Genomic DNA, 50,440 nt, shown 5'->3' with positions numbered 1-50,440 from the left:
GCGTGCGGACCAGGTCCTGGAGCTGGAGTACGGGTCGTTCGGTGTGCGGGTGCGGGTCGGGCATGGTCCCCCCTGGGACGGTGGTGGCGTCAGCGCGGCGGGGCGTGGGACGCGCGGGGTTTCGGGGCGGTGGCGGTGGCGGTGTCTGCGGCCTGCGGCGGATCCCCCTCGGCTCTCCGGTCGGCCGTCAGGGAGAGCCGCACGAGCCTGGATTCGCTGTGGTCGAGCCAGCGGGCCTCCGCCTCGGTCTGGAAGATGAGCTGTTCGAGGACCAGCAGCCAGGCCACGTCGTCGCGTTCGCGGGCCGCGCCCGACTCCAAGGCGGCCAGGGCCTGCGCCTTGAGGCGGGTGTAGTCCTGCATCGCCTTGACCGTGGCGTGCCGCTGCGCCTGGATGACCGCGCGGATGTCCACGCCCGGGGAGCCGACGGCCATGGCGAGCTTGATGGCCAGCTCGTCGCGGGGCGGGCTGGTGCGGTCGACGGGGCGCTCGTACCAGAGGCGCAGCTCGGCGCGGCCCGCCTCGGTGATGGCGTACAGGGTGTGGCCGGCCGGGTCCTCGCCGCCGGGGGCGACGAGGCCGTCGCGCTCCAGGCGGGCGAGGGTCGTGTACACCTGCCCGACGTTGAGGGGCCAGGTGGAGCCGGTGCGCGATTCGAACTCGGTACGGAGCCGGGAGCCGTACCGGGGTCCGTCATCCAGTAGGGCGAGGAGTCCGTGGCGGATTGACATACCGAGTATGTATACCGAGTATGCAGCACGCCGCAACCATCCTCCGGCGTAGTCCCCGAGGGGGAGGCGGGCTCCGGTGCGGCGCCCGCGGCGCCTTCACAGCCCGCGCCGCAGCCGCGCCCCGAGGTAGCCGAGGCCGATGCCCATCAGGGCGCATCCGGTGCCGAGCGGCAGGAGGTGGGCGGCCAGGTCCGCGGCGCGCTCGTTCGGACCGGTGCCGAGGGCCGTGACCGGTGCGGGCGGTACGGGCGCGACGGGCGCGACCGGTGCATCGGGCGCGACGGGCGCGTCGGGCGGGCGGGCCGGGTGGTGCGGGACGGGACGCGCGGGCGCGGGAGGCAGGGGGCGGGAGGCGGGCACGGTCCGCGGGTTCGGCGGCTCGCCCGCGGGGCGCCCGGGCCGCTGCCTGCCCACGCCGGCGGGGGTGCCGGCCAGCTGGGCGCGCATGCCGGCGTCCTCGCCGTTGCGGTCGCCGCCGGGCTCGGTCCCCTCCTGCTCCGCCGTTCCGTCCCGTGCGGTGGGCTCGCCGCGGTCGGCCGGCTGCCCCCGGTCGGCGGGCTGCCGGCGGTCGGCCGGCTCGTCCGGTTCGGTCGTCCCCCGCGGTTCCGTCGGCTCGTCCCGTTCGGCCGGCTCGCCGGGGCCGGCCGGCTCCCGGCGGGCGCCCGGCTGCGTCCGCAGGCCCCGGTCCGGCCCGGCCAGGCCGTCCTCCCGGCCGCCTCCCCGGTCCTCCGGGCCCCCGCGCCCCTCCCGCAGGTCCTCGGCGCCGGCCTCCGGGGCGCCGTCCGCGCCGTCCGCCTCCCGTCCGGCCCCCTCCCCGGACCCCTGCCTCACCGCGGCGGAGCCCGGCCCCGCCGCTTCCGCGCCCGGGGCGCCGGGGAGGGCGCAGACGGCGGCCGCGGCGGCCAGGACCGCCCCGGCCGCCCAGTGCCGTGTGCGGCGTCGGTGCACGGCGAGCGCCTCCCGTCCGCATGGGGTCCCCCCGGGACGGAGTCCGGGAGGAGGCCGAGATGTCCCGCCCAGAGTCACATGGTGGTGCAAAAGCGGCATCCCGGGCGCCCCGTACGGGTGGCCCGGGATGCCGGTGTCGCCAAAGGGCCCCGTACGGGCCCGTCCGGCCGCGGCGGAGGCGCTACTGCGGGTCGCCGGTGGAGACGACCAGCGTGAACTCGGTCCCCTCCTTGTCGACCTTGCCGCCCGCCTCGGGCAGCTGCTGCAGGACGGTGTCCTCGCCGTACACCGCCTCGTCGCGCTTCTCGATCTTGTACTTCCAGCCCGCCGCCTGGATGCACTCCTTCACCGAGCGCAGGTGCTTGTACCGGAAGTCCGGCGCGATCACCTTCGTCGCGTCGCTGTAGTGCTTGGTCGGCTCCTTGCACTTCTGCGGGTCGATCGTGCGCGTGGTGTCCGGGCCCTTGTGCCCGGCCTTGGCGGAGCCGGAGGGGCTGGCCTGGCCGCCGGTGGTCTGCGCGCTGGTCTGGTCGTCCTTCTTGCCGTCCTCGCCGTTGCCCGAGACCGCGTAGACGAGCCCGCCCACCGCGAGCAGCGCCACGGTGATGGCGCCCACGACGACCGGCATGTTCTTCCGGCCGCCCGCTCCGGAAGCGGCCGGTGCGACCTGCCCGGAGGCGGCGAACGGCGGCGGCGTCTGCGGGGCGTAGCCCTGGGCCGTCTGCGGCTGCGGCGGGTAGGCGTAGCCGCCCTGGCCCATCGCCGCCGCCGGCGGCGGCGTCGGCGCGTACGGGGCGGGCGCCGGAGTCGGCGCGTACGGCTGCTGCACCGCGTGCCCGGGCGGGCCCTGGAGGCCCGAGTCGAGCGGCGGGAACACGGCCGAGCCGACACCGGCGCCGCTGCCGCCCGTGTGGGCGCCGGGGACGATGGCCGGGGCGCCGGTCTGCCCGGCCGCCAGCACGCGCGCGATCTCGTCGCGCATCGCAGCGGCGGTGGGGAAGCGCTCGTTCGGGTTCTTCTTCAGCGCCCGCGCCACGAGCGCGTCCATCGCCGGGCTGATGGACCGGTTGACGGAGGACGGGGCGACCGGCTCCTCCTGGACGTGCGCGTACGCGATCGCCAGCGGCGAGTCGGCGTCGAACGGCAGGCGGCCCGTCAGCAGCTGGAAGAGCATGATGCCGACCGAGTACAGGTCGGAGCGGGCGTCGACGCCGCGGCCGAGGGCCTGCTCCGGCGACAGGTACTGCGGGGTGCCGACCACCATGCCGGTCTGCGTCATCGACGTGACGCCCGACTGCATGGCGCGGGCGATGCCGAAGTCCATCACCTTGACCACGCCGCGCTTGGTCATCATGACGTTGCCGGGCTTGATGTCGCGGTGGACCAGGCCCATCTCGTGGCTGGTGTCCAGCGCGGCCAGCACGTCGGCCGTCACCTTCAGCGCCTTGTCGGCGGGCATCGCCCCGTACTGGCGGATGTCCTCCTCCAGTACGGAGCCCAGCGGACGGCCCTCCACGTACTCCATGACGATGTACGGCATGACCGCCGCGTCGGCCCGGCCGTCGGGGAAGACGACCTCGCCCTCGCCCGTGTCGAAGACCGAGACGATGTTGGTGTGCGACAGTTTCGCAACAGCCTGCGCTTCACGGCGGAACCGCTCGCGGAACGACTGCTCGCGGCCCAGGTCGCTGTGCAGGGTCTTGATGGCGACCTGCCGGTCCAGCGCCGAGTCGTACGCCAGGTACACGGAGGCCATGCCGCCCGCGCCGAGCAAATCCCTTAGCTGGTAACGGCCACCGGCCAGAGAGCCGCCCGCGTACTGGGCCTGATTGCCGTCCTGGCTCATGACTGTTGCTTCCCCTCGGGGTGTGTCCTGACGCGTCTGGCTGAGCGCATGTCGGGCCCAGTCTGCCGGAGGGCAAGCCCACGTCAAGCCAGGTGCCCGTTCCGTGACCGCGGGGCAACGGCGAGCCATTGTCCGAACGGCGACCTGTTCCGAGGCTGTAGCGTTCATCGGAGCACCCGAAAAAGGACCTACCGCTGAGCGCGGCGGCCGAGAGAGACGACGGCGAGGATTCATGGCACCCGAACCCGAGGAACGCGGCGCCGGGATGGCAGATGGTCCTGAGCACTGGGGCGCCGGCGGCCTGGTCGGCGACGGCCGCTACCGGCTGACGCACCGCCTGGGCCGCGGCGGCATGGCCGAGGTGTTCGCCGCCGAGGACGTCCGGCTCGGCCGGACCGTCGCGGTGAAGCTGCTGCGGGCCGACCTCGCGGAGGACCCGGTCTCCAAGGCCCGCTTCACGCGCGAGGCGCAGTCGGTCGCCGGGCTCAACCACCACGCGGTCGTCGCCGTGTACGACTCCGGCGAGGACAAGGTCGGCGCCAACACGGTGCCGTACATCGTCATGGAGCTGGTCGAGGGCCGCACCATCCGCGACCTCCTCCTCAGCAGCGGCGAGCCGCCCGGCCCCGAGCAGGCCCTCATCATCGTCTCCGGGGTGCTGGAGGCGCTGGCCTACTCGCACCAGCACGGCATCGTGCACCGCGACATCAAGCCCGCCAACGTCATCATCACCGGCGCCGGCGCCGTCAAGGTGATGGACTTCGGCATCGCCCGCGCCCTGCACGGCGCCCAGTCGACGATGACGCAGACCGGCATGGTCATGGGCACGCCCCAGTACCTGTCGCCGGAGCAGGCCCTCGGCAAGGCCGTCGACCACCGCTCCGACCTCTACGCCACCGGCTGCCTCCTCTACGAACTGCTCGCGCTGCGGCCCCCCTTCACGGGCGAGACCCCGCTGTCGGTGGTCTACCAGCACGTCCAGGACGCGCCGGTGCCGCCCTCGCAGCTGCCCGACGGCCCCGACATCCCGCAGGAACTCGACGGGCTCGTCATGCGCGCCCTCGCCAAGGACCCGGACGACCGGTTCCAGAGCGCCGAGGAGATGCGCGGACTCGTCCAGTACGCCCTCCAGATGCTCCAGGACCAGGGGGCGGGCTCCGGCACCTGGAACACCGGCCCGGTCACCATGGCCCTGCCCCACGGCCGGGGCGGCGCCGCGCCGACCACGGCCATGCCGGTCGCCCAGGGCGGCCCGCAGGGCTACCCCGCGCACGCCAACACCTCGCAGTTCCAGCAGCCGATGGTGCCGCCGCTGAACCCGGACGACGGCGCGGCCTTTCCCGGCGGCTACGACGCCCACGGCCGCGGCGGCCAGGGCGCGGGCGGCGGCCGCGACGGGTACGACGGGTACGACCGGTACGACGAACGCGGGGGCGGCCGCTGGAAGCTGTGGCTGTTCGCGGTCCTCGCCGTCGTCGCCATCGCCGGCGGCGTCGCGTACGCCGTGAAGTCGGGCGGCGGGCAGGGCAGCGGGGACGGCGGCAAGCCGGCGACCGTGCAGAGCTCCTCCGGCGGCGCGCAGAGCAGCCCGTCGTCCTCGCAGGACACCCCTTCGACGGACACCTCGGGCAACTCCCGGCCCTCGGACGACTTCTCGCCGCCGCCGAGCCGGCCCAGGAACTCCCAGAGCGCCAGCCCCTCGCAGTCGGCGTCGTCCAGCCCGTCGCCCTCAGCGTCGAAGTCCGCCTCGTCCTCGCCGTCGCCGACGAAGTCGGCGCCGTCGACCAAGAACCCGCCGTCGCCGTCGGTGGAACCGCCGAAGCCGCAGGTGGAGGACGCCGGCTGAACACCCGCCGGCCGCACGCAAAGCCGGCCCGGAAACGGTTCGAATAGTTCCGTTTCCGGGCCTGCGGACCCGCTCATTGCGCCGTTCCGGTGATTACCGGTCGGAAACTTCTCAGGCGCGCCGCTCGGCCTGGAGCCGCGCCACGTACGCGGCGGCCTGCGACCGGCGCGCCATGCCGAGTTTCGACAGCAGGCCGGACACGTAGTTTTTGATCGTCTTCTCGGCAAGGTGCAGCCGCTCGCCGATCTCCCGGTTGGTCAGGCCCTCGCCGATCAGGTCGAGGATCCTGCGCTCCTGCCCCGTCAGGTTCGCCAGCCGGTCGCCGCCCCGGCCGCCCCCGCCGTCCCGCAGCCGCTCCAGCACGCGCGCCGTCGCCACCGGGTCGAGCAGCGACCGGCCCGCCGCCACGTCCCGCACGGCGCCCAGCAGCTCACTGCCGCGGATGGCCTTCAGGACGTACCCCGAGGCACCCGCCATGATCGCGTCGAAGAGGGCCTCGTCGTCGGCGAAGGACGTCAGCATCAGGCACTTGACGTGCTCGTCCTGCGAGCGGACCTCCCGGCAGACCTCCACCCCGCTGCCGTCCGGCAGGCGCACGTCGAGGACGGCCACGTCCGGACGGGTTGCGGGGATGCGCACGAGGGCGTCGGCTGCGCTGCCGGCCTCTCCGACGATCTCGATGTCCCCCTCGCCCGACAGGAGCTCGTGCACTCCGCGCCGTACCACTTCGTGGTCGTCCAGGAGGAATACCTTGATTTTTCCGTCTTCGCGCACGAACTCAGTTTCACACACTCACCCCTTCCCCCAGGTCGTTACCCGGGATAACGTGCCGTTGTTCCGGCCCCCTGCAAGGCTGTGACCAGTGGTTGTTCCCGCGACCTCGGATTTGCTTGGAAATCCAAGTAAAAACGCAGGTCAGCGGGGTTTCGCAGTTATGCGGCGCACTGGGTAACGTGCATTGCGCAGGGCAGTCGCCGGGGCACCTGTCACGCTCGGATCCCGTACACGACGCGCACCCACCCCGTGCGCGGACACGGAGCCGGGTGAGCCGCACTGGACCCCGGAGAACCCGGGAGCCGGACCGACGGAGGAGCAACACGTGACCGTGGAGAGCACTGCCGCGCGCAAGCCGCGACGCAGCAGCGGCACCAAGCGGGCGGCAGGCGCCGCGAGCGCCGCCAAGGCCCCCGCATCCAAGGCAGCCGCCACCCCGCAGAACGCCGAGCCGCAGCTCGTGCAGCTGCTGACGCCCGAAGGCGAGCGCATCGGCGCGGCGGAGAACCCCGACAACGCGGAGTTCGCGGCCTTCGTCGAGGACATCACCACCGAGGACCTGCGCGGGCTCTACCGCGACATGGTCCTCACCCGCCGCTTCGACGCCGAGGCCACCGCCCTCCAGCGCCAGGGCGAGCTGGGCCTGTGGGCCTCGCTGCTCGGCCAGGAGGCCGCCCAGATCGGCTCGGGCCGCGCCCTGCGCGACGACGACTACGTCTTCCCGACCTACCGCGAGCACGGGGTCGCCTGGTGCCGCGGGGTCGACCCGACGAACCTCCTCGGCATGTTCCGCGGCGTGAACCACGGCGGCTGGGACCCCAACGGCAACAACTTCCACCTGTACACGATCGTCATCGGCTCCCAGACGCTCCACGCGACCGGGTACGCGATGGGCGTGGCCAAGGACGGCGCCGACTCGGCCGTCATCGCCTACTTCGGCGACGGCGCGTCCAGCCAGGGCGACGTCGCCGAGGCCTTCACCTTCTCGGCCGTCTACAACGCCCCCGTGGTGTTCTTCTGCCAGAACAACCAGTGGGCGATCTCCGAGCCGACCGAGCGCCAGATGCGCGTGCCGCTCTACCGCCGCGCCGAGGGCTTCGGCTTCCCCGGCGTCCGCGTCGACGGCAACGACGTCCTCGCCTGCCTCGCGGTCACCCGCTGGGCCCTGGACCGCGCCCGCCGCGGCGAGGGCCCGACGCTCGTCGAGGCGTACACCTACCGCATGGGCGCCCACACCACCTCCGACGACCCGACGCGCTACCGGCGCGACGAGGAGCGGCAGGCCTGGGAGGCCAAGGACCCGATCCTGCGCCTGAAGGCCCACCTGCTCGCCTCCGGAGGCGCCGACGAGGCCTTCTTCGAGGAGCTGGAGACCGAGAGCGAGGCCCTCGGCAAGCGCGTCCGCGAGGTGGTCCGCGCCATGCCCGACCCCGACACCATGGCGATCTTCGAGAACGTCTACGCGGACGGGCACGCGCTCGTCGACGAGGAGCGCGCCCAGTTCGCCGCCTACCTCGCGTCCTTCGAGGAGGGTCACTGATGGCTGTCGAGAAGATGTCGGTCGCGAAGGCGCTCAACGAGTCGCTGCGCAAGGCCCTGGAGACGGACCCGAAGGTCCTGATCATGGGCGAGGACGTCGGCAAGCTGGGCGGCGTCTTCCGGATCACCGACGGGCTCCAGAAGGACTTCGGCGAGGACCGGGTCATCGACACCCCGCTCGCCGAGTCCGGCATCGTCGGCACGGCGGTCGGCCTGGCCCTGCGCGGCTACCGGCCCGTCGTGGAGATCCAGTTCGACGGGTTCGTCTTCCCCGCGTACGACCAGATCGTCACGCAGCTCGCCAAGATGCACGCCCGCGCGCTCGGCAAGGTCAAGCTGCCGGTCGTCGTCCGCATCCCGTACGGCGGCGCGATCGGCGCCGTCGAGCACCACTCGGAGTCCCCCGAGGCGCTGTTCGCGCACGTCGCGGGCCTGAAGGTGGTCTCCCCGTCGAACGCGAGCGACGCCTACTGGATGCTCCAGCAGGCCATTCTCAGCGACGACCCGGTGATCTTCTTCGAGCCGAAGCGCCGCTACTGGGACAAGGGCGAGGTCGACACGGAGGCCATCCCGGACTCCCTTCACACCGCCCGCACCGCCCGCGAGGGCAGCGACATCACGCTGGCCGCCTACGGCCCGATGGTGAAGCTGTGCCTGGAGGCGGCCGCCGCCGCGGCCGAGGAGGGCAAGTCGGTGGAGGTCGTCGACCTGCGCTCGATGTCCCCGATCGACTTCGACGGGCTGCAGGCCTCCGTCGAGAAGACCCGCCGGCTCGTGGTCGTCCACGAGGCGCCGGTGTTCCTCGGCGTCGGCTCGGAGATCGCCGCCCGCATCACCGAGCGCTGCTTCTACCACCTGGAGGCGCCGGTGCTGCGCGTGGGCGGCTTCCACGCGCCGTACCCGCCGGCCCGCCTGGAGGAGGAGTACCTGCCGGGCCTGGACAGGGTGCTCGACGCCGTCGACCGCTCGCTGGCGTACTGAGGAGAGCACCCCGTGACCATCCGCGAATTCAAGATGCCCGACGTGGGCGAGGGCCTCACCGAGGCAGAGATCCTCAAGTGGTACGTCCAGCCCGGTGACACCGTCACCGACGGCCAGGTCGTCTGCGAGGTCGAGACGGCGAAGGCGGCCGTCGAGCTGCCGATCCCGTTCGACGGCACCGTGCACGCGCTCCTCTTCGAGGAGGGCACCACGGTCGACGTCGGCCAGGTCATCATCTCGGTGCAGACCGGGCCCGGCGGCGAGCCCGAGCCCGCCGCCCCCGGCGTTGCGGCCCCGGCCGCCGCGCCGGAGGCCGCCGAGGAGCCGGCGCCCGAGGGCCGCCAGCCCGTCCTCGTCGGCTACGGCGTCTCCCAGTCCTCCACCAAGCGCCGCCCGCGCAAGGCCGCCCCGGCCGCGCAGAACGGCACCGCCGCGCCGGCCGCCGTCCCGGCCCCGGCTCCGGCACCCGCCGCCGCGCCCGCGCTCAACGGCAGCGGGCACGCGGCCGGCGGCGACCGGCCGCTCGCCAAGCCGCCCGTCCGCAAGCTCGCCAAGGACCTCGGGATCGACCTCGCCTCCGTGGTGCCCACCGGCGAGGGCGGCGTCGTGACCCGCGAGGACGTGCACGCCGCCGCCGCGGCCGCGCTCGCCCCGCAGGCCGCCGCCCCCGCGCCGGCCGCCGCGCCCGCCGCCCCGGCGGCCGTGCCCGCCCAGGCCGCCCCGGCGGCCGAACCGGGCGCCCGGGAGACCCGTATCCCGATCAAGGGCGTCCGCAAGGCCACCGCCCAGGCCATGGTCGGCTCCGCCTTCACCGCGCCTCACGTCACCGAGTTCATCACCCTCGACGTGACCCGCACGATGAAGCTGGTCCAGGAGCTCAAGGCCGACCCGGACCTGGCGGGGCTGCGCATCAACCCACTCCTGCTCATCGCCAAGGCGGTCCTCATCGCCGTACGCCGCAACCCGGACGTCAACGCGTCCTGGGACGAGGCGGCCCAGGAGATCGTGCTCAAGCACTACGTCAACCTGGGCATCGCGGCGGCCACCCCGCGCGGCCTGATCGTCCCCAACATCAAGGACGCGCACACCAAGACGCTGCCCGAGCTCTCCGAGGCCCTGTCAGCGCTGGTCGCAACGGCCCGCGACGGCAAGACCTCCCCGGCGGACATGCAGGGCGGCACCCTCACCATCACCAACGTCGGCGTCTTCGGCGTGGACACCGGCACGCCCATCCTGAACCCCGGCGAGTCCGCGATCCTCGCGGTCGGCGCGATCAGGCTCCAGCCGTGGGTCCACAAGGGCAAGGTGAAGCCGCGCCACGTCACGACGCTGGCGCTGTCCTTCGACCACCGCCTCGTCGACGGCGAGCTCGGCTCGAAGTTCCTGGCGGACATCGCGGCCGTGCTGGAGCAGCCGCGCCGCCTGGTCACCTGGTCGTAGCGGACGCACCGCACCGGCCGGCGGCCGGCTCCCCGCGCGGGGGGCCGGCCGCTTCGGCGTTCCCGCCCGCCGGGGCGGACGGCCGGACGGGTGACCGGGTAGCCTCCCCGCCGTGAGAGGAGGTCCGGTGCCCATCGCCGCGTTGCAGGTGTACTCCGTCGAGGAGGCGGACGGCTCGGGAGGGGTGTGCCGGGTGCGGTGCATCGGCGGCGCCGCCCGCACCGGCCAGGTGTACGCCGCCGGCGACGCCCGGCTCGGGCTGCGCTGGATCGAGCGGCAGGGCCGCCGGGAGTCCACGCTCGGCGCCGGCCGGGCGGCCCGCGTCCACCTGGCGGGCCCCGCCGCCGCCCTGCTCGCCGGCGGCCAGGTGCTGACCGCCGTACCGCCCGGCGGGCACGCGCTGGAGGAGCTGGAGGCCTGGCTGGCCACGGAGCCGCCGCTCGGAGACGAACCGCACCCGATGACGCTGAGCAGCCTGGCCGCCGCCGGGATGCAGGACGGGGCGCTGCCCGAGGAGCGGCGGCTGCGCTGGGGCCGGGTGGCGCTGGCCGCGGTCGAGCGCCGGGCCGACTGGGCGGGGCTGCACCCGCTGGACCGCGCCGCCGACAGGGCGGGCGTACGGGCGTACCTGATCCGCGAGTTCGGGCCCGGCCGCGGCGGGGACCCGGCCGGGCTGTGCCGCGAGCTGCTGGCCCTGATCGACCTGGCGCCCGCGGAGGCGGTCGCGCAGGCCCGGGCCTGGCGGGAGCTGCCCCGGCGGCGCATCCGGCACCTGCGGCGGATCAAGGTGCTGCTGGACCGGATGGCCGCGGTGGGCCCGCAGCTGGCCGAGTCGGACGACCCGGTGGTACAGGCCGTAGGCGAGTGGGCGGGGGTACGGGCCCTGCTGCCCTGAGCCGCGGGCGCGATCCGCGGCGCGGCGGCCCATCCGGTGCGCCGTCATGGGCCGTTGGCCGGAAGACGAGGGGGATCGGGCGGCGCTGCAGGACGGGCCGGGCGACGGCGGCAGCACGGTGATCGGCGGGCGCTACCGCCTGGGCGGCCGGCTCGGCAGCGGCGGCACGGGCGTGGTGTGAGGGCCGTCGCCGCCTGTGCGGGAGCGGTGACGGCCGTGGCGCTGCTCGACGGCCGGACCCAGTCGCCGCCCGCGTCCGCCGCGAGCACCGCGGCGGCGGCGCCGGCCGCGCCCGGCCCGTCCGCGTCGCCCTCGGCCGGGGCGACGGCCGCCTCCCCCGGCCCGTCCGCGACGACCGCCCCGGCCCCGGCCCCGGCCACGACCACTGCGGCGCCGCCGCCGTCCACGCCCGCGGAAGCCGGGCCGGTGCCCCGCGGCTACGTCCTCGTCACGGACGAACGCGGCTTCACCCTGGCCGTGCCCCAGGGCGCCCGGCGCTCGACGGACGGCGAGCGGCGGACGGGGCCGTCCGCGTCGGGATCCGGACCAGGCCCGTCCCGTCCGGCGGGGCGTTCGGCTCGATGCGCGCCGCCGACGCCCGCGGCCCGGCCGGCAACCCGGGCTACCGCGACAACACCCTCATCCCGACCACGCACGACGGCCTGCCCGCCGCGCTGTGGGAGTTCAGCTGGAACGGCTTCACCGCCGCCGAGGGGCCCCGGCACACGTACGACATCTGCTGGGAGCAGGACGGCACGCTGCACGACGTGTGGGTGTCGCCGCCGACGGGCCGCACGAAGGAGGCCCGCGCCGTCTTCGACACGGCCGTGGACTCGTACGTGCCCGCCGGCGCGGCTGACCGGTCGCTGCGGGGGCTTCCAGCGCTTGCCAGGCGGCGCGGGCGGCCGGAGACTGGTGGTATCGGCGTGCCCCGCTCCCCGATGCGTGCCGGGCGGCGCCGACACACCTCACTTCTCCCGCTGCCGCCCCCGCCGGTGCCTGCCGTTCCCCCGCAGGGCCGTGCCCGCCGCGCAGCAGCCCCCGTCGTCCAGCGGCCGGGGAGTTCCGGTGCGTTCCCGCACGTCCGGCCGTCGGTCCCCCCGCCCAGGAGGTGTCCCATGAGCACGTGCCGACCCAACTGTGTCATGCCCCCGTACATCCTCGAGAAGCTGCTGGAGAGCGGGGACGGCGACGTGCGCCGCGCCGCCCTGCGCACGATGCTGACCACCGCCCGCCTGACCGGCGAGCGGGAGGTGCGGGCGGCCTTCGCCGGCGCCGCATCGGCCCCCGGCAGCGGCCGGCGCACCGTCTTCGACGCCGGGAACGGCACCTTCCTCCCCCTCGCCGAGGTGGCCAGGACGGAGGACGGGCCCGAGTCCGCGGACGCGTCCGTGAACGAGGTCTTCGACAACTTCGGCCTGACCCGCGACTTCCTGAAGGAGGTCCTCGGGCGGAACTCGCTCGACGACCGGGGGATGCGCCTGGACGGCTACGTCCACTTCGACACCCGTTTCAACAACGCGTTCTGGGACGGACGGCGCATGGTGTTCGGCGACGGCGACGGCCGGCTGTTCACCAACCTGGCCGGATCCCGCACCGTCGCCGTCCACGAGCTGGGGCACGGCATCACCGAGCACACCTCGGGGTTCGAGTACCACAACCAGTCCGGGGCGCTCAACGAGTCGATGTCGGACGTCATGGCGGCGATGGTCGCCCAGTGGGCGCTCAAGCAGCCCGCGGACGAGGCCGACTGGCTGATCGGGGCGGAGGTCTTCACCCCGGACATCGAGGCCGACGCCCTGCGCTCGATGAAGGCTCCGGGGACGGCCTATGACAATCCGCTGTTCGGACGGGACCCCCAGCCGGACCGGATGAGCCGGTTCGTCCACCTGCCCGACACGGCGGAAGGGGACTGGGGCGGCGTGCACTTCAACTCCGGCATCCCGAACAGGGCGTTCCACCTGACGGCGGTGGGGATCGGCGGATTCTCCTGGGAGGCCGCCGGGGCCGTCTGGTACGAGGCGCTGAAGGCGTCCGCCCGGGACGCGGGCTTCCAGGACTTCGCGGACACCACCTTCCGCAAGGCCGGGGAGCTGTTCGGTGCGGACAGCCCCGAGCAGATGGCGGTCCTCGCGGCCTGGCAGGAAGTGGAGGTCGAGGTCAGGGGCGTCCCGCGGGGGATGGTGCGGACCCGGTCGTCAGGCCCTGCCGGCGCGGGTGCGGGCCGGCAGGACGGCCTGGCGGCCCTGACCCGGCAGGTCGGCGAGCTGAACGCCACGGTGAAGGCCCTGGCCAGGGACGTGGCCGCGCTGAAGGCGGCCCGATGAAGGTGAGCCTGGCGGTACGCGGCGGGCTGGTGGCGGCGACGCACCGCGGCCCGCCCGAGGCGGTCGACACGGCCGACCTGCCGACCGCCGACGCGGCGGAGCTGGCCCGGCTCGTGGCGGCGCTCACCCCGGAGCCCCGGTCGGACGGGCCCGGCCGGGCCAGGGATGCGATGAGCTACACGATCACGGTCGAGGACGGCGGCCGCTCGACGGCCTTCACCGCGTCGGACGCCGCCATGACCCCCTCCTTCGCGGCGCTGCTGGCCTGGCTCCGCGACCACTTCGCCCGCAGGACGACACCCTGAGGCGTGCCCGGGGGAGCGGGGTGGCGGGCCCGTGGCCGCCGGGCGTATCCGGACCCGGCTCCGGGCCGAGCCGAGCCGAGGGGAAAGGCCTCCGGGAGCGGGTCGGCGACGGTGCCCGTCCGGCCGTCCGGAAGAGGCGCCGGACAGACGCTAGTTCCAGGGGATGTTCCGCCAGGGGCTGCCCGGGTCGGTGGTGAGGGCCTCGTGGGTGGCGGCCATGCCGGTGTACCAGTGTCCGTACTCCTCCTCGTCGAACTGGAGGCAGCGGCCGAGGATGAAGCCGGCGGAGAGGTCCTCCCAGGAGCGGTACGCCAGCCGGCACACCCGCCCGGCCCGTACCACGAAGCCCTCGGCCTCCTCGACGGTCCCGAAGCGGGCGCCGACGCCCCAGCGGGCCATCTGGGAGGCGCGGCCGTAGTCCCAGGCCTCGACGGAGCGGACCCAGCGGCCCTCGCCGAGGATCCCGTCGGCGCGGAAGCGCTGCTCGTAGCGGGCGATCCGGCCGATGACGCGCTGCACGCCCGCGACCTCGCCCTCGATCTCCGCCGTGGAGCGGGGCCGGGAGACGGTCACGCCGTCCGCGGTGAGGCGGGGTTCGGAGGCGCGCTCGGCGTTGGCCCGCAGGGTGGCCTCGGTGGCGTGCCGCCAGTGTTCGATGTCGACGGGGCCGGCGAACTCGCGGGCGAGCGCCGTGCGGACGCGCAGCGCGAACTCCCACACCGAGCTCACCATGTCGGCGGCCAGCAGCCGCTCCACCGTGGACAGCCACCCCTCGCGGGTGGTGACCCCCCACCACTCGCGGAGCTTCTCGCGCTCCTTCAGGTAGCCCTCGCCGTGGTAGCCGAGGGCGTTCCAGAACAGCCCGTTGTGGACGGAGAGATGGGCGCCGCAGGCCAGCCCGAACGCGACCGGCCCGTGCAGCGGGCCGCCGACGTGCAGGGCGTGCACCGCGTCCTGCTCCAGGCCGTACCGGTCGGCGCGCTCCCAGTGGCCCTTCCACACCTCGCGGTCGGCGGGCGAGGCCGGGAGGAAGGCCTCGCAGGGCGTGCCGGGGTTCACGGCGAGGTACGGGGGGTCACCGGGGTCGATGCGGTGCGCGAACCAACTGAGGCTGTGGCGGGAGAACACCTGGTCGGGAGTGGGCGGGGGCAGCATGCCGGCGGTGTAGGCGACAAAGCACTGGGAGCGGGCCTGCGGGAACCAGACGGGCTGCATCCACACGGCGCGGGGGTTGGCGTCCTGGAACCGCCGGTCCTGCGGGACGAACAGCTCGGCGCGGGCCAGTGCATCGAAGTAGCCGTTCCAGTCCCCCGCCGCCTTGGCCCCGTACAGCTCTCGTTCTATGACGCTCGGCGCGATCCAGTTGCCCATGTGGCAGAACCCTAACGGCGCATGGCGGGAGGCCGATCCGACGGTCCCGGCGGGCGGCCGGGCCGGTGAGAGGTCCACCCGCGATGGTGGCCGGACCACCGCCGGCGGCTTTCGCGATGGTGGTGTGGGCACCGTTCCGTGCTGTCAGGGGGGTCGTGGGGCGGGCGGGATCGGTGGTCCACCGGCGGTCCGGCGGCGCTCCAGCCGGGGCCCGGCGGTTCCCGAGCAGGCCACGGGCCCGGCGGGCGTTCCGCCGCCCGGTCGGCCGCCCCGTGTGGTCCGTCCGGGGCTGATGACCGGCCGTGCACCGCCGGGCGAATGTGTGTGACGGCTCCACCTGGTTCCCGAACCGCCCCCAGGCGCAGGGTTGAAGCGCTGGAGGAGAAGCCGGGGGAAGGGATGGATCCATCATGAGCGCACCGAGTCTCGAACGACTGGAGACCCTGAGCAGCCGGTTCGTGCCGGATCTGGTCGTGGACGAGCTCTGCGCCGAGTTGTTCGCCTCGCTGCCGCGCAGCGACCAGCGCCGCAAGGGCGAGGTGTACCTGCGCGGCCTGCTCAAGGCCGAGGGCCGCAAGTCGATAAGGAACATCGCCGCGCACGTCGGCGACCGGGCCGCCGAGCAGAGCCTCCACCACTTCGTCGTGTCCTCCACCTGGGACTGGGGCCCGGTCAGGGCCGCGCTCGCCCGGTACCTGGAGCGGGCGCTGCGGCCGCGCGCCTGGGTCGTGCAGCCGGTGGTGATCTCCAAGGCCGGCACGGAGTCGGTCGGGGTGGCCCGCCGCTTCGTGCCCGAGCGGGGCCAGATGGTCAACAGCCAGGTCGCGTTCGGCGTGTGGGCCGTGGGCGAGGAGCAGAGCAGCCCCGTGAACTGGCGGCTGGCGCTGACCGAGCGGTGGCGGGAGAGCGTCGGCCCGCTGTCGCCGAACGTGCACCGCTCGGAGCTGGCGACGAGCCCGCTGGAGTGCGCCACCGGGGCGGTCGAGGAGCTGCGCGACTGGGTCGGGCAGCCCCACCGCCCCGTCGTCTTCGACCTGCCCGACGTCGACCCGGCGGCGGTGGCCCGCCGGTTCGGGCCGGCCGGGCTGCACTTCACGGCGACGGCCCGCGGCTCGATGCGGGTGCGGTGCGCCGACCCGGTGCTCCCCGGCAGCGGCAACCGGGAGCTCGCCGCGCACCAGTTGCTGCTGATGGCGCGGACCCTGCGCCGGCCGGTGACCTGGCTCGACCCGGTGACGCTGCGGCCGCGGACCTCGCTCGTCGTGGGGGTGCGGGTGGAGCTGCCCCAGGTGGCGGAGCCGCTGGTGCTGTTCGGCGAGTGGACCGACCCGCGGGGCTGGCCCGAGCGGTGCTGGATCAGCGACATGACGCAGGCTCCCGCCGGGGCGCTGCTGCGCCTGGCGAAGCGGGCCCAGAACGTCGAGCACGACTTCGCGACGGTCTCGCAGAAGGTCGGCATCACCGACTTCGGCGGCCGCTCCTTCGGAGGCTGGCACCGGCACACCACGCTGGCGTCGGCCGCACACGCGGTCCGCGTCCTCACCGAGCGGGCCGGGGAGCGGTAGTGCCGCCGGACCGGGGCCGGGCGTCCGGCCGTTCCCGTCCCGCGACCCGGGCCACTTCGCGGCCCTCCCGCACGACGGCGACTTCTGGGACCGGCCTCCCCGGCCGCCCCGGCCCCTCCCGCCCCGCGGTCAGCCGATGGTGTGCCGGGGTGCGCTGCGCCGGTTCTGGCGGAGCGCCTGGCGGGTGCGCTGGAGCTGGAGGGCGAGCTGCACCTGGAGGGCCTGGGTCGGCTTCTGCCAGTCCTCGCCGAGGATCTCGGTGATCCGCTCCAGCCGGCGGGAGACGGTGTTGGGGTGGACGTGCAGCGACTCCGCTGCCCGGGAGGGGCTGTTGGCGGAGGCGAAGTAGGCCTCCATGGTGCGGACCAGCTCGGTGTACTGCTGGTCGTCGTAGTCGAGGACGGGCCCGATGGTGTCGGCGATGAACCGGTCTATGTTCGGCTTCTCGGAGAGGAGGACGCCGAGGAAGCCCAGTTCGTCGGGCGAGGCTGTGCTGCCGGCGCCGGTGAGCGCGGCGACGGCGTCGAGGCAGCGCCGCGCCTCCTGGTGGACGTGGACGATGGCCGCCGGGTTCTCGACGGGGCCCGCCGAACCGGCGGTGACGGGTCTGCCGAGCACCTCGGACAGCTCCTTCGAGGCGGTCCGGGCGATGGCGCCGGCCTCGGTGCCGGGCAGGAGCAGCACGACGCTGTCGCCGTCGACGCTCTTGAGCCCCTGGTGGCGGTTGGCGTACGAGGCGGCCCAGGCGGCGACCCGCCCCTGCACGCCGCCCTCGGGCCGGGCGATGACGACGACGTGCGGCTCGTCGAGGTCGAGGGCGAGGCGGCGGCTCTGCTCGGCGATCTGCACCGGGGAGAGGGAGGTGCCGCGCAGCAGGTCCTGGAAGAACTCGTCCCGCATGTGGCCCTCCGCGGCCGCCATGCCCTGCTCCATCAGCAGGACGACGGCGGTCACCTGGGCGGTGAGCGCGAGGAGCTGCACCTGGAGGTAGGTGGCCGGCTCCTCGGAGACGAGGATCAGGGTGCCCAGCATCTCGTCGCCCGCGGCGATGGAGGCGACCCAGACGCCGCCGGCGGTGCTGCGGGGCTGGCGGTCGGTGTGGGCGTCGAGGAGGGCGGTGCGGACCTCCGCCTCGTCCAGTTCGGGGACCGCGCCGACGGGGCAGGCCAGGGTGCGGCCGGCGGCGTCGCGGACGACGAGGGTGCCGTCGAGTCCCTTGACGGCCTCGGCGGCCAGGGTGGAGAGGCCCGCGCCCTGGAGGACGAGGTCGAGGAGGCGGCCGTGGGTCTCGCGGAGCTGGCGGGCGGTGGAGGAGGAGTCGAGGGCGCGGGAGGTGTCCTGCTCCAGCTCGACGACCTCGTACCGGGTCTGCTCCAGCAGCCGCGCCTTTTCGATCGCAACGGTTGCGAGGTCGGCGAGCGAACTCATCAGGGAGACCTCGTCCGGGGTGAAGTGCCGGACGTGGCGATCGGCGACGTACAGCGCGCCGAGGCTGGCGCCGGCGTGCCGCAGCGGGACGGCCATGACCGCGTGCAGCCCCTCCGCCTGGACGACCTCGTCGATGACGGCGCTGTGCGTGAAGCTGGTGTCGTTCATGTAGTCGGCCGACCAGAACGGCGCGGACCCCTCGGCGGCGCGGCGCCCGACGCCGCCCCCGCTCATCGGGATCGCGAAGCCGATGGTGAGGGCGGAGGCGTGCCCGTCGGCGGAGCGGACGCGGGAGACGCCCTCCTCCGGGTCGTCGAAGCTGACCCAGGCCATGTCGAGGCCCAGCAGCAGGCGGGCCCGGCGGGTGATGACCTTCAGCAGCTCGTCGAGGTCGTAGGGGAGGGTGAGGTCGCGGGCGGTGTCGACGAGCGCGGCGAGGCCGGCCTCGCGCTGCTGGCGGCGCACGAAGAGCGCGCGGATGCCGAGGCTCTGGTCCCGGGCCCTGGTCAGCTGGGCGAGGGCGTCCCCGGACAGGCCGGACTCCCGGGCTTTTCGGACCACGTCGTCGAAGGCAGCGGCGGGCGCCTCTCTGTTCAGCAGTTCCAGCATTTCGTAAGCGTGGTCAACCACGACGCTTCCCCCGACCCCCCATAAAGCCGTTGAGGATCGCACCAACGCGGTAACGCAATCCATGGCCAGCCTGAAAGTATCCCTTGTGGCAAGAAGTGGTCAAGAATCGCTCGAGCCCCGCTCCAGGTCAGCGGTGCGGAGGGTGATCGGGCCACCACGCGCCCGGAGTGATGCTGTCATCTGGACACCTTCTGGTCGAGGACCACTCGAGGGCAGGCTGATCACCGGTCGAGCCGGTGGCGTCCCCACCGCTGGGCCGCCAGCCACGCAGCTTCCTCGAGGAGTACGCATGTCCCAGGCGGTACAGGTTTCCCAACTCCAGAGCTACGAGCGGTCGCTGCTTCGCAGCAGGCTGTCCCTGACCAGGGCGGACCGGCCGCGGGTGTTCTCCCTCGGCGGTCGCGAGTGGGACCTCTTCGACGAGGTCTTCGCACCGGTCTACTCGCCGTCCACGAGCGTGGCGCTGGAGCTGCTCGGTCTCAACAGCCCACAGGAGCACGGCCGTTCGGGCTCGTTCCTGGAGATCGGCTGCGGCACCGGGGTGATAGCCGTCACGGCCGCGCTGGCCGGGTGCGAGCGGGTCGTCGCGGCGGACATCAGCCCCGCGGCGGTGGAGAACGCCGCCGTGAACGCCGACCGGCACGGGGTGACCCGCCGGGTCCGGGCCGTGCACAGCGACCTGTTCTCCGGACTGCGCGAGCAGGAACGGTTCGACACGGTCTTCTGGAGCTCCAACTACGTGATGGGCCCGGCGGGTTACGAGTACAAGACGGTCCACGAGCGGGCGTACGTCGACACCGGCTACCAGGCCCACCGCAGGTTCGTCGAGCAGGCGGTGCACTGGACGGCGCCCGGGGGGCGGGTGCTGCTCCACTTCAGCGACCGCGGGGACCTGCCGGCGCTGTACGACATCGCCGACGACTGCGGCCGGGAGCTCGTCACGGTGGCCGGCCGCCGGGTCCGCGAGGGGGAGTACGGAGAAGACATGGTCGAGCACATGCTGATCGAAATCAGGCCAGTCGCGGCTTGATTTGAACTGGGGGGATTTTTCGCCGTGCGTACGCTTCTTGTCGACAATTACGACTCGTTTACGTATAACCTCTTCCACTATCTGGCCGAGGTGAATGGCCGGGAGCCGGAAGTAGTCCGAAATGACGACCCGGACTGGAAGATCGCACAACTGGACGCGTTCGACAACGTCGTGGTGTCACCCGGTCCCGGAACGCCCCGCCGCGCCGCCGACTTCGGCATCTGCACCGAGCTCGTGCACCGCTCCCACCTGCCGCTCCTCGGGATCTGCCTCGGCCACCAGGGCATCGGCCACGTCCACGGCGCGACGGTCGACCGGGCGCCCGAACCCCGCCACGGCCGCACCTCGCCCGTCCTGCACGACGGCACCGGCCTGTTCGCCGGACTGCCCTCCCCGCTGGAGGTGGTCCGCTACCACTCGCTCACGGTGACCGGGCTGCCGGACTCCCTGGAGGCCACCGCCTGGACGCCCGACGGCATCCTGATGGGCCTGCGGCACCGCACCCGGCCGCAGTGGGGCGTGCAGTTCCACCCCGAGTCGATTTGCAGTCAGTACGGGATGCAGCTGCTTGCAAACTTCGCCGGGCTGACCCGCGCTCACCAGGCGGCCCGCGGGCCCGCCCGACGCTCCCCGGCCCGCCGCCCCGCCCGCGCCGCCGCTCCGGCGGCCCCCACCGCCCCGGCGGCCCCGGCCGCAGCGCCGGCCCCCGCCCCGGTGCGCAGGCTGCGGGTCACCGCGCACCGCCTGCCCACCCGCTGGGACCCCGAGACCGTCTACGACCAGCTCTTCCGCGGCAACGACCACGCCTACTGGCTGGACAGCAGCCTGCCCGGCGGCGACCGCGGCCGGTTCTCGGCCATGGGCGACGCCACCGGCCCGCTGGCGCGCACCGCCTCGGCCGACGTGTGGAGCAGGACCGTCACCGTCGGCTCGGCCGGCGGCGGCAGCCGGCTCGTCGCCGCGCCGTTCCTCGAGTGGATCGACAGCGACCTGCGCTCCCTGCACACCGAAGTGCCGGAGCTGCCCTTCGACTTCGCCCTCGGCTGGGTCGGATACCTCGGATACGAGCTGAAGGCCGAGTGCGGCGGCGACCTGGTGCACCGCTCGCCCAACGCCGACGCCACCATGGTCTTCGCCGACCGCGCCGTCGTCTTCGACCACGCCGAGCGCACCACGTACCTGCTGGCCCTCGCCGAGGACGGCGACCCGGCGTCCGCGGCCGCGGCCGAGGAGTGGCAGGCCGCCACCGCCGCCCGCCTCGCCCGGCTCGCCGGCTACAAGCTGCCGGCGCCCCGCCCGCAGGAGGGCGGGGGCGAGATCCGGCTGCGCCACGACCGCGGCTCCTACCTGCACCTGATCGACCGCTGCCTGGAGGAGATCGCGGCCGGCGAGAGCTACGAGGTCTGCCTCACCAACATGGCCGAGGCCGACACCTCCCTCGACCCGTGGACGGCGTACCGCACGCTGCGCCGCACCAGCCCGGCGCCCTTCGCCGCGCTCCTGCAGTTCGGCGGGCTCTCGGTCCTCAGCACCTCGCCGGAGCGCTTCCTGCGGGTCGGCCCCGACGGCCTGATCGAGTCCTCGCCGATCAAGGGCACCCGGCCGCGCGGCGCCACTCCGCAGGAGGAGGCCGCCCTCATCGCCGACCTCCTCGGCGACGAGAAGGACCGCTCGGAGAACCTGATGATCGTCGACCTGGTCCGCAACGACCTCGGCCGCTGCGCCGTCCCGGGCACCGTCGAGGCCGAGGAGCTCTTCCGCGTCGAGAGCTACGCCACCGTCCACCAGCTGGTGAGCACCGTACGGGCGCGGCTGCGCCCCGGGCTGACCGCCGTGGACTGCGTGCGCGCCGCCTTCCCGGGCGGATCGATGACCGGAGCCCCGAAGATCCGCACCATGCAGATCATCGACCGGCTGGAGGCCGGCCCGCGCGGGGTGTACTCCGGGGCCATCGGCTACTTCTCGCTCACCGGGGCCGCGGACCTCAGCATCGTCATCCGCACCGCCACCGTCACCGCCGACAAGGTGTCCTACGGGGTCGGGGGCGCGGTCGTCGCCCTGTCCGACCCGGACGCCGAGTACGAGGAGACCGCCGTCAAGGCTGCTCCGCTGCTGGCGCTGACGAGGACCCGCTTCCCGGAGAGGCAGCCGGCACGGATCCCCTCCTGACCGGCCGGCCGTGCCGGAGGCGGTGCTGCTCCGCCGCCTCCAGCACGGCCGCCACCTCCGGGGCGCTGACCCCCAGCCGCTCCAGGGCGCGCAGGGCGCACGCGGCCTCGGCGTCCGCGTTCAGCAGCGTGTCACCGGTGAGCGCCGGCGCGAGGGCGGCGGCCTCCAGCGTCTCCACGGACAGCGCGAGCGCCGTGTTCCACCCGACGAGCGCGCCCACGCCGCCGTCCGCACCGGGCCCCCACAGCAGCCGCGGCTGGAGGGCCCCGTTGGCGCGCAGTACGCGCCACCAGTCGCCCGACAGCCGCTCCTCGCGCACCCGGTACATGCGGCGCGCGACCGCGAGGCCGGCGGCGCCGCGCACCTCGGCGTCGGCCGGTACGCCCAGGGCGTCCAGCCTGGCCGCCACCTCGCGGTCGAAGCGGCCCACGGGGAACGACACGACCAGCGGCGCGGCGGCGAGCGGCCGGCCCGCGGCCAGGGCCCGCTCCAGGCCGGCCACGTAGGCGTCGAGCACCTCCGCGCACCGCCGGCCGGAGAAGACGAGCGAGGCGTGCACGCCGATGCCCTCCGCCAGCAGGTCGGCCAGCGCCCGGATCCCGTCCGGGTTCGCGGGCAGGCGCACCACCGCGTTGCGGCGGCCGACCCTCCCGTGCACCGCGCGGGCGGTCGCGACCAGTGCGGTCGCACCGCCGGCCCGGCGGTCCGGCACGGGCAGGGAGACGAGGCCGGCGGTGCCGCCGCTGTCCTCGAACACCGGCAGCAGGGCGTCACAGGCGCGCGCGGCCTGCGCGGGCGACGTGCCCGCGGGCGCGCAGGCGTTGTGGAAGTGGCCGCCCAGTACCGGATCCCCGATGCCGGTGTCGAACTCCGCGGGGTCCTGCACGCTCAACCACGGCGAGACCCCCTCGGACACCAGTTGCCTCAGCAGTGCCCCAGCTCCTTGACTAACCACGCACAGCACCCTAGGGCGCCGCCCGCATCCGCCGGAAACCGTCCGGTGAGGGTGTGTCAAGTACCCCCGGAATCCCGTCGTTTTCCGGCCTTTTTCAACGGCCGTCGCGAAGGGCGGGCGCGGACTTTAAGGTATTTCCGGACGTGCCGCGTTTTTCCGTCCGCCAATGCGTCAGGTTTATTTCGGATTACCTCTTTCGACCTGACCGAAATCCACTCCACTTGACGGAGTGCGGAATGTCTGGTGGTTCACCGGATTCACCGTTCCAGAGACTTCTCGATGCATCTGATGTCACGGCAGGTACAGCACTGGGAGGTGCCGCATGCACGGTGTTGCACGCTGGAAATCATTGCCCGCGGGCCAGCAGCCCGTATGGCCGGACGAAGAGGCCCTGGAGAGCGCCAGGGCCGAGCTCGCGGGCTCGCCCGCGCTGGTACGCCGTGAGGACGTCGACGCCCTGCGCACCCTGCTCGCCGCGGCGGCCGCGGGCGAGCTGCAGATCGTGCAGGGCGGTGACTGCGCCGAGGACCCCGCCGAGTGCACCCCCGGCTACGTGGCCCGCAAGGCGGCGCTCCTGGACGTGCTGGCCGGCGTGATGAAGGCCCGCTCGCTGAAGCCCGTCATACGCGTCGGCCGGCTCGCCGGCCAGTTCGGCAAGCCGCGCTCCAATCCCACCGAGACCGTCGCGGGCGTCGAGCTGCCGGTGTACCGCGGGCACATGGTCAACAGCCCGGAGCCCGACCCGGACCTGCGCCGGCCCGACCCGCAGCGGCTGGTCGCGGGCTACCGGGCGGCGGCCGGCGCCATGGCCGTCCTCGGCTGGCACGGCACGGCCCGCCCGTCCGCGGCCGAGGCCCCGGTGTGGACCAGCCACGAGGCCCTGCTGCTCGACTACGAGGGCCCGATGGTCCGCACCCAGGACGACGGCTCGCAGCTGCTGACCTCCACCCACTGGCCGTGGATGGGCGAGCGGACCCGCGAACTGGACGGCGCGCACGTCGCGTTCTTCGCGTCCATCTCCAACCCGGTCGCGACGAAGGTCGGACCCGGCATGGAGCCCGAGGCGCTGGTGGAGCTCTGCGGGAGGCTCGACCCGGGGCGGGAGCCGGGCCGGCTCACGCTGATCTCCCGGATGGGCCAGGGCAAGGCGGCCGAGAGGCTGCCGGCGCTGGTGCGCGCCGTCCGCGCCGCGGGCCACCCCGTGCTGTGGATGTGCGACCCGATGCACGGCAACACCGTCAGCGCGCCCGGCGGTGTCAAGACCCGTTTCGTCGAAACCGTGGTGCGCGAGGTCGAGGAATTCCAGAAGGCCGTGGTGGAAAACGGCGGAGTCGCGGCCGGACTCCACCTGGAGACGACCCCCGACCAGGTGCACGAATGCGTCACCGATGAATACCACGTGGACGAGCTGGGAGAGAAGTACACCTCGTTCTGCGACCCGCGCCTCAATTCCGACCAGGCCGTCGAGGTCGTCTCGGCCTGGCGCGGCTGAGGCCACGAAAAAGGGGGTTTCTCCATCATGGAAGGAAAGATCGCTCTCGTCACAGGGGCGGCCGGCGGCATAGGCGAGGCCATCGTCCGCGCCCTGGCCTCCCGGGACGTGCGGGTGGTGGCGGTCGACCGGGACGCCGACCGGCTGCGGAAGGTGGCGAAGGCCGTCGAGGAGGACACCGGCGGCCGCGTCGAGCCGTTCCCCGCGGACGTCACCGCCAGCGCCGACGTCGAGGCCCTCGTCGACGACGTCGAGACGCTGGTGGGCCCGCTCGACTTCCTCGTCAACGCCGCCGGCGTGCTCCGGCTCGCCGAGGCGCGCAAGCTGACCGACCAGGAGTGGAGCACGACGTTCGCGGTCAACACCACGGGGGTCTTCTTCGTCTCCCGGGCCGTCGTCAACCGGATGGTGCCGCGCCGCCGGGGCGCCATCGTCACCATCGCCTCCAACGCGGCGGGCACCGCCCGCACCGAGATGTCCGCCTACGCCGCCTCCAAGGCGGCCGCGACCATGTTCACCAAGTGCCTGGGCCTGGAGGTCGCCAAGTACGGGATCCGCGCGAACCTGGTCGCCCCCGGCTCCACGGACACCCCGATGCTCAACTCGATGTGGCAGGACGAGAGCAGCGCGCGGGCCTCCATCGACGGGGTTCCGGACGCGTACCGCGTCGGCATCCCGCTGGGGAAGCTGGCGCGCCCCGAGGACGTCGCCGAGGCGGTCGTCTTCCTGCTCTCCGACAAGGCGTCCCACATCACCATGCACGACCTCACCGTGGACGGCGGTGCGGCGCTCGGTGTCTGAGACAACCGTGAACGAGAGGGAAACCCGCATGGCAGGGATACCTGCGATCAGCCCCTACCCGATGCCGGCGGCGGCCGACCTGCCGGCCTCCGCCGTCGACTGGGAGGTCGACCCCGACCGCGCCGTCCTGCTGGTGCACGACCTCCAGAAGTACTTCCTGGCCGCGTTCCCGCAGGGCGAGCAGCCCGTCGTGGACCTGGCCGCCAACGCGGGGGAGCTGCGCGCCCGCGCCGCCGACCTCGGCATCCCCGTCGCCTACACCGCCCAGCCGGGCGGCATGACGCCCGAGGAGCGCGGCCTGCTGAAGGACTTCTGGGGTCCGGGAATGCGGCCGAGCGAGGACCACCGCCGGGTCGTCGACCCGGTGGCTCCCGCCGAGGGCGACTGGATGCTCACCAAGTGGCGCTACAGCGCCTTCTTCAAGACCGACCTGCTGGAGCGGATGCGGGCGTCGGGCCGCGACCAGCTGATCATCTGCGGGGTGTACGCCCACGTCGGCGTGCTGATGACCGCCGTCGACGCGTTCACCAACGACATCCAGCCCTTCCTCGTCGCCGACGCCGTCGCCGACTTCTCCTGGGAGGAGCACCGGATGGCCCTGGAGTACGCCGCCGGCCGCTGCGCCCGCCTCACCACGACCAAGGAGCTGCTGACGGCCCTCCCCGACCGGGTGGCCGCGTACGCCGGAAGGGAAACCGCATGACCGAGGACCTGCTGGACCGGATCCTGGTGCCCCGGCCGCCGGCCTTCGCGCTGGTCCACCGCCCCGAGACCACCGTCGGCCGCACCCTCGACCTGTTCACGGGGGAGTTCACCGAGGCCGCGGCCCTCGCCGACATCCCCCTCGGGGACGTCGCGGAGGGCGCCGGCGCCCGCCAGGACGTCCTCGCCCTGGTCCCCTACCGCCAGCTCGCCGAGCGCGGCTTCGAGGCGCCCGACGACGGCACCCCGCTGCTCGCCATGGCGATCGCCGAGCAGGCGCAGGTGCCGCTCTCCGACGTCCTGGAGCGCATCCCGGACGATCCGGTGCAGCTGGTGCCGGGCGGCGACTTCGACATCGACGACGACACCTATGCCGAAACGGTTCGCCGCGTCATCCGGCACGAGATCGGCACCGGCGAGGGCGCGAACTTCGTGATGAAGCGCTCCTTCGTCGCCGACATCGGCGACTACTCCGTCTCCGCCGCCCTGCGGATCTTCCGCCGGCTGCTGGAGCGCGAGACCGGCGCGTACTGGACGTTCATCGTCCACACCGGCGAACGCACGCTCATCGGTGCCTCCCCCGAGCGCCACGTCAGCGTCAGCGGCGGCCGCGCGGTGATGAACCCGATCAGCGGCACCTACCGGTTCCCGGCCTCCGGCCCGGAGCTGCCCGGCGTCATGGACTTCCTCGCCGACCGCAAGGAGGCCGACGAGCTGTACATGGTCGTCGACGAGGAACTGAAGATGATGGCCCGGATCTGCGAGTCCGGCGGCCGGGTCGTCGGCCCCTACCTCAAGGAGATGGCCCGCCTCGCACACACCGAGTACTTCATCGAGGGCCGCACCGACCGGGACCCCCGCGAGATCCTGCACGAGACGCTGTTCGCCCCGACGGTCACCGGCTCCCCGCTGGAGAGCGCGGGCCGCGTCATCAAGCGGTACGAGCCGCAGGGCCGCGGCTACTACAGCGGCGTCCTCGCCCTCATCGGGCAGGACGAGCGCAGCGAGCGGACCCTGGACTCGGCGATCCTCATCCGCACCGCCGACGTCGACGCGGCGGGCCGGATGAGCATCGGCGTCGGCGCGACCCTCGTGCGCCACTCGGACCCCCTGTCCGAGGTCGCCGAGACCCGCGCCAAGGCGTCCGGCCTGCTCGCCGTGTTCGAGCAGCCGGGACCGCGCCGCTTCGGCGACCACCCGGAGGTCCGGGAGGCCCTGAGCCGGCGCAACGCGACCATCGCCGGCTTCTGGCTGGACGACGACTCCGCCCGGGCCCGGCCGGTGCCGCTGCTGGTGGGCCGCAAGGTCCTCGTGGTCGACGCGGAGGACACCTTCACCGCGATGATCGAGCACCAGCTGCGCGCGATGGAGGCCGACGTCACGGTCACCCGCTTCGACGAGCCGTACAGCTTCGCCCCGTACGACCTCGTCGTGATGGGCCCCGGGCCCGGCGACCCGCGCGACGCGCACCACCCGAAGATCGCGCACCTGCGGGCCGCGGTCGACACGCTCCTCGCGGAGCACCGGCCGTTCCTCGCGGTCTGCCTGAGCCACCAGGTGCTCAGCACCCGCCTCGGCTTCCCGCTGCGGCGCCGCGAGCAGCCCAACCAGGGCGTGCAGCGGGAGATCGAGCTGTTCGGGCGGCGCGAACGCGTCGGCTTCTACAACACCTTCGCCGCGCAGAGCGCAGCCGACGCCGTCGAGGTGCCCGGCATCGGCACGGTCGAGGTGTGCCGGGAGGCGGAGACCGGCGAGGTGCACGCGCTGCGCGGGCCCGGCTTCCGCTCGATGCAGTTCCACGCCGAGTCGGTGCTCACCGAGGACGGCGTCCGCATCGTCGCCGACGCCCTGTCCGGACTGCTCAGCGAGCAGCTCGTATGAGGGCGACCGTCGCCTGGTGGGACCTGGCCGGGTCCGGGCACAGCATCGCCTCGCTGCGGGAGTACCTGCGCGACGAGGCGGTCGACCGGTTCGCCGGGGTCGAGGGGCTGCGGCTGAAGTTCTGGATCGCCGACCCGGCGACGGAGCGCTGGGGCGCGGTGATGCTGTGGGAGTCCGCGGAGGCGGCGGCCCGGCCGCTGGCCCCGCGGGCCGCCGAGCTGATCGGGCGCACCCCGGTGCAGTACACCGTCTTCGACGTGGAGGCGGTGGTCGAGGGCGTGCACACGCTGCCCGCGCTGCCCGGCCCCGGCCTGCTCCGGCAGGCCGCGGAGGCCGCCGCCCCGGCGGGCCGGGACTGAGCCGCCGCCGGCACGGCGTACGCGTGCGGCCCCTCACGGCCCGTCCGGGCCGTGGGGGGCCGCCTTCGCGCGCATCATGACCCGGTTGAGGCCCTCCGTCATGGCGTCCAGGGTGGCGTGGAAGTCGGCGTCCAGGTCCCGCAGATAGGTGTTCTGGGCGAGCACCGCCGCCACCGGGCGCTCGGTCAGGGTGATGCTCAGCGTCAGGGTGAGGCGGCCGTCGGCGTCCTCGCCGATCTCGTTGCGTATCTCCGCGATGTCGGTGTCGTCCAGGTGCCGGTAGGTAATGCGGCCGGCGCTCTCCTGGGGGATGACCCGCTGCAGGAACGTCGCGTTCCCGCGCCGGATTTCCCGTAGGAATCCATCGGGGTAGCGCTCGTTGATCCGGCATTGCGTAATGGCGGGAACATATCCGGTGGGAAACTCCGCCTTGTGCAGCAGAGCCTGCCAGAGGCTCTCCCGCGTGGGGCCCGAAGACCCGTCCTGACCTGCGCAGACAACCGGTCGAGTCCATGAAAGCGTCAGCATTGGTCTCCCTTTTCCGCCGGTGGCCCGGCGTGCAGCATCGACCGCCCGGCCGGAGCTGTCAAAGACGGTCGGGGGATTACGTCACCTGCTCCCGGAACCTGACGAAGTGAACCGGCCGGACTGCCCAGGAGACCCCGCCGCCTTGCAGGGTGACGGTCGGTCGGCGGCGTTCGCCCGAGCGCCTTCCCGAGAATCCGACGCGGAGAATCAGGAGCACGCTGATGTCTGAACGCTTCGACGGCAAGGTCGTCCTCGTCACCGGCGGGGGCGAGGGAATCGGCCGTGCCGCGGCGCTCGCCTTCGCCCGGCTCGGCGGACTCGTGGTGGTGGCCGGCCGCCACCCCGAGACCCTGGAGGGAACGGTCAAGCTGATCCGCGACGCCGGCGGCCTCGCCGACTGCGTCGTCGCCGACGTCTCCGACGCCACCGCCGGGTTCGGGGCGGGCGCTGCCCACGCCGTCGCCGAGACGGTCCGCCGCCACGGCGGACTGCACGTCGCCTTCAACAACACCACGGAACTGGGCCCCGCCCAGCCGGTCGCCGACATCGACGAAGCCGCCTGGGCGCAGAACCTGACCGCGAACCTGACCGGCGTGTGGCTGTCGATGAAGCACGAGATCGCCCACATGGAGGGCGCCGGCGGCGGCGTCATCGTCAACACCGCCAGCAACATCGGCGCCCAGGGCATGCTGCCCGGGCTCGGCGCGTACGCGGCCTCCACGGCCGCCGTCAGCGCCGTCACGCGGACCGCCGCCCGCGAGTACGCCTCCCGGGGCGTCCGCATCAACGCCATCAGCCCCTGCCCGCTCGGCCGGGGCGCCAGCGTCGAGGAGATCGCCGACACCGTCGTCTGGCTCTGCTCCGACGCCGCCGCGTACATCGTCGGGCACGACCTGGTGCTCGACCGCAAGACCGGCGAGTGACCGGCGAGCGACGCGACCGGCCGGACCGGCACACCCCCGCACCGGCCGAGCAGAGGAGCCCTGAGGAAGCGGTGAGCAGCCCCCGACCCCGATCCACCCCGACCACCCCCGCGGCCCCCGGCGGCGGCGCCCCCGGAAACCGTCCCGCCCACCGCCGTGCGGGCGACCCGGGCTGGTCCCGCCCCGCCGGCCGGACCCCGTTCCGCGCCGGCCGCGGCGCCGGACACCGACACCGGGAGCACCCGTGAACCCCGTACTGACCGCCCGTATCCCGGGCTCCAAGAGCATCACCAACCGCGCGCTGCTCCTCGCGGCCGCCGCCGACGGGGTCTCGCTGCTGCGGGCCCCCCTCGTCAGCGACGACACCCTCGCCTTCCGGGAGGCGCTCGCCGGGCTCGGCGTGCACATCGGGGCCGAGGACGGCGACGCGGCCTGGAAGGTCGCCGGGACGGGCGGCGCACCGGCCGCCGGAGGCTCGGTGTGGTGCGAGGACGCCGGAACCGCCGCCCGCTTCCTGCCGCCCTTCGCGGCCGCCGGCCGCGGCACGTTCACCTTCGACGGCACCGGCCAGCTGCGCGCCCGCCCCCTGCGCCCGCTCGCGGAGGCGCTCGGCCGGCTCGGCGCGTCCGCCGAGGTGTCGGAGCCGGTCGGCGGGCTGCCGATGACCGTCCGCGCCGCCGGGCTGCCGGGCGGGGACCTCACCGTGGACGCCTCGCTGAGCAGCCAGTACCTGACGGGCCTGCTGATGGCGGGGCCGCTGATGCGCGAGCCGCTGACCGTGCGCGGCGCCGGGCTGGTCAGCCGCCCGTACATCGACATGACGATGGCGCTGATGCGCCGCTTCGGCGCGTACGTCGACGAGTTCGACGACGGCGTGATCCAGGTGCTGCCCGGCGGCTACCGGGCAGCGCAGCTCGACGTCGAGCCCGACGCCTCCACCGCCTCGTACTTCTTCGCGGCTGCGGCCGTCACCGGCACCGCCGTGGCCGTGCCGGGCCTCGGGCGCTCCAGCGTCCAGGGCGACCTCGGCTTCACCGAGGTGCTGCGGCGGGCCGGGGCCCGCGTCGAGATCGGCGAGGACACGACCACCGTCACCGGGACGGGCGCGCTCCGCGGCGGCTTCGACGTCGACATGGGCGACATCTCCGACACGTTCATGACGCTGGGCGCGATCGCCCCGCTCGCCGACGCCCCGATCACCGTCCGCGGCATCGGGCACGCCCGGCTGAAGGAGTCCGACCGGATCGCCGCCGTCGAGGAGAACCTGCGCGCCTGCGGCATCCGCACCGAGTCCGGGCGGGACTGGATCACCGTCCACCCGGGGGCGCCGGCGCCCGCCCGGATCGCCTGCCGCCGGGACCACCGGATCGCGATGGCGTTCTCGGTGCTGGGCCTGCGCACCGCCGGCATCACGCTCGACGACCCCGCCTGCGTCGCCAAGACCTTCCCCGGCTTCCACGCCGAACTGGGCCGGCTCTTCCCGGCCCACGCGAGCACGGTCCGCCACTGACAACGAGAGGGGAGTGAGATCCCATGGCCGAGATACTCATCGCCGGCGGCGGCATCGGCGGCCTCGCCGCGGCGCTCGGGCTGGCCCGGCGCGGGCACCGGGTCACGGTCCTGGAGCGCCGGGAGGTCTTCACCGAGGTCGGCGCCGGCATCCAGCTCGGCCCGAACGCCTTCCGCGCGCTGGACCTGCTCGGCGTGGGCCGGGAGGTCCGCGACCGGGCGGTCGTCGTCGACGAGCTGCGGTTCATGGACGGCACGACCGGCGAGCGGGTCGCCGCGATGCCGGTGGGGCAGGAGTACCGCGCCCGCTTCGGGAACCCGTACGCCGTGGTGCACCGCGTGGACCTGTACCTGCCGCTGCTGGAGGCCGTCCGCCGGCACCCCGGCGTGGAGCTGCTGGGCCGCCACCACGTCGTCGGCTACGAGCAGCGGGCCGGGACGGCCGCCGCGGTCCTGGCCGACGGCCGCCGCGTCACCGGCGACGCCCTGATCGGCGCGGACGGCCTGCACTCGGCGGTGCGGCGGCAGCTCGTCGGGGACGGCGCGCCGCGGGTGTCGGGGCACACGATCTACCGCACGGTGATCCCGGCGGAGGAGGTTCCGCAGGAGCTCCGGCCGAATGCCGTGACGCTGTGGGCCGGCCCGAAGTGGCACTTCGTCCACTACCCGGTCTCCTCGGGCCGGTACGTGAACCTCGCCGCGACCCGTGACGACGGCGCCGCAGAGGCGGTGGCGGGCGTCCCGACCGGTGACGGCGACGTGCTGGCGGCCTTCCCGGAGCTTTCGGGCGCCGCCCGCCGGCTGCTGGAGCTGGGCCGGGACTGGAAGGCGTGGGTGCTGTGCGACCGGGACCCGGTCGACCGGTGGACCGAGGGCCGCGTCGCCCTCCTCGGCGACGCCGCGCACCCGATGCTCCAGTACGCCGCCCAGGGGGCCTGCCAGGCGGTCGAGGACGCGGTGGTGCTGTCGGGGCTGCTGGACGGCTGCCCGGCCGATTTCGAGCAGCGCCTGGAGAAGTACGGCGCGGCCCGCCGCGAACGCACCGCCCGCGTCCAGCTGGTGGCCCGCGAGATGGGCCGCCGCCTCTACCACGCGGCGGGCCCGGCCCGGGCGGAGCGCAACGCGATGCTGTCCTCCCTGACGCCCGGGGCCATGTACGACGAGGTGGCCTGGCTGCACGGCCGCGAGGGCCTCGACCCGGCCGCCCCGGAGGCCGGCTGACCGCCGGACGGCGCACGCAGGAGGGGCGGCGGGGACACTTTCCGTGTCCCCGCCGCCCCTTCGGCGGTTTCCGGCCCGGGCGGGTCAGAAGGTGAGGACGATCTTGCCGGTGGCGCGCTGGGACTGGCTCAGTTCGTGCGCCTCGCGGACGTCCTGGAGCGGGAAGGTGCCGGCGACGAGCGGGCGCAGCCGGCCCTCTTCGGCGAGGGCCGCCACCTGCTCCAGGACCGCGTGGTCGGGTGCCACGTTGACCGTGATGCCGCGCAGGCCCAGGGCCTGCGCCTTGGCCCTGATCTCGTCCAGGGCCAGCGGGTTGATCACGCCGATGTAGGTGCCGCCCGGGCGCAGGGTGCGCAGGGAGCGGTCCTCGTACTCGCCGCCGATCAGGTCGAGGACGACGTCGACGTCCTTGACGGCCTCGGTGAAGTCCACCGCGGTGTAGTCGACGACCTCGTCGGCGCCGAGCTCGCGCAGCACGTCGTGCTTGGCGGCGCTGGCGGTGCCGATGACGTACGCCCCGCGGGCCTTGGCGATCTGCACGGCGAGGTGGCCGACGCCGCCGGCCGCCGCGTGGACCAGGACGCGCTGGCCCGGCTGGATGTCCGCGCCGTCGACGAGCGCCTGCCAGGCCGTCAGCGCGGCCATCGGGAGGGCGGCCGCCTGCACGTGGTCGAGGGCGGACGGCTTGCGGGCGAAGTGGCGGGCCGGCCCGGCGACGTACTCGGAGTACCCGGCGGCCTCGTTCGGGAAGGCGGGCAGGCCGAAGACCTCGTCGCCGACCTTGAAGCGGTTCTCGCCGGGCGAGACGGCCACGACCGTGCCGGACACGTCCCAGCCGACGCCGAACGGCGGGGTGAGCCACAAACCGTATTCGCGGATCTTCCAGTCGATCGGATTCACGCCGGCGGCGTGCGTCTTTACCAGGATTTCGGTGGCATTGGGAGCGGGGATCGGAGAATCCGTCAGGTTGAGGACTTCGGCGCCGCCGAGGGCTTCCTGACGCACCGTGCGCATGGTTTCTGTCATGCATTCCATGATCTGCGCGCGCGTGTCCCGTTGTAAAGCCGGGCACCCGTCGATATCCGGCCATTCGTGTTTTCCCGCGACCTGACACAGCGGCCGGAAATTGTTTCTGCTTCGCAGAAGGGCGGCGCAATGCTCTGCGATATGACTCAGCTTCGATCGCTTGGTTCGGCCGGCCCCGAGGTTTCCGCTCTCGGCCTCGGCCTGATGTCCATGTCCGACTTCTACGGCCCCGCCGACCGGGCCGAGGGGGTCGCCACCGCGCACGCCGCCATCGAGGCGGGCATCACCCTCCTCGACACCGGCGACTTCTACGGGAGCGGCCACAACGAGCTCCTGGTGCGCGAGGTGCTGCAGAGCCACGACCGCGAGCAGCTCACCCTCAGCGTCAAGTTCGGCGTCCTGCGCGACCCGGCGGGCGGCATCCTCGGCGTGGACAACCGCCCGGAGGCGGTCAAGAACTCCCTGGCGCAGACCCTCCAGCGGCTCGGCACCGACTACGTCGACGTCTACCGCCCGGCCCGCCTGGACCCGGCGGTGCCGATCGAGGAGACCATCGGCGCGATCAAGGATATGGTCGAGGCCGGCTACGTCCGCCACATCGGCCTGTCCGAGATCGGCGCGGAGACCCTGCGCCGCGCCTCCGCCGTGCACCCGATCGCGGACCTCCAGATCGAGTACTCGCTGCTGTCCCGCTCGATCGAGGACGAGATCCTGCCGACCGCCCGCGAGCTGGGCACGGCCGTCACCGCGTACGGCGTCCTCGCCCGCGGCCTGCTGTCGGGCCGCTGGAACCACCAGCGCGCCACCGCCAAGGACGACGGCCGCAGCAACTTCCCGCGCTTCAGCGGCGAGAACCTCGACCGCAACCTCCAGCTGGTCGCCGCGCTCGGCAAGGTCGCCGAGGCCAAGGGCGTCACCACCTCGCAGCTGGCGATCGGCTGGGCGATGGCCCAGGGCAGGGACATCGTCCCCGTCGTCGGCTCCCGCCGCCGCGACCAGCTGGCCGAGGCCCTCGGCGCGCTGTCGCTGGAGCTGACCGCCGAGGACGTCGCCGAGATCGAGCGGGCCGTGCCCGCCGAGGAGGTCGCCGGCACCCGCTTCGACGCCGAGGGCATGGCCATGCTCGACAGCGAGAAGAAGTCCGGCGCCGCGGGTCGGGCGGGCTGACCGGTGGTGCAGATCGGCAGCGCCGCCCAGTGGCAGGCCGACAAGCTCGACGTCCGGGCGTACCTCGACCGCCTGGGCGTCGAGGGCCCGCTGGAGCCGACCGCGGAGACCCTGCGCAGGCTGCACCGGGCGCACGCCCTGGCCATCCCGTTCGAGAACCTCGACATCCTGCTGGGCCGCGGCATCGACATCGACATCGAGGCCGTCCAGGACAAGCTGGTGCGCCGGCGGCGCGGCGGCTACTGCTACGAGCACAACATGCTCTTCGCGGTGCTGCTGGAGCGCCTCGGCTTCGAGGTGACCCGCCTGTACGCCCGCCCGGTCCTGGACGCGCCGAAGCCGCTGCCGCGGACGCACCTGATGCTGAGCGTGGCCGTCGGCGGGGAGACCTGGCTCGCCGACGTCGGCTTCGGCGACGAGGGCCCGCTGGAGCCGGTCCTCGTCCGCGACGGCACCGTCTCGGAGCAGGGCGGCTGGACGTACCGGCTCGCCCGCGCCGAGGGCTCCGACAAGGAGTGGGTGCTCTGGCTGCAGCGGGGGGACGGCTGGTTCCCGCTGTACTGGTACGCCACGGAGGGCCACCACCACATCGACTGCGTGGTCGCCAACTACTTCATCTCGACGCACTCCAGCTCGCCCTTCACCGGGCGGGTCTTCCTGGAGCGCATCGCGGAGGACTGGCGGCTCAACCTCAACCACCGCAAGCTCACGCTGACCCGGGCCGACGGCGGCAGCGAGGTCCGGTACATCGCGGACGACGAGGTCCGCTCGCTGCTGGACGAGCGGTTCGACATCGAGCTGACGGAGGACGAGGCCAAGGTCGTCGTCGCGGCGCTGCCCGCGCCGCCGGCCGGGGACGCCTGACCCGTCCCCACCGCCCGCGGGGCCCGCGGCGCACACCTTCCCGGTGCGCGCCGCGGGCCCCGTTTCGTCGTGCCCCGGCGGGCCGGGGCCGGCGCCGCGGGCGCGAGGGCGCCCGGACATGCCGAACGGGCCCGGCGGGGGGATTCGCCGGGCCCGTTCGGGCGCCACAGGGGGAAGGGGCGTGGAGGGGGGTCAGCGCGTTCAGCGGGGCTGGACGCCGATGCGGCTGCCCTTGCCGGTGGAGGCGCCGCCGGTGACGAAGGAGCCGTCCAGGCCGTGGATCTTGTACACGAAGTCGAAGTTGGCCGTGTTGCGGCCGGTGACGGTGATGTTGGCCTGGAACGTGATGGTGGAGTTGGCCTTGCCGTCCGCACCGAGCAGCAGGGCGGTGTCGGTGTCGGAGTAGGTGCCGCAGCCGGTCTGCTTCCACTCGCCGTGCGAGGCGGTCGTGGTGTTGTTCGGCGAGGTGAAGTTGACCGTGCCGGCCGTCGCGTAGGCGCTGCCGTGGTAGCTGCCGAGGAAGGTCTCGCCGGTGTTGTCGTCCACGACCTTCCAGCTGCCCGGGAGGGTCAGGCAGCCGTTGGCGCCGTCGGCGGCGGCGTTCGCCGAGCCCGTGACGGCCGTCGCGGTGGCGAGCGCGGCGACGCCCGCGAGTACGCCGACCTTGATACGGGTGCTCTTGCGCATGTGGATCTCTCCCATGGATTGGAAAACGGATGGATTACCGGCGCCGGCGGTGAACGCGGCGGCTTCGATTTCCATGATGGGCCGTCGAATTCGCGTGCGGTATGGACCAGGCGGCGATTCGTCAAGTCTGCGTAAAGGGCATTCCGGCGTGCGGGGGCGCCGCCGAAACGGCCTTCCCCCGGGCCCGGAAACGCCCCTGAAAGGCCCTTCAGGACCCCTGTGGAGTCCCCGGGAAGGGCCCGTGCAGAGTCCCTGGAAAAGGCTCCTGGCGGGCCGGTGGGGCGGTGCACGGAAAAGGCCCTGCGCCGCATCCGGTCCGGGTGCGGCGCAGGGCCCGAAGGCAGGGGAGGGGTGTCAGTCGATCTGCATGACGATGCGGACGGCGGGGTCCACGTCCGGCTGCTTCGGCACCGTGTCGAGGACGATCCCGAAGTGCTCCTCGTACGCCGCCAGCAGGGCCGCGTCGTCGGGCAGTTCGACGGTCTCCCGGCCGGCCGCGGTGGTGCGGGTGAGCTCCCGGCCGTTGACGGTGACGCGGCCGTCCTCCTTCTGGTGGGAGACGATCAGGTTGTGCAGGAAGACCGAGTCGGGCGCGGTCCGGTACCACCACAGCGTCGGGTGGAAGTCCTCGATGCGGACGGGCCGCTCGTCGAGCCGGTACTGGATGCCGCCGTTCAGCTCGACCTGGATGCCGCCGTCCTCGGGCCGCACCACGCGGTAGTCGCCGTGCGGGTCCTTCTGCACCTCGGAGGTGCCGATGGGGAGCGGGAAGCGGCTGTTCTTGCCGAAGCCGACGTCGACGAGCCACTCCTCCCCGTCCAGGTCGACCCGCAGCGCGAGGTGGCACAGCGGGGCGCCGAACGCGCCGCCGAGGAAGACCTGCCCGGAGAGGATCTCCACCCGGTAGCCGAGGGCCTCCAGGAGGTGCCCGAAGGAGGGGTTCAGCTCGTAGCAGCCGCCGCCGCGCCGCCGGGTGACGATCTTGTCGTAGAGGAACTCGCGGTCCAGGCCGAGCTCGGCGCCCTCGACGTGGTAGTCGATGTTCTCGAAGGGCACCGACAGCACGTGGCGCTCCTGGAGGTGCCGCAGCCCGTGGATGTCGGCGCGCTCGGGCCGGCGGGCGCCGATCCGCTCCAGGTAGGCGTCCACCATCGCGTCGCTGAGCATGCCTGTCGTCTCCTTCGTCATCGGGTCCCCCTCATCGGGCACGCCACCCGGTCGGCGGGATGTTGTGGTTCACGCGGAACACGTTCTGCGGGTCGTAGGCGTCCTTGGCGGCGACGAGCCGCTCGTACGTCTGCGGGTCGTACGCGGAGCGCAGGTGCTCGGGAGAGCTCTCCAGCGCGCTGATGAAGCTGAGGAACGGGCCGCCGATCCGCCAGGGCTCCATCTCCTCCATCAGCCGCTCCTGGAACTCCCGTACGTCCTGCACGTGTTCGGGCCATACCGGCGCGCCCGCGAACAGGGTGTACGCGGTGTCCCGGTGCGGGACGGCGTTGGGGTGCTCGGGCTGCCGGCCCAGGGCGCCGCCGAGGTGGCGGAGCTCGATGCCGGGCCGGACGGCGTCCGCGCCCTCCTTGATCAGGGGGATCAGGGTGGCGATGGCGGCGTCGTCGAGTTCGCGGATGCGGGTGGAGCGCTCGAAGTACACGGCGGGGACCGTGGGGTCCATGTTGATGTCGGCGACGTCCGTGTACGGCATGTCCGCGACCGTGTCGAGGACCGGCTCGACCAGTTCGCGCAGCGGGCGCACCAGTTCGGCGCCCTCCTCGTTCGAGCCGTTGAACGCGATCCGGACGTGGGCGAGGAAGCGGCCCCGCACCGGCTCCGGCAGGACGTCGATGTCGGGGAAGCGCATCACGGCGATCGAGGACTGCATCGCGTCCGGGACGGCCTGCGTCCAGTCGCGCCACGCCGGCAGGATCCGCTCGATGTGCTCGCCGGGCAGGAACAGGCCGCCGCCGTACAGCCGGGAGACCGGGAAGAGGCCGATCTCGATCGAGGTGATCACGCCGAAGTTGCCCTTGCCGCCGCGCTGCGCCCAGAACAGGTCGGGGTGGTCGTCGGGGGAGACGTGAAGCAGTTCGCCGTCCGCGGTGACCAGGTCGAAGTTCCTGACGTGGTCGGCGGCGTAGCCGTAGGAGCGGCCGAGCGGGCCGAGGCCGCCGCCGAGGTGGTACGAGACCACGCCGACGCCGGGGGAGGCGCCGTTGAGGGGGGCCAGCCCGAAGGGGGCGGCCTCCTGGATGACGCGGCTCCACTGGGCGCCGGGCTCGATGCGGGCGGTGCGGGCGCGCGGGTCGACGCGTACGCCGGTGAGGTTGCGGGTGTTGATCAGCAGGGCGCCGTCGGCGGGCACGGACACGCCGTGGCCGGTCGCCTGGACGGCGACGGCGAGGCCGCTGCGGGAGGCGGAGCGGACGGCGGCGATGATGTCGGCGGTGCCGTCGGCGACGACCACGGCGGCGGGCCGGGTCTGCGGCAGGATCCGGTTGAAGCCGAGGGTCTCCTCCTCGTACCCGTCGGTGCCGGGCAGCAGCAGCGGGCCGCGCAGCTCGGCGCCGAGTGCGGACAGGTCGGTGGTGGACACGGAGGTTCCCTTCTGTAACGGGTGGTTCACTGCGCCGCCTTGCCGGAGATGCGCAGGGTGGGGAGGGTGAGGGCGGTCAGCAGGACCACGCCGCCGCCGATCCAGGCGACCGTGGTGAGCTCGATGTTGTCGACGACGAGGCCGCCGACGAGCGCGCCGAGCGCGATGGAAAGGTTGAAGACGGACACCCACAGGGCGGAGGCGGCCTCCATCGAGTCGGGCGCGTACTTCAGCATCCAGGTCTGCAGGCTGACGGAGACGCCGCCGAAGGCCAGGCCCCACAGGACGAGCAGGGCGATGCCGCCGGCCTGGCTCTCGCCGAGGACGGGGAAGAGCAGCATCGCGGCGGCGAGCGCGACGATGATGACCGTCATGGTCCGGCCGAGGTTCTTGGAGACGGCCGCGCCGGCGACGAAGTTGCCGATGATGCCGGCGACGCCGAAGCCGAGCAGCAGGAGGCTGATCAGGTCCTCGTCGATGCCGGAGACCTGCTGGAGCATGGGGCTGACGTAGGTGTACGCCGCCAGGTGGCCGGTGACGATCAGCGCGGTGGCGATGATGCCGGCGCGGACGCCGCGGTTGCCGAACTGGGCGATGAGCTCGGGGACGCTGACGGGCCTGGTGGCGGGCAGCTTCGGCAGCAGCACGAGCAGGGCGACGAGGACCGCGAAGGCGAGGACGCCGAGCGTGGCGAACGCGGTGCGCCAGCCGGCGAGGCCGCCGATGAGGGTGCCGGTGGGCACGCCGAGGACGTTCGCGGCGGCGACGCCGCCGAAGATCAGCGCGGTGGCGCGGGGGATCGCCGCGGGCTGCACCAGGCGGAAGGCGAGGCCGCCCGCGATGGCCCAGAAGCCGCCGATGGTGACGCCGACGAGCACGCGGGAGGCGAGCAGGATGCCGAAGTTCGGGGCGAGGACGGTGACCAGGTTGGCGACGGCCATGACGGTCATCAGGCCCACGAGCAGGTACCGGCGGTCCATGCGGCCGACGACGACCGGGACGAGCGGCGCCGACAGCGCGGCGACCAGGCCGGGCACGGTCACCATGAGGCCGGCGGTGCCCTCGGAGACCTGGAGGGCGGAGCCGACGGAGGTGAGCAGGCCGATCGGCAGCTGCTCGGCGGTGACCAGGGTGAAGATGCCGACCGCGACGGAGACGACCGCGAACCAGGCCTTCAGCGTGGTGCGCTCCTCCGCCTGCGGCGGTGCTGCGGTGTCGGCGGGTGTGTCGAGTGTTGCCATGGCAAGAACCTCATTCGTGTCTGACGGGGGCGGGGGCCGCCCTGCGGGGAGGCGGCGGGCGGCCGCGTGTCGGGTCTCGGGTGCGGGGCGGCGCCCGGTCAGGTGCGCGGGACCCAGCCGGCGTCGTCCCAGAACCGCAGCTGCCGCGCCTTCGGCGTGGCCTCGATCCGGGCGACCGGCTCGCCGCCGAGGACCAGCGTGCTGGGGGCCTCCGGGTCGAAGACCGGCCACTGCGGAGCCGCGGGCGCGGCGGGGACGCCGTCCCGGGCGAACGCGGCGACCAGGTCCATGAAGGTCTCGGAGACGGCGCGCTCGCCCGGCCCGTCGTGGAACAGCGGGATCTCCGGCGGCACCGGGTAGGTGGCGGCGATCGCCGCGGTGTCGGCGTACGTGCCGAACAGGAACGGCGAGGTCGCCTCGTGCGGCGTGCCGTGGTGCGGGGCGCGCACGGGGTGCGCGAACTCCATCACGTACTGCGGCGAGGTGCCGTGCCGGGCGTGCCGCTCGGACAGCCGCACGATCTGGTAGCGGAAGAGGGCGTCGCCCCAGATCTCCGTCCACAGCGACAGCGGGTCCTGCGGCAGCCCCTCGGCCTCGGCCGCCTCCCGGTACGCGGCGATGCAGGAGTCGACGAGCTCGTCGGTGACCTTGGCGGAGCCCTTGTCGAGGACGCCGCGGACGGCCTCGCGCAGCTCGGCCGCGTCGGTGGGCGGCGGCGTCGGGGTCGGCTGCGGCGGGCAGGGGCCGGTGTAGAAGGAGCCCTCGGTCCGGGTGTGCACCGCCATGATCGGCACGTCGGGGGTGGGCAGCTCCCAGTCGAAGGCGCTCATCCAGCGGCCGTCGACGACCGGGCCGCGGAACTCGCGGGCGGAGGCGACCTCCCGGCCGCCGGGCAGGCCCCCGAAGACGTCCTCCCAGGCGTTCATGAGGGCGGCGGCGGGCACCTCGCGCAGGCCGGCGACGGTGGTGCCGAGGCGGCGGGCGACGCCCTCGTAGGCGAGGCGGGCGTCGGCCGGGGTCAGCGAGGTGGACGGCTCCCACACGTGGCAGGCGCTGATCGGGACGATCCGGCGGATGACGCCGCGCAGTTCGGGCAGCAGGGCCAGCTGCCAGGCGCTGGCGCCGCCCGCGGAGGTGCCGGCGAGGGTGATGTTGCCCGGGTCGCCGCCGAACGCGGCGGCGTTGGCGTGCACCCAGCGCAGCAGGGCCGCCTGGTCCTGGAGGCCCCAGTCGGCGCAGTCGCCGGTCTCCGGGTCGGTGAACTCCTCGTGCAGCCCGAAGCCCAGGGCGCCGAGGCGGTAGTTGAAGGTGACGACGACCAGGTCGCCGCGGTCGGCGAGGCGCGCGCCGTCGTACACGGGCAGGCTGCCGCCGCCGACCATCCAGCCGCCGCCGTGGATGTAGACGAGCACCGGGCGGGGCCGCTCCGGGTCGGTGCCGGGCGTCCACACGTTGGCGTACAGGGAGTCCTCGGAGCTGCCGGGGATGATCGGCTGGAGGGACTCGGGGGCGAAGGAGCGGGCGTCGCGGACGCCGGTCCACGGGACGGGCGGGCGCGGCGAGGCGAAGCGCAGGGCGCCGACCGGGGGCTGGGCGTAGGGCACGCCGCGGAAGACGGACAGCCGTCCGGCGCGCTCTCCGGCGACCGTGCCGGCGGTGGTGCGGACCAGCACGTCCCCGTCTTCCGGCGAGGGGCTGTGGGCGGCGGAAGGTGCCATGGCCGTGATTTCTCCATCGTCATCGGCGGGCGGGCAGTCACACCGACTCATCGAAAACGCCGCGTCGGATGACTCTGGACCACCCGATGCTGGTAAGCGCGCGCGGGGAGGGCAACGCGCGGCGGGGCACTTTGTCAGGTGCCGTCTTGTCCGTCAGATCGGCGGGGCGCCCGCGGGCGCGCGTGTATTTTCGTTCGTCGTACGCTGCCGGGTTCGAATGGTCAAGGAGACAGCAATGCTGGACGACGCGGGAGTGGCCGAATACCTCGGGCGGATCGGTGCGGAAAAGCCGCGGAAGGCGGATCTGGAAGGGCTGCGGCACCTCCAGGAGCGGCACGTCCTGACGGTTCCCTTCGAGAACATCGACTACCACCTCGGGCGGGAGATACACCTCGGCGAGCGGGCCGTCGACAAGATCGTCCGGCAGCGCCGCGGCGGCGGCTGCTACGAGGTGAACTCCGCCTTCGCCGAGCTGCTCCGGGCACTCGGGTACCGGGTGGAGATCCTGCCGGGCCGGGTCCACCGGCCGGACGGGCTCGGCCCCGCGATGTGTCACCTCGCGCTGCGGGTGACGCTGGACGGCGAGCCCTGGCTGGTGGACGCCGGCTTCGGCCGCAACAGCCGCCACCCGCTCCGCCTCACCAGCTCTGACGTGCAGAAAGACCCGCACGGCGAGTACCTCGTCCTCCCCGTGGAGGGCGGCGGCGCCGACGTGCTGCTCGACGGCAGGCCGCTGTACCGGCTCGACGGCCGGCCGTGCCGGCTCGGTGATTTCACGCCGACCCTGTGGTGGTGGCGCAGCTGCCCCGACTCGCCGTTCCTCCAGGAGCTGTTCTGCTCGATGCCGCTGGCCGACGGCCGCGTCACGCTGAAGAACAGGCGCCTGGTCAGGGTGGACGGCGGACAGCGCACGATCGAGCCGCTCGACACGGACGCGGCCGTCCTCGCCGCCTACCGCACGCACTTCGGAATCGACCTCGACGAACTCCCCGAAGGCGATGGCGTGAAGCGGACGGTCGGGATCCAGCTGACCTGACACAGACAGTTGACGGACTCAGCGGAATAACGTGGACCGCCTCCCCGGCACCGGCGCACGATGCGAAGAGTACGGCGGTACTCCGTACCCGGAAGGAGCATTTGTGTCCACCGTTGATCCCCTGCTGGAATTTCCTCTCGACACCCAGCCGGACCCCGACGAATTCCTGCGCGCCGCCCTGCGGTGGCATTTCTCCCCGGAAACGGGTTCGCCGTTCTGGCTCGAGCGCGCGGGAACTCTCGGTTTCGACCCGCTGACGGACATCGGCGGATTCGCCGACCTCGGCCGTTTCCCGAACCTCGCCAACGAGCTGCGCGACGTCCGCGCCGAGGACCTCATACCCCGCGGCTACGGCGACCGCCCGGACGTGGTGGGCGTGTACGAGAGCGGAGGCACCACCGGCGCCCCCAAGCGCATCGTCCTGCTCCAGGAGTGGCTGGACCGCCTGCTCGCCTGGAGCAGCGGCCAGCTCGACCGCCACGGCGTTCCGCAGGGCGTGAACTGGCTGGTCGTCGCCCCGACCGGCCCGCACATGGTCGGCGACGTGATCAAGCGGCAGACCGCCTACCGCGGCGGCCTGGCGTTCACGGTCGACCTGGACCCGCGCTGGGTGAAGAAGCTCATCGCCGACGGCAAGACCGCCGAGGCGGGCGCCTACGCCGAGCACATCGTCGACCAGGTGGCCTTCCTGCTCCAGACCCAGGACATCGGCGTCCTGATGTGCACCCCGCCGGTCCTGGAGCGCCTGGCCCGCCGCGACGACCTGGCCAAGCTCATCGACGAGAAGGTCAAGGCCATCAACTGGGTCGGCACCCAGATGGACGCCGACACCCGCTACCTGTACCGCACCGAGGTCTTCCCGAAGGCCCACCTGTACAGCGGCTACGGCTCGACGATGATCCTCGGCAACGCCAGCGAGCGCCCAGGCCTCACGGACGACGACCCGTGCGTCTACGACCCGTTCGCCCCGCACATGGTCTTCGACGTCGTCGACCCCGGGACCCGCGAGACCGTCGCGTACGGCGAGCGCGGCCAGGTGGTCATGCACCACGTCAGCAAGAGCCTGTTCATGCCGAACAACCTGGAGCGCGACTACGCGACCCGGGTGCCGGGCCCGGAGGGCGTCTGGCAGATCGGCGACTCCGTCGCCGACATCGCGCCGGTCCAGGAGTTCGACAACGAGACCGTCATCGAGGGGGTCTACTAGTGGACGCCGGCCTGATCACGCTCGACGCGCTCGGGCCCTCCGGACCCTTCCGCGCCCGCAAGCGCATGACCGTCACCGACGTGGCGGGCGCGCCGGTCGCCGAACTGAGCCTGGTGCCGAAGCTGTTCGTCACCCGTGCCATGGACGCCCTGCGCAAGGCCCGCACCCTGCCGGCCGCCGAGCGGACGGCGGCGCTGGCGCGGGCGGGCCGGATCTTCGCCGAGGAGACCGTCGACGGGCTGGACTTCGAGGAGTACCAGCGCACCGTCGCCCGCGTCTCCGGCGTGCCCATGGGCGTGGTGCGGGCGGCGACCGCCGCCATCATCGAGGCCACCGAGGTGGCCCCGGTCGCCGCGTACCAGGCGCGCCCCGTCGGCGCCGTGGACGACTGGCGGGCGGAGGAGACCCGCCGCGGCAGCGCCGTGTGGACCCGCAAGGGCGATGTCTTCGCGGTGCACGCGGCCGGCAACCACCCCGGCCCGCACTCGCTGTGGGTGGAGGCCCTCGCCATGGGCTACCGGGTCGCGGTCCGGCCCTCGCGGCGCGAGCCGTTCACCCCGCACCGCCTGATCTCCGCCCTGCGGGCCGCGGGCTTCGGCACCGACCAGGTCGTGCTGCTGCCCACGGACTACGACGCGGCGGACGAGATCCTGCGCAGCGCCGACTACGGCCTGGTGTACGGCGGCGACGAGGTCGTCCGCAAGTACGAGGGCACCCGTGTGCTGCCGCAGGGCCCGGGCCGTTCGAAGATGCTCGTCCCGGCGGGCGCCGACTGGCGCGACCACCTCGACACCATCGTCGACTCCATCGCCCACCAGGGCGGGGTGGCCTGCATCAACGCCACCACCGTGCTGGTCGAGGGCGACCCGGCGCCGCTCGCACAGGCGATCGCCGAGCGGCTCGCCACCATCCCGAGCCTGCCGCCGGAGGACGAGAAGGCCGTCCTGGCGGTGCAGCCGGCGGAGGGCGCCCGCAAGCTGGAGGCGTTCCTCCTGGCCCGCGCCGCGGGCACGACCGCGCACCTGGGCGGCGACGGCATCGTGGAGGAGCTGGGCGACGGGAGCGCCGTACTGCGCCCGGCGGTGCACCAGCTGGACCGGCCGGACGCCGAGCAAGCCGGCATCGAACTGCCCTTCCCCTGCGTGTGGGTGGCCCCGTGGTCGCCCGCCGACGGGATCGGCCCGCTGCGCAACTCGCTGGTGCTGACCGCGTTCACGGACGACGAGGCGCTGATCGACGAGCTGCTGGCGGAGCCGACCATCAGCAACCTCTACCTGGGCGACCACCCGACCTACTGGATCCGGCCGGGCGTCCCGCACGACAGCTACCTGGGTGAGTTCCTCATGCGGACCAAGACGGTCATCCGCGACTGACGCACCCACGGGTCCGGGCCGCGGCCTGCAGGGGCCGCAGGCCCGGACCCGCGCACTTCCGCCGCAGTTCCCGCCTCCCGAGAAAGGGCCGCATTTGTCATGTCCATGAACGGAATGGACGGTTCAAGACCTGTGAGACTCCCCAGACTCGACTCGCTCACCGGGCTCCGCTTCCCCGCGGCCCTGCTGGTCTTCCTCTACCACGCCTCCCTCGGCGTGCCGTGGATCCGCCTCTTCGAGTCCGACGCCGCCAACGACGGCTTCGCCAAGGCCGTCTCCCAGGCGGGCGCCCTCGGCGTCACCTTCTTCTTCGTCCTCAGCGGCTTCGTCCTGACCTGGTCGGCCCGCGAGAAGGACACCTTCCGCGCCTTCTGGCGCCGCCGCTTCGTCAAGATCTACCCGAACTACGTGGTCACCTGGGGCCTCGCCCTGATCACCTTCGCGGCCGTCATGACCGAGCCCTGGCAGGCCGTCCTCAACCTGTTCATGCTCCAGGTGTGGGTGCCCGACTTCGCCACCAACTTCAGCGTCGACCCGCCCAGCTGGTCCCTCGGCGCCGAGGCGATCTTCTACCTCGCCTTCCCGCTGCTCTACCTGGGCATCAAGAAGATCGACGCCGCCAAGCTGAAGTTCTGGATCGCCGGCACCGTCGCCGCCATCATGCTCACGCCGACCCTGACCTACGCGGTCATCCCCGGCGGCGGCATGCAGATGCCCGGCGCCGACGGCACCTCCACCGTCCAGTACTGGTTCGCGTACGTCCTGCCGCCGGTCCGCCTCCTCGACTTCGCGCTCGGCATCCTCGTCGCCCGCGCGGTCATGTCCGGCCGCTGGCGCGACATCGGCACCGTCTGGTCGACGCTGCTGCTGGCCGCGAGCTACGGCGTCGCGCTCAACGTGGAGCACCTGTACGCGCAGCGCTCCGTCACCCTCATCCCGATCGTGCTCGTCATCGCCGCGTTCGCAGCCCGCGACGCGGAGAGCAAGCCGACCCTCTTCAACAACCGGCCCATGGTCTGGCTCGGCGAGATCTCCTTCGCCTTCTACCTGGTCCACTACATCGTCCTCGCCTACTCCCGCGAGCTCCTCGGCGACGGTCTCTTCTCGACCCCGGTCGGCATCGCCCTGATCGCCGCCCAGGCCGTCGTCTCGGTGCTGCTCTCCTGGGCGCTGTACGCCTGGGTCGAGGCGCCGGTCACCCGCCGCTTCTCCAGCTCCCGCAAGGCGAAGGCCGCCAAGGCCGCCGCGGCAGCGGCAGCAGCGGCCGCCGCACCCGCCGGCCGCTCCGACACCTCCGGCCCCGAGGACCGCAAGGTCGCCGAGACCGTCTGAGGCCTCCGCCCGACACCGCTGCAACGACACGCCCCGCACGGCACCGCCGCCCCACCGGCACGCTCCGCCCCACCGGCGCCCCGCGCCGCCCCACCGGAGCGACGCCGTGCCCCACCGGCCGGATTCAGGACCGGCCGCCCTCCGTCCACCACCGCCCTTCGGGTTCCCACAACCCGAAGGGCGCCGTTGTGCCCGGGGGCGGGCGCGGGCCGGAGCCGGGGCCGGGGACCGGGCCGCCGGCTCATCCTGCCGCCGCCAGCAGCCGGTGTCCCGCCGAGGGCAGCGCCCGCCCCACGAAGGGCTGCAGCTCCCCGTACGCCGCGGCGTCGCCGACCAGGATCCCGCCCAGCAGGGTGCGGCAGTCAGAGCCCAGCACGAGCTTCGCGTACGTGCCCCGCGCCTCGTCGAGGCGGCTCAGCTCCAAGGCGCCGTCCGTGCCCGCGTGCGCGTCGCCGAAGCTCGCGACCTCGACGCCGAGCAGCTTCAGCCGCGTCGACATGTCCGCCTCGCCGAACGGATCCCCGCCGAGGCCGCACAGCTGCCGGGCCACCGACTCCGCCATCCGGTAGCCCGGCGCGGCCAGCCCGTAGCAGCGCCCGGAGACCGCCGCGCACTCCCCGACCGCCCAGATCCGCTCGTCGGCGGTCCGGCACAGCCCGTCCACCAGGAACCCGCCGCGCTCCCCGCGGTCCAGGCCCGCGGGGCCGGCCAGCTCGTCCCGCGGCCGCACACCGGCCGAGAAGACCACCACGGCCGCCTCAAGCTCCGTCCCGTCGGCCAGGACCACCGCGCGGGCGCGGCCGTCCGGGCCCGCCTGGACTGATGCGGTCGCGACCCCGCAGTGCACCCGCAGCCCGCGGTCCTCCACCCGCCGCCCGAGGACGCCGCCGCCGGCCGCGTCCACCTGCACCGGCATCAGGCGCGGGGCGAGTTCCACGACGTGCGGCTCCATGCCGAGCAGCCGCAGGGCGTTGGCCGCTTCCAGGCCGAGCAGGCCGCCGCCGATGACCACGCCGGGCCGGCCGGGGACGGCCGCCTCGCGGATCGCGTCGAGGTCGGTGAGGGTGCGGTACGTGAAGCAGCCGGTCAGCTCGTGGCCCGGTACGGGAGGGACGAACGGCTTCGAGCCGGTGGCCAGGACCAGGGCGTCGTAGCCGACGGTGTCGCCCGCGGTGGTGGTCACCGTACGGGCGGCGCGGTCGATCGAGGCGGCGGCCGTGGCGAGCCGGAGCTCCACCCGCGGGTCCGACGCGAGGCCGGGGGCGGGCAGGCCGAGTTCGGCGGCGCTGCGCCCGTCCAGGTACGAGGAGAGGGCCACCCGGTCGTACGCGGCGTGCGGCTCCTCCGCGAGGACCACCACCCGCCAGGCGCCGGCGGTGTCCAGCGTGCGGAGCTCCTCGACCAGGCGGTGGCCGGCCATGCCGTGTCCGGCCACCACGAGCGTGCGGGTCTTCCCTGTCATGACGTGCTCCCTCCGGTCCGGGCCATCCCGCACAGCTTGCGGACGGTGCTCGTGCAGCCGCCGCAGCCGGTGGTGGCGCGGGTCGCGGCGGCGACCTGCTCCACGTCGGCGGCGCCGGCCCGGCAGGCCTCGGTGATGGCGTGCTTGGTGACGTTGTTGCAGCGGCAGACGACGGCGTCGCCGGGAAGTTCGTCGGCGCCGGGCGGCGCCGGTTCGATGCCGAGCAGGAATTCCAGGCGGCCGGCCGGGACCGGCAGCCCGTGCTCGTGCAGCCGGGTCAGGGCGGCGATGGCCCGGGGCAGGCCCAGGAGCACCGCGTCGGTGACGCGCTGCCCGTGGAGGGTCAGCCGGGCGTACCGGCCGCGCGCCGGGTCGGCGACGGTGACCACCTCGGCGGATCCCTCGGCGGATCCCTCGGCGGATCCCTCGGCGGATCCCGCGCCGGCCCCCGCGCCGGCGCCGGAACCGCTGCCGCCGCCCGGCCCGGCGGCGCCGGCCGGCCGTCCGCCGAGGCGGACCAGGTCGATGCCGGGCACCCGCAGCCGGGTGACGCACCGGGTGCCCCGGTAGCCGGCCCCGCGCGGCCCGGCCCCGGTCAGCTGCCGGGCCAGCGACTCCGCCTGCTCCCAGGCGGGTTCGAGGTGCCCGGCCGCGGCGCCCGGGTGTTCGGCGCAGTCGCCGATGGCGTGGATGCGCGGGTCGTCGGTGCTCAGCCGCCCGTCGACGAGCACCCCGGTGCCGACGGCGAGGCCCGCCCGGCGGGCCAGGGCCGTCTCGGGCACGGCGCCGGTGCACAGCAGCAGGGTGTCGGCGGCCAGGACGGCGCCGTCGTCCAGGGTGAGCTTGCCGGCGCAGTACGCGGCGGCCTCCCGCCCGCAGTGGACGTCCACGCCGAGGCCGGCCAGGCGGCCGGCGAGCAGCTTCCCGGCGTCGGCGTCCAGGTGCCGGTCCAGGGGGTGGGGCCCGCGGTGGACGAGCGCCACCTCGTGCCCCGCCCGGGCCAGTGCGGCGGCGGCCTCCACTCCGAGGAGCCCGCCGCCGAGGACGACGGTGCGCCGGGCGTCCGGGGAGGCGCGCAGGACGCGTTCGGCGTCGGCGAGCGTGCGCAGGGCGGTGACCGCGTCCGAGGTGCCGGGGCGGGGCAGGCCGGGGATCCGGGGGAGGACCGGGCGGGCACCCGTGGCCAGGACGAGGGTGTCGTAGCGGTGGACGGAGCCGTCGTCGGCGTGGACGAGGCGGCGGGCGCGGTCGATGCGGACGGCGGTGGTCCCGGCGCGCATCCGGACCCCGTCCGGCAGGGCGGGCAGCTCCAGCGCGGCGGGCGGCAGCGTGCCGTCGAGGACGGAGGTGAGCAGCACCCGGTGGTAGGGGGCGGCCGGTTCGGCGCCGAGCAGGGTCACCCCGCCGCTGTGGCCGTGGTGGTGGAGCCGCTCGGCGAACCGGTGCGCGGCGCTGCCGCCGCCGACGACGAGGACCTCGCCGGCGCTCACAGCAGGGCCCCTGCCGCCTCGGCGGGCTCGACGCGTACGGCGCACACCTTGAACTCCGGCATCCGGCTGCGCGGGTCCAGCGCGTCCGAGGTGATCAGGTTGGCCCGGCCGGCGCCGGCGAAGTGGAACGGCAGGAACACGGTGTCGGTGCGCAGCGAGGGGACGAGGCGGACGGTGGCGAGGGTGCTGCCGCGGGCCGAGGAGACCCGGGCGGGGCGGCCGTCGCGCAGGCCGAGGCGGGCCGCGGTGTCGGGGTGGACCTCGACGAACGCCCCGGGGGCGGCGGCGTTCAACGCGTCGACGCGGCGGGTCTGCGCCCCGGACTGGTACTGGGCGAGGACCCGGCCGGTCGTGGCGTACAGCGGGTAGCCGGCGCCGGGGGTCTCGGCGGCGTCGCGGTGCTCGACCTCGGCGAAGCGGGCGAGTCCGTCGGGGTGGGCGAAGGCGTCGAGGAAGAGCCGAGGGGTGCCCGGGTGGGGGGCGGTGCCGGCGGGGGTCTCGGGGCAGGGCCAGTGCAGGGCCTCGCCGGCGTCGAGGCGTTCCCAGCTGATGCCGGAGTAGTCGGCGCGGCCGCCGGCGGAGGCGCGGCGCAGCTCCTCGAAGACGGCGCGGGGGTCGGTGGGGAAGCGGGCGGGGTCCTGGCCGAGGCGGACGGCGATGCCGTGGAGGACGTCGAGGTCGCTGCGGGCCTCCCCGGGCGGGGGCAGGAGCCTGCGGCGGCGCAGGACGCGGCCCTCCAGGTTGGTCATGGTTCCCTCCTCCTCCGCCCACTGGGTGACGGGGAGGACGACGTCGGCGAGTTCGGCGGTCTCGGAGGGCACGAAGTCGGCGACGACGAGCAGGTCGAGGGAGGCGAGCCGGTCGGCGATGCGGGCGGCGCGGGGTGCGGAGACGGCGGGGTTGGAGCCGAAGACGAGGAGCGCGCGGGGTCCGCCGGCGGTGCCGAGGGCGTCGAGGAGTTCGTAGGCGCTGCGGCCGGGGCCGGGCAGGGTGTCGGGGTCGACGCCCCACACGGAGGCGACGTGGGCGCGGGCGGCCGGGTCGGCGAGCA

The 50,440-nt window shown here is 73.8% G+C and carries 42 protein-coding genes; 25 read left to right on the top strand and 17 right to left on the bottom strand.

Going from position 1 to position 50,440, the window contains the following annotated elements:
- Positions 1 to 89: 89 nt before the first annotated feature.
- From IE170_RS02700 to IE170_RS02690, 3 genes are all read right to left on the bottom strand, one after another.
- Positions 90 to 731, bottom strand: a complete 642-nt coding sequence (locus tag IE170_RS02700) for a PadR family transcriptional regulator (protein ID WP_189807698.1) — start codon at positions 729 to 731, stop codon at positions 90 to 92.
- A 96-nt stretch (positions 732 to 827) separates the two neighbouring features.
- Positions 828 to 1,679 carry a hypothetical protein gene (locus IE170_RS02695; protein WP_189807697.1) on the bottom strand — a complete coding sequence of 284 codons (852 nt, stop codon included), beginning with the start codon at positions 1,677 to 1,679 and terminating at the stop codon, positions 828 to 830.
- 181 nt (positions 1,680 to 1,860) lie between these two features.
- Positions 1,861 to 3,525 carry a protein kinase domain-containing protein gene (locus IE170_RS02690; RefSeq protein WP_223855505.1) on the bottom strand — a complete coding sequence of 555 codons (1,665 nt, stop codon included), beginning with the start codon at positions 3,523 to 3,525 and terminating at the stop codon, positions 1,861 to 1,863.
- Positions 3,526 to 3,757: 232 nt separating this feature from the next.
- Here IE170_RS02690 and IE170_RS02685 point away from each other — a divergent pair, with 232 nt between their 5' ends.
- Positions 3,758 to 5,371, top strand: coding sequence for a protein kinase domain-containing protein (locus IE170_RS02685; RefSeq protein WP_189807695.1), 1,614 nt, complete (start codon positions 3,758 to 3,760; stop codon positions 5,369 to 5,371).
- A 111-nt stretch (positions 5,372 to 5,482) separates the two neighbouring features.
- Here the strand turns inward: IE170_RS02685 and IE170_RS02680 are convergent, their stop codons facing one another.
- The gene (locus IE170_RS02680) at positions 5,483 to 6,145 is read right to left on the bottom strand and encodes a response regulator (protein ID WP_189807694.1); all 663 of its coding nucleotides are present in this window, start codon (positions 6,143 to 6,145) and stop codon (positions 5,483 to 5,485) included.
- Positions 6,146 to 6,470: 325 nt separating this feature from the next.
- Here IE170_RS02680 and pdhA point away from each other — a divergent pair, with 325 nt between their 5' ends.
- From pdhA to IE170_RS02650, 7 genes are all read left to right on the top strand, one after another.
- A complete protein-coding gene (gene pdhA / locus IE170_RS02675; RefSeq protein ID WP_189807693.1) occupies positions 6,471 to 7,685 on the top strand; it encodes a pyruvate dehydrogenase (acetyl-transferring) E1 component subunit alpha in 1,215 nt (404 codons plus the stop codon).
- Positions 7,685 to 8,665 (top strand): alpha-ketoacid dehydrogenase subunit beta, encoded by a 981-nt coding sequence (locus IE170_RS02670; protein ID WP_125546697.1) that lies wholly within the window; start codon positions 7,685 to 7,687, stop codon positions 8,663 to 8,665. Before pdhA ends, IE170_RS02670 begins: the two co-directional genes overlap by 1 nt.
- 33 nt (positions 8,666 to 8,698) lie before the next feature.
- Positions 8,699 to 10,105, top strand: a complete 1,407-nt coding sequence (locus tag IE170_RS02665) for a dihydrolipoamide acetyltransferase family protein (RefSeq protein WP_189807908.1) — start codon at positions 8,699 to 8,701, stop codon at positions 10,103 to 10,105.
- Positions 10,106 to 10,217: 112 nt separating this feature from the next.
- Positions 10,218 to 11,000, top strand: a complete 783-nt coding sequence (locus IE170_RS02660) for a hypothetical protein (protein WP_189807692.1) — start codon at positions 10,218 to 10,220, stop codon at positions 10,998 to 11,000.
- 46 nt (positions 11,001 to 11,046) lie between these two features.
- Positions 11,047 to 11,181, top strand: a complete 135-nt coding sequence (locus IE170_RS33125; RefSeq protein ID WP_263406921.1) for a hypothetical protein — start codon at positions 11,047 to 11,049, stop codon at positions 11,179 to 11,181.
- A gap of 400 nt (positions 11,182 to 11,581) precedes the next feature.
- Complete coding sequence (locus IE170_RS02655) at positions 11,582 to 13,327, top strand: M4 family metallopeptidase (RefSeq protein ID WP_223855506.1); 1,746 nt, start codon at positions 11,582 to 11,584, stop codon at positions 13,325 to 13,327.
- On the top strand, positions 13,324 to 13,632 hold the full coding sequence (locus IE170_RS02650; protein ID WP_189807691.1) for a protealysin inhibitor emfourin: 309 nt from the start codon (positions 13,324 to 13,326) through the stop codon (positions 13,630 to 13,632). The genes IE170_RS02655 and IE170_RS02650 overlap by 4 nt, the downstream gene beginning before the upstream one ends.
- 150 nt (positions 13,633 to 13,782) lie before the next feature.
- Here IE170_RS02650 and IE170_RS02645 read toward each other — a convergent pair whose 3' ends face one another.
- Positions 13,783 to 15,003 carry a DUF1266 domain-containing protein gene (locus tag IE170_RS02645; RefSeq protein WP_189807690.1) on the bottom strand — a complete coding sequence of 407 codons (1,221 nt, stop codon included), beginning with the start codon at positions 15,001 to 15,003 and terminating at the stop codon, positions 13,783 to 13,785.
- 410 nt (positions 15,004 to 15,413) lie between these two features.
- Between IE170_RS02645 and IE170_RS02640 the strand changes: the two genes are divergently transcribed.
- Positions 15,414 to 16,568: an IS701 family transposase gene (locus IE170_RS02640; RefSeq protein ID WP_189807689.1), complete on the top strand. Its 1,155-nt coding sequence runs from the start codon at positions 15,414 to 15,416 to the stop codon at positions 16,566 to 16,568.
- A 129-nt stretch (positions 16,569 to 16,697) separates the two neighbouring features.
- Here the strand turns inward: IE170_RS02640 and IE170_RS02635 are convergent, their stop codons facing one another.
- Positions 16,698 to 18,626: a helix-turn-helix domain-containing protein gene (locus IE170_RS02635; RefSeq protein ID WP_308428352.1), complete on the bottom strand. Its 1,929-nt coding sequence runs from the start codon at positions 18,624 to 18,626 to the stop codon at positions 16,698 to 16,700.
- Between the two features lie 289 nt (positions 18,627 to 18,915).
- On the opposite strand from IE170_RS02635, the gene IE170_RS02630 reads away from it, so the two are divergent.
- Entirely contained in the window at positions 18,916 to 19,656 is a 741-nt protein-coding gene (locus IE170_RS02630; protein WP_189807688.1) for a methyltransferase domain-containing protein, read from the top strand.
- Positions 19,657 to 19,680: 24 nt separating this feature from the next.
- Positions 19,681 to 21,825 carry an aminodeoxychorismate synthase component I gene (gene pabB, locus IE170_RS02625; protein WP_189807687.1) on the top strand — a complete coding sequence of 715 codons (2,145 nt, stop codon included), beginning with the start codon at positions 19,681 to 19,683 and terminating at the stop codon, positions 21,823 to 21,825.
- Here the strand turns inward: pabB and IE170_RS02620 are convergent.
- Positions 21,752 to 22,711, bottom strand: a complete 960-nt coding sequence (locus tag IE170_RS02620; RefSeq protein ID WP_229884584.1) for a transaldolase family protein — start codon at positions 22,709 to 22,711, stop codon at positions 21,752 to 21,754. The two genes, pabB and IE170_RS02620, sit on opposite strands and share 74 nt — an antisense overlap.
- A 391-nt stretch (positions 22,712 to 23,102) precedes the next feature.
- Here IE170_RS02620 and IE170_RS02615 point away from each other — a divergent pair, with 391 nt between their 5' ends.
- From IE170_RS02615 to IE170_RS02595, 5 genes are read left to right on the top strand one after another with little or no spacing between them, the layout of a single operon-like run.
- Complete coding sequence (locus tag IE170_RS02615) at positions 23,103 to 24,272, top strand: 3-deoxy-7-phosphoheptulonate synthase (protein ID WP_189807685.1); 1,170 nt, start codon at positions 23,103 to 23,105, stop codon at positions 24,270 to 24,272.
- Positions 24,273 to 24,299: 27 nt separating this feature from the next.
- Entirely contained in the window at positions 24,300 to 25,073 is a 774-nt protein-coding gene (locus tag IE170_RS02610; protein ID WP_189807684.1) for a 2,3-dihydro-2,3-dihydroxybenzoate dehydrogenase, read from the top strand.
- Between the two features lie 28 nt (positions 25,074 to 25,101).
- Positions 25,102 to 25,776, top strand: a complete 675-nt coding sequence (locus IE170_RS02605; protein WP_189807683.1) for an isochorismatase family protein — start codon at positions 25,102 to 25,104, stop codon at positions 25,774 to 25,776.
- Entirely contained in the window at positions 25,773 to 27,656 is a 1,884-nt protein-coding gene (locus IE170_RS02600) for an anthranilate synthase family protein (RefSeq protein ID WP_189807682.1), read from the top strand. Before IE170_RS02605 ends, IE170_RS02600 begins: the two co-directional genes overlap by 4 nt.
- On the top strand, positions 27,653 to 28,015 hold the full coding sequence (locus tag IE170_RS02595; protein WP_189807681.1) for a hypothetical protein: 363 nt from the start codon (positions 27,653 to 27,655) through the stop codon (positions 28,013 to 28,015). The genes IE170_RS02600 and IE170_RS02595 overlap by 4 nt, the downstream gene beginning before the upstream one ends.
- 33 nt (positions 28,016 to 28,048) lie before the next feature.
- On the opposite strand, the gene IE170_RS02590 is transcribed toward IE170_RS02595, so the two are convergent.
- A complete protein-coding gene (locus tag IE170_RS02590) occupies positions 28,049 to 28,543 on the bottom strand; it encodes an AtaL-like protein (protein ID WP_189807680.1) in 495 nt (164 codons plus the stop codon).
- A 221-nt stretch (positions 28,544 to 28,764) separates the two neighbouring features.
- Here IE170_RS02590 and IE170_RS02585 point away from each other — a divergent pair, with 221 nt between their 5' ends.
- The 3 genes from IE170_RS02585 (at position 28,765) to IE170_RS02575 (ending at position 32,196) form a co-directional block, all read left to right on the top strand.
- On the top strand, positions 28,765 to 29,466 hold the full coding sequence (locus IE170_RS02585) for an SDR family oxidoreductase (protein WP_189807679.1): 702 nt from the start codon (positions 28,765 to 28,767) through the stop codon (positions 29,464 to 29,466).
- Between the two features lie 244 nt (positions 29,467 to 29,710).
- Complete coding sequence (gene aroA, locus IE170_RS02580) at positions 29,711 to 30,976, top strand: 3-phosphoshikimate 1-carboxyvinyltransferase (RefSeq protein ID WP_229884571.1); 1,266 nt, start codon at positions 29,711 to 29,713, stop codon at positions 30,974 to 30,976.
- A 23-nt stretch (positions 30,977 to 30,999) separates the two neighbouring features.
- Positions 31,000 to 32,196 carry a 3-hydroxybenzoate 6-monooxygenase gene (locus IE170_RS02575; protein ID WP_189807678.1) on the top strand — a complete coding sequence of 399 codons (1,197 nt, stop codon included), beginning with the start codon at positions 31,000 to 31,002 and terminating at the stop codon, positions 32,194 to 32,196.
- Positions 32,197 to 32,280: 84 nt separating this feature from the next.
- Here the strand turns inward: IE170_RS02575 and IE170_RS02570 are convergent, their stop codons facing one another.
- Positions 32,281 to 33,222, bottom strand: coding sequence for an NADP-dependent oxidoreductase (locus tag IE170_RS02570; protein WP_189807677.1), 942 nt, complete (start codon positions 33,220 to 33,222; stop codon positions 32,281 to 32,283).
- Positions 33,223 to 33,363: 141 nt separating this feature from the next.
- Here IE170_RS02570 and IE170_RS02565 point away from each other — a divergent pair, with 141 nt between their 5' ends.
- Together IE170_RS02565 and IE170_RS02560 are read left to right on the top strand one after the other, a co-directional pair.
- Positions 33,364 to 34,389 (top strand): aldo/keto reductase, encoded by a 1,026-nt coding sequence (locus IE170_RS02565; RefSeq protein WP_189807676.1) that lies wholly within the window; start codon positions 33,364 to 33,366, stop codon positions 34,387 to 34,389.
- Between the two features lie 6 nt (positions 34,390 to 34,395).
- Positions 34,396 to 35,253, top strand: coding sequence for an arylamine N-acetyltransferase family protein (locus IE170_RS02560; protein ID WP_189807675.1), 858 nt, complete (start codon positions 34,396 to 34,398; stop codon positions 35,251 to 35,253).
- A 201-nt stretch (positions 35,254 to 35,454) separates the two neighbouring features.
- Here the strand turns inward: IE170_RS02560 and IE170_RS02555 are convergent, their stop codons facing one another.
- The 5 genes from IE170_RS02555 to IE170_RS02535 form a co-directional block, all read right to left on the bottom strand.
- Positions 35,455 to 35,940, bottom strand: coding sequence for a hypothetical protein (locus tag IE170_RS02555; protein WP_125545380.1), 486 nt, complete (start codon positions 35,938 to 35,940; stop codon positions 35,455 to 35,457).
- Positions 35,941 to 36,294: 354 nt separating this feature from the next.
- The gene (locus tag IE170_RS02550) at positions 36,295 to 37,128 is read right to left on the bottom strand and encodes an arylamine N-acetyltransferase family protein (RefSeq protein WP_223855507.1); all 834 of its coding nucleotides are present in this window, start codon (positions 37,126 to 37,128) and stop codon (positions 36,295 to 36,297) included.
- Between the two features lie 10 nt (positions 37,129 to 37,138).
- Positions 37,139 to 38,530, bottom strand: coding sequence for an FAD-binding oxidoreductase (locus IE170_RS02545; protein WP_229884570.1), 1,392 nt, complete (start codon positions 38,528 to 38,530; stop codon positions 37,139 to 37,141).
- A gap of 26 nt (positions 38,531 to 38,556) precedes the next feature.
- Positions 38,557 to 39,771, bottom strand: a complete 1,215-nt coding sequence (locus tag IE170_RS02540) for an MFS transporter (protein ID WP_189807673.1) — start codon at positions 39,769 to 39,771, stop codon at positions 38,557 to 38,559.
- Between the two features lie 98 nt (positions 39,772 to 39,869).
- Positions 39,870 to 41,489, bottom strand: a complete 1,620-nt coding sequence (locus tag IE170_RS02535) for a carboxylesterase family protein (protein ID WP_223855508.1) — start codon at positions 41,487 to 41,489, stop codon at positions 39,870 to 39,872.
- Positions 41,490 to 41,724: 235 nt separating this feature from the next.
- On the opposite strand from IE170_RS02535, the gene IE170_RS02530 reads away from it, so the two are divergent.
- The 4 genes from IE170_RS02530 (at position 41,725) to IE170_RS02515 (ending at position 46,437) form a co-directional block, all read left to right on the top strand.
- Positions 41,725 to 42,525 (top strand): arylamine N-acetyltransferase family protein, encoded by an 801-nt coding sequence (locus tag IE170_RS02530; protein ID WP_189807671.1) that lies wholly within the window; start codon positions 41,725 to 41,727, stop codon positions 42,523 to 42,525.
- A 103-nt stretch (positions 42,526 to 42,628) separates the two neighbouring features.
- Positions 42,629 to 43,732 (top strand): phenylacetate--CoA ligase family protein, encoded by a 1,104-nt coding sequence (locus tag IE170_RS02525; protein ID WP_189807670.1) that lies wholly within the window; start codon positions 42,629 to 42,631, stop codon positions 43,730 to 43,732.
- Positions 43,733 to 43,797: 65 nt separating this feature from the next.
- Positions 43,798 to 45,105, top strand: a complete 1,308-nt coding sequence (locus IE170_RS02520; RefSeq protein WP_189807903.1) for an aldehyde dehydrogenase family protein — start codon at positions 43,798 to 43,800, stop codon at positions 45,103 to 45,105.
- Between the two features lie 132 nt (positions 45,106 to 45,237).
- A complete protein-coding gene (locus tag IE170_RS02515; protein ID WP_229884568.1) occupies positions 45,238 to 46,437 on the top strand; it encodes an acyltransferase family protein in 1,200 nt (399 codons plus the stop codon).
- A 241-nt stretch (positions 46,438 to 46,678) separates the two neighbouring features.
- On the opposite strand, the gene IE170_RS02510 is transcribed toward IE170_RS02515, so the two are convergent.
- The 3 genes from IE170_RS02510 to IE170_RS32400 all read right to left on the bottom strand — a co-directional run.
- Positions 46,679 to 47,899, bottom strand: a complete 1,221-nt coding sequence (locus IE170_RS02510) for an FAD-dependent oxidoreductase (RefSeq protein ID WP_189807668.1) — start codon at positions 47,897 to 47,899, stop codon at positions 46,679 to 46,681.
- Positions 47,896 to 49,389, bottom strand: a complete 1,494-nt coding sequence (locus tag IE170_RS02505) for an FAD-dependent oxidoreductase (RefSeq protein ID WP_189807667.1) — start codon at positions 49,387 to 49,389, stop codon at positions 47,896 to 47,898. Before IE170_RS02505 ends, IE170_RS02510 begins: the two co-directional genes overlap by 4 nt.
- Positions 49,386 to 50,440: molybdopterin oxidoreductase family protein (locus IE170_RS32400; RefSeq protein ID WP_229884567.1), on the bottom strand; the 1,055-nt coding region annotated here is incomplete at its 5' end. The genes IE170_RS02505 and IE170_RS32400, both read right to left, overlap by 4 nt.

The organism is Streptomyces toxytricini (assembly GCF_014649915.1).
Taxonomy (GTDB): domain Bacteria; phylum Actinomycetota; class Actinomycetes; order Streptomycetales; family Streptomycetaceae; genus Streptomyces; species Streptomyces toxytricini.
The sequence above is the reverse complement of the archived record's forward strand: the minus strand, read 5'-3'. Positions and strand labels throughout refer to the sequence as shown.

What these genes read in the sequence shown, in the direction of transcription:
- IE170_RS02700 (WP_189807698.1), bottom strand. Translation starts at nt 731, where the DNA reads ATGTCAATCCGCCACGGACTCCTCGCCCTACTGGATGACGGACCCCGG.
- IE170_RS02690 (WP_223855505.1), bottom strand. Translation starts at nt 3,525, where the DNA reads ATGAGCCAGGACGGCAATCAGGCCCAGTACGCGGGCGGCTCTCTGGCC.
- IE170_RS02685 (WP_189807695.1), top strand. Translation starts at nt 3,758, where the DNA reads ATGGCACCCGAACCCGAGGAACGCGGCGCCGGGATGGCAGATGGTCCT.
- IE170_RS02670 (WP_125546697.1), top strand. Translation starts at nt 7,685, where the DNA reads ATGGCTGTCGAGAAGATGTCGGTCGCGAAGGCGCTCAACGAGTCGCTG.
- IE170_RS02665 (WP_189807908.1), top strand. Translation starts at nt 8,699, where the DNA reads ATGCCCGACGTGGGCGAGGGCCTCACCGAGGCAGAGATCCTCAAGTGG.
- IE170_RS33125 (WP_263406921.1), top strand. Translation starts at nt 11,047, where the DNA reads ATGGGCCGTTGGCCGGAAGACGAGGGGGATCGGGCGGCGCTGCAGGAC.
- IE170_RS02655 (WP_223855506.1), top strand. Translation starts at nt 11,582, where the DNA reads ATGCGCGCCGCCGACGCCCGCGGCCCGGCCGGCAACCCGGGCTACCGC.
- IE170_RS02650 (WP_189807691.1), top strand. Translation starts at nt 13,324, where the DNA reads ATGAAGGTGAGCCTGGCGGTACGCGGCGGGCTGGTGGCGGCGACGCAC.
- IE170_RS02645 (WP_189807690.1), bottom strand. Translation starts at nt 15,003, where the DNA reads ATGGGCAACTGGATCGCGCCGAGCGTCATAGAACGAGAGCTGTACGGG.
- IE170_RS02640 (WP_189807689.1), top strand. Translation starts at nt 15,414, where the DNA reads ATGAGCGCACCGAGTCTCGAACGACTGGAGACCCTGAGCAGCCGGTTC.
- IE170_RS02630 (WP_189807688.1), top strand. Translation starts at nt 18,916, where the DNA reads ATGTCCCAGGCGGTACAGGTTTCCCAACTCCAGAGCTACGAGCGGTCG.
- IE170_RS02615 (WP_189807685.1), top strand. Translation starts at nt 23,103, where the DNA reads ATGCACGGTGTTGCACGCTGGAAATCATTGCCCGCGGGCCAGCAGCCC.
- IE170_RS02610 (WP_189807684.1), top strand. Translation starts at nt 24,300, where the DNA reads ATGGAAGGAAAGATCGCTCTCGTCACAGGGGCGGCCGGCGGCATAGGC.
- IE170_RS02605 (WP_189807683.1), top strand. Translation starts at nt 25,102, where the DNA reads ATGGCAGGGATACCTGCGATCAGCCCCTACCCGATGCCGGCGGCGGCC.
- IE170_RS02600 (WP_189807682.1), top strand. Translation starts at nt 25,773, where the DNA reads ATGACCGAGGACCTGCTGGACCGGATCCTGGTGCCCCGGCCGCCGGCC.
- IE170_RS02595 (WP_189807681.1), top strand. Translation starts at nt 27,653, where the DNA reads ATGAGGGCGACCGTCGCCTGGTGGGACCTGGCCGGGTCCGGGCACAGC.
- IE170_RS02590 (WP_189807680.1), bottom strand. Translation starts at nt 28,543, where the DNA reads ATGCTGACGCTTTCATGGACTCGACCGGTTGTCTGCGCAGGTCAGGAC.
- IE170_RS02585 (WP_189807679.1), top strand. Translation starts at nt 28,765, where the DNA reads ATGTCTGAACGCTTCGACGGCAAGGTCGTCCTCGTCACCGGCGGGGGC.
- IE170_RS02575 (WP_189807678.1), top strand. Translation starts at nt 31,000, where the DNA reads ATGGCCGAGATACTCATCGCCGGCGGCGGCATCGGCGGCCTCGCCGCG.
- IE170_RS02570 (WP_189807677.1), bottom strand. Translation starts at nt 33,222, where the DNA reads ATGACAGAAACCATGCGCACGGTGCGTCAGGAAGCCCTCGGCGGCGCC.
- IE170_RS02565 (WP_189807676.1), top strand. Translation starts at nt 33,364, where the DNA reads ATGACTCAGCTTCGATCGCTTGGTTCGGCCGGCCCCGAGGTTTCCGCT.
- IE170_RS02555 (WP_125545380.1), bottom strand. Translation starts at nt 35,940, where the DNA reads ATGCGCAAGAGCACCCGTATCAAGGTCGGCGTACTCGCGGGCGTCGCC.
- IE170_RS02550 (WP_223855507.1), bottom strand. Translation starts at nt 37,128, where the DNA reads ATGACGAAGGAGACGACAGGCATGCTCAGCGACGCGATGGTGGACGCC.
- IE170_RS02540 (WP_189807673.1), bottom strand. Translation starts at nt 39,771, where the DNA reads ATGGCAACACTCGACACACCCGCCGACACCGCAGCACCGCCGCAGGCG.
- IE170_RS02535 (WP_223855508.1), bottom strand. Translation starts at nt 41,489, where the DNA reads ATGGCACCTTCCGCCGCCCACAGCCCCTCGCCGGAAGACGGGGACGTG.
- IE170_RS02530 (WP_189807671.1), top strand. Translation starts at nt 41,725, where the DNA reads ATGCTGGACGACGCGGGAGTGGCCGAATACCTCGGGCGGATCGGTGCG.
- IE170_RS02520 (WP_189807903.1), top strand. Translation starts at nt 43,798, where the DNA reads ATGACCGTCACCGACGTGGCGGGCGCGCCGGTCGCCGAACTGAGCCTG.
- IE170_RS02510 (WP_189807668.1), bottom strand. Translation starts at nt 47,899, where the DNA reads ATGACAGGGAAGACCCGCACGCTCGTGGTGGCCGGACACGGCATGGCC.